Annotated in this window: 50 protein-coding genes and 1 tRNA gene; 29 read left to right on the top strand and 22 right to left on the bottom strand. The window is 58.6% G+C overall.

Annotation, left to right across the window (positions count from 1 at the left end; all coding sequences use genetic code 11):
- Window positions 1-199 precede the first annotated feature (199 nt).
- The 3 genes from H598_RS0121630 (at window position 200) to H598_RS0121620 (ending at window position 2,546) form a co-directional block, all read left to right on the top strand.
- On the top strand, window positions 200-727 hold the full coding sequence (locus H598_RS0121630) for a redoxin domain-containing protein (protein WP_028114871.1): 528 nt from the start codon (window positions 200-202) through the stop codon (window positions 725-727).
- Window positions 728-876: 149 nt separating this feature from the next.
- Window positions 877-2,046 (top strand): AAA family ATPase, encoded by a 1,170-nt coding sequence (locus H598_RS0121625; protein ID WP_028114870.1) that lies wholly within the window; start codon window positions 877-879, stop codon window positions 2,044-2,046.
- A gap of 146 nt (window positions 2,047-2,192) precedes the next feature.
- Entirely contained in the window at window positions 2,193-2,546 is a 354-nt protein-coding gene (locus H598_RS0121620) for a tRNA-binding protein (RefSeq protein ID WP_028114869.1), read from the top strand.
- 331 nt (window positions 2,547-2,877) lie between these two features.
- Here the strand turns inward: H598_RS0121620 and lpxL are convergent, their stop codons facing one another.
- The 6 genes from lpxL to H598_RS0121595 form a co-directional block, all read right to left on the bottom strand.
- A complete protein-coding gene (gene lpxL, locus H598_RS0121615) occupies window positions 2,878-3,822 on the bottom strand; it encodes an LpxL/LpxP family Kdo(2)-lipid IV(A) lauroyl/palmitoleoyl acyltransferase (RefSeq protein ID WP_028114868.1) in 945 nt (314 codons plus the stop codon).
- A 30-nt stretch (window positions 3,823-3,852) separates the two neighbouring features.
- Complete coding sequence (locus H598_RS26670; protein WP_156897147.1) at window positions 3,853-3,999, bottom strand: hypothetical protein; 147 nt, start codon at window positions 3,997-3,999, stop codon at window positions 3,853-3,855.
- A gap of 41 nt (window positions 4,000-4,040) precedes the next feature.
- Window positions 4,041-4,346 (bottom strand): hypothetical protein, encoded by a 306-nt coding sequence (locus tag H598_RS0121610; protein WP_156897146.1) that lies wholly within the window; start codon window positions 4,344-4,346, stop codon window positions 4,041-4,043.
- A 454-nt stretch (window positions 4,347-4,800) separates the two neighbouring features.
- Entirely contained in the window at window positions 4,801-5,781 is a 981-nt protein-coding gene (locus H598_RS0121605) for a transposase (protein ID WP_028114866.1), read from the bottom strand.
- Between the two features lie 332 nt (window positions 5,782-6,113).
- Window positions 6,114-8,021: a methyl-accepting chemotaxis protein gene (locus H598_RS0121600; RefSeq protein ID WP_028114865.1), complete on the bottom strand. Its 1,908-nt coding sequence runs from the start codon at window positions 8,019-8,021 to the stop codon at window positions 6,114-6,116.
- 824 nt (window positions 8,022-8,845) lie between these two features.
- Window positions 8,846-10,876, bottom strand: a complete 2,031-nt coding sequence (locus H598_RS0121595; RefSeq protein ID WP_028114864.1) for an alkyl/aryl-sulfatase — start codon at window positions 10,874-10,876, stop codon at window positions 8,846-8,848.
- Window positions 10,877-11,087: 211 nt separating this feature from the next.
- Between H598_RS0121595 and H598_RS25820 the strand changes: the two genes are divergently transcribed.
- The gene (locus tag H598_RS25820) at window positions 11,088-11,924 is read left to right on the top strand and encodes a LysR family transcriptional regulator (protein ID WP_051252941.1); all 837 of its coding nucleotides are present in this window, start codon (window positions 11,088-11,090) and stop codon (window positions 11,922-11,924) included.
- A 144-nt stretch (window positions 11,925-12,068) separates the two neighbouring features.
- On the top strand, window positions 12,069-12,878 hold the full coding sequence (locus H598_RS0121585) for a ceramidase domain-containing protein (protein WP_051252940.1): 810 nt from the start codon (window positions 12,069-12,071) through the stop codon (window positions 12,876-12,878).
- Window positions 12,879-12,912: 34 nt separating this feature from the next.
- Here the strand turns inward: H598_RS0121585 and H598_RS0121580 are convergent, their stop codons facing one another.
- The 4 genes from H598_RS0121580 to potA are packed head-to-tail and all read right to left on the bottom strand — an operon-like array spanning window position 12,913 to window position 16,729.
- Complete coding sequence (locus tag H598_RS0121580) at window positions 12,913-13,956, bottom strand: extracellular solute-binding protein (protein ID WP_051252949.1); 1,044 nt, start codon at window positions 13,954-13,956, stop codon at window positions 12,913-12,915.
- A gap of 53 nt (window positions 13,957-14,009) precedes the next feature.
- Window positions 14,010-14,780 (bottom strand): spermidine/putrescine ABC transporter permease PotC, encoded by a 771-nt coding sequence (potC, locus tag H598_RS0121575; protein WP_028114861.1) that lies wholly within the window; start codon window positions 14,778-14,780, stop codon window positions 14,010-14,012.
- Window positions 14,773-15,633: a spermidine/putrescine ABC transporter permease PotB gene (gene potB, locus H598_RS0121570; RefSeq protein ID WP_028114860.1), complete on the bottom strand. Its 861-nt coding sequence runs from the start codon at window positions 15,631-15,633 to the stop codon at window positions 14,773-14,775. Before potB ends, potC begins: the two co-directional genes overlap by 8 nt.
- Window positions 15,620-16,729 carry a spermidine/putrescine ABC transporter ATP-binding protein PotA gene (potA, locus tag H598_RS0121565; RefSeq protein WP_028114859.1) on the bottom strand — a complete coding sequence of 370 codons (1,110 nt, stop codon included), beginning with the start codon at window positions 16,727-16,729 and terminating at the stop codon, window positions 15,620-15,622. Before potA ends, potB begins: the two co-directional genes overlap by 14 nt.
- Window positions 16,730-17,090: 361 nt before the next feature.
- Between potA and H598_RS0121560 the strand changes: the two genes are divergently transcribed.
- The 3 genes from H598_RS0121560 to H598_RS0121550 are packed head-to-tail and all read left to right on the top strand — an operon-like array spanning window position 17,091 to window position 19,321.
- A complete protein-coding gene (locus H598_RS0121560) occupies window positions 17,091-17,882 on the top strand; it encodes a hypothetical protein (protein ID WP_156897145.1) in 792 nt (263 codons plus the stop codon).
- Window positions 17,883-17,899: 17 nt separating this feature from the next.
- On the top strand, window positions 17,900-18,682 hold the full coding sequence (locus H598_RS0121555) for a glucosaminidase domain-containing protein (RefSeq protein ID WP_035416426.1): 783 nt from the start codon (window positions 17,900-17,902) through the stop codon (window positions 18,680-18,682).
- On the top strand, window positions 18,683-19,321 hold the full coding sequence (locus tag H598_RS0121550) for a DUF2987 domain-containing protein (protein ID WP_084144588.1): 639 nt from the start codon (window positions 18,683-18,685) through the stop codon (window positions 19,319-19,321). It abuts the gene before it with no gap.
- Window positions 19,322-19,382: 61 nt separating this feature from the next.
- Here the strand turns inward: H598_RS0121550 and H598_RS0121545 are convergent, their stop codons facing one another.
- Genes H598_RS0121545 through H598_RS0121515 form a run of 7 tightly spaced genes read right to left on the bottom strand, consistent with a single transcriptional unit; the run spans window position 19,383 to window position 27,800 of the window.
- The gene (locus H598_RS0121545) at window positions 19,383-20,528 is read right to left on the bottom strand and encodes an acyl-CoA dehydrogenase family protein (protein ID WP_028114855.1); all 1,146 of its coding nucleotides are present in this window, start codon (window positions 20,526-20,528) and stop codon (window positions 19,383-19,385) included.
- A 2-nt stretch (window positions 20,529-20,530) separates the two neighbouring features.
- Entirely contained in the window at window positions 20,531-21,361 is an 831-nt protein-coding gene (locus H598_RS0121540; RefSeq protein WP_028114854.1) for an SDR family oxidoreductase, read from the bottom strand.
- Between the two features lie 9 nt (window positions 21,362-21,370).
- Complete coding sequence (locus H598_RS0121535; protein ID WP_281171334.1) at window positions 21,371-23,323, bottom strand: acetyl/propionyl/methylcrotonyl-CoA carboxylase subunit alpha; 1,953 nt, start codon at window positions 23,321-23,323, stop codon at window positions 21,371-21,373.
- Window positions 23,323-24,144 carry an enoyl-CoA hydratase/isomerase family protein gene (locus tag H598_RS0121530; RefSeq protein WP_028114852.1) on the bottom strand — a complete coding sequence of 274 codons (822 nt, stop codon included), beginning with the start codon at window positions 24,142-24,144 and terminating at the stop codon, window positions 23,323-23,325. The genes H598_RS0121535 and H598_RS0121530 overlap by 1 nt, the downstream gene beginning before the upstream one ends.
- A gap of 7 nt (window positions 24,145-24,151) precedes the next feature.
- Window positions 24,152-25,306, bottom strand: a complete 1,155-nt coding sequence (locus H598_RS0121525) for an acyl-CoA dehydrogenase family protein (RefSeq protein ID WP_028114851.1) — start codon at window positions 25,304-25,306, stop codon at window positions 24,152-24,154.
- A 14-nt stretch (window positions 25,307-25,320) separates the two neighbouring features.
- Window positions 25,321-26,922 carry an acyl-CoA carboxylase subunit beta gene (locus tag H598_RS0121520; RefSeq protein WP_028114850.1) on the bottom strand — a complete coding sequence of 534 codons (1,602 nt, stop codon included), beginning with the start codon at window positions 26,920-26,922 and terminating at the stop codon, window positions 25,321-25,323.
- A gap of 2 nt (window positions 26,923-26,924) precedes the next feature.
- Window positions 26,925-27,800, bottom strand: coding sequence for an SDR family oxidoreductase (locus H598_RS0121515; protein ID WP_028114849.1), 876 nt, complete (start codon window positions 27,798-27,800; stop codon window positions 26,925-26,927).
- Between the two features lie 203 nt (window positions 27,801-28,003).
- On the opposite strand from H598_RS0121515, the gene H598_RS0121510 reads away from it, so the two are divergent.
- The gene (locus H598_RS0121510; protein ID WP_035416425.1) at window positions 28,004-28,612 is read left to right on the top strand and encodes a TetR/AcrR family transcriptional regulator; all 609 of its coding nucleotides are present in this window, start codon (window positions 28,004-28,006) and stop codon (window positions 28,610-28,612) included.
- A 164-nt stretch (window positions 28,613-28,776) separates the two neighbouring features.
- Window positions 28,777-30,540, top strand: coding sequence for an acyl-CoA dehydrogenase C-terminal domain-containing protein (locus H598_RS0121505; protein WP_028114847.1), 1,764 nt, complete (start codon window positions 28,777-28,779; stop codon window positions 30,538-30,540).
- Window positions 30,541-30,598: 58 nt separating this feature from the next.
- Here the strand turns inward: H598_RS0121505 and H598_RS0121500 are convergent, their stop codons facing one another.
- Together H598_RS0121500 and H598_RS0121495 are read right to left on the bottom strand one after the other, a co-directional pair.
- A complete protein-coding gene (locus H598_RS0121500) occupies window positions 30,599-30,907 on the bottom strand; it encodes a hypothetical protein (protein ID WP_028114846.1) in 309 nt (102 codons plus the stop codon).
- A 36-nt stretch (window positions 30,908-30,943) separates the two neighbouring features.
- Complete coding sequence (locus H598_RS0121495) at window positions 30,944-32,242, bottom strand: nucleotidyl cyclase domain-containing protein (RefSeq protein ID WP_028114845.1); 1,299 nt, start codon at window positions 32,240-32,242, stop codon at window positions 30,944-30,946.
- 520 nt (window positions 32,243-32,762) lie between these two features.
- On the opposite strand from H598_RS0121495, the gene pssA reads away from it, so the two are divergent.
- Together pssA and H598_RS0121480 are read left to right on the top strand one after the other, a co-directional pair.
- On the top strand, window positions 32,763-34,103 hold the full coding sequence (gene pssA, locus H598_RS0121485; protein WP_028114844.1) for a CDP-diacylglycerol--serine O-phosphatidyltransferase: 1,341 nt from the start codon (window positions 32,763-32,765) through the stop codon (window positions 34,101-34,103).
- Window positions 34,104-34,281: 178 nt separating this feature from the next.
- Window positions 34,282-35,472 carry an amino acid aminotransferase gene (locus H598_RS0121480; RefSeq protein WP_028114843.1) on the top strand — a complete coding sequence of 397 codons (1,191 nt, stop codon included), beginning with the start codon at window positions 34,282-34,284 and terminating at the stop codon, window positions 35,470-35,472.
- Between the two features lie 17 nt (window positions 35,473-35,489).
- Here the strand turns inward: H598_RS0121480 and H598_RS0121475 are convergent, their stop codons facing one another.
- Complete coding sequence (locus H598_RS0121475; RefSeq protein WP_028114842.1) at window positions 35,490-36,410, bottom strand: glycosyltransferase family 2 protein; 921 nt, start codon at window positions 36,408-36,410, stop codon at window positions 35,490-35,492.
- A gap of 253 nt (window positions 36,411-36,663) precedes the next feature.
- Here H598_RS0121475 and H598_RS0121470 point away from each other — a divergent pair, with 253 nt between their 5' ends.
- From H598_RS0121470 to H598_RS0121400, 15 genes are all read left to right on the top strand, one after another.
- Complete coding sequence (locus tag H598_RS0121470; RefSeq protein ID WP_028114841.1) at window positions 36,664-37,809, top strand: glycosyltransferase family 4 protein; 1,146 nt, start codon at window positions 36,664-36,666, stop codon at window positions 37,807-37,809.
- Window positions 37,806-39,161: a polysaccharide biosynthesis protein gene (locus H598_RS0121465; protein WP_028114840.1), complete on the top strand. Its 1,356-nt coding sequence runs from the start codon at window positions 37,806-37,808 to the stop codon at window positions 39,159-39,161. Before H598_RS0121470 ends, H598_RS0121465 begins: the two co-directional genes overlap by 4 nt.
- On the top strand, window positions 39,158-40,486 hold the full coding sequence (locus tag H598_RS0121460; RefSeq protein ID WP_028114839.1) for an O-antigen ligase family protein: 1,329 nt from the start codon (window positions 39,158-39,160) through the stop codon (window positions 40,484-40,486). Before H598_RS0121465 ends, H598_RS0121460 begins: the two co-directional genes overlap by 4 nt.
- Window positions 40,483-41,154 carry an acyltransferase gene (locus tag H598_RS0121455; protein ID WP_028114838.1) on the top strand — a complete coding sequence of 224 codons (672 nt, stop codon included), beginning with the start codon at window positions 40,483-40,485 and terminating at the stop codon, window positions 41,152-41,154. Before H598_RS0121460 ends, H598_RS0121455 begins: the two co-directional genes overlap by 4 nt.
- Window positions 41,144-42,259 (top strand): glycosyltransferase, encoded by a 1,116-nt coding sequence (locus H598_RS25220; RefSeq protein ID WP_051252937.1) that lies wholly within the window; start codon window positions 41,144-41,146, stop codon window positions 42,257-42,259. The genes H598_RS0121455 and H598_RS25220 overlap by 11 nt, the downstream gene beginning before the upstream one ends.
- A 104-nt stretch (window positions 42,260-42,363) precedes the next feature.
- Window positions 42,364-42,744 carry a hypothetical protein gene (locus H598_RS0121445; RefSeq protein ID WP_156897143.1) on the top strand — a complete coding sequence of 127 codons (381 nt, stop codon included), beginning with the start codon at window positions 42,364-42,366 and terminating at the stop codon, window positions 42,742-42,744.
- Entirely contained in the window at window positions 42,734-44,176 is a 1,443-nt protein-coding gene (locus H598_RS0121440) for a GumC family protein (protein ID WP_028114836.1), read from the top strand. Before H598_RS0121445 ends, H598_RS0121440 begins: the two co-directional genes overlap by 11 nt.
- Window positions 44,173-45,264: a glycosyltransferase gene (locus H598_RS0121435; protein ID WP_084144586.1), complete on the top strand. Its 1,092-nt coding sequence runs from the start codon at window positions 44,173-44,175 to the stop codon at window positions 45,262-45,264. Before H598_RS0121440 ends, H598_RS0121435 begins: the two co-directional genes overlap by 4 nt.
- Entirely contained in the window at window positions 45,255-47,021 is a 1,767-nt protein-coding gene (locus tag H598_RS0121430; protein WP_028114834.1) for a sugar transferase, read from the top strand. The genes H598_RS0121435 and H598_RS0121430 overlap by 10 nt, the downstream gene beginning before the upstream one ends.
- A 174-nt stretch (window positions 47,022-47,195) precedes the next feature.
- Entirely contained in the window at window positions 47,196-47,510 is a 315-nt protein-coding gene (locus tag H598_RS0121425) for an STAS domain-containing protein (RefSeq protein ID WP_051252936.1), read from the top strand.
- Window positions 47,507-48,352, top strand: coding sequence for an OmpA family protein (locus H598_RS0121420; RefSeq protein WP_084144585.1), 846 nt, complete (start codon window positions 47,507-47,509; stop codon window positions 48,350-48,352). The genes H598_RS0121425 and H598_RS0121420 overlap by 4 nt, the downstream gene beginning before the upstream one ends.
- The gene (locus tag H598_RS0121415; protein WP_028114831.1) at window positions 48,352-50,448 is read left to right on the top strand and encodes an SLBB domain-containing protein; all 2,097 of its coding nucleotides are present in this window, start codon (window positions 48,352-48,354) and stop codon (window positions 50,446-50,448) included. Before H598_RS0121420 ends, H598_RS0121415 begins: the two co-directional genes overlap by 1 nt.
- Window positions 50,445-51,104, top strand: coding sequence for a P-loop NTPase family protein (locus tag H598_RS0121410; RefSeq protein WP_028114830.1), 660 nt, complete (start codon window positions 50,445-50,447; stop codon window positions 51,102-51,104). The genes H598_RS0121415 and H598_RS0121410 overlap by 4 nt, the downstream gene beginning before the upstream one ends.
- Complete coding sequence (locus tag H598_RS0121405) at window positions 51,101-52,615, top strand: SpoIIE family protein phosphatase (protein WP_028114829.1); 1,515 nt, start codon at window positions 51,101-51,103, stop codon at window positions 52,613-52,615. Before H598_RS0121410 ends, H598_RS0121405 begins: the two co-directional genes overlap by 4 nt.
- Window positions 52,581-54,005 carry a sigma-54-dependent transcriptional regulator gene (locus tag H598_RS0121400; protein WP_028114828.1) on the top strand — a complete coding sequence of 475 codons (1,425 nt, stop codon included), beginning with the start codon at window positions 52,581-52,583 and terminating at the stop codon, window positions 54,003-54,005. Before H598_RS0121405 ends, H598_RS0121400 begins: the two co-directional genes overlap by 35 nt.
- Here H598_RS0121400 and H598_RS25215 read toward each other — a convergent pair.
- Entirely contained in the window at window positions 53,956-55,014 is a 1,059-nt protein-coding gene (locus H598_RS25215) for a glycosyltransferase family 4 protein (RefSeq protein WP_051252935.1), read from the bottom strand. The two genes, H598_RS0121400 and H598_RS25215, sit on opposite strands and share 50 nt — an antisense overlap.
- A 116-nt stretch (window positions 55,015-55,130) precedes the next feature.
- Here H598_RS25215 and H598_RS0121390 point away from each other — a divergent pair, with 116 nt between their 5' ends.
- Window positions 55,131-55,469 (top strand): Hpt domain-containing protein, encoded by a 339-nt coding sequence (locus H598_RS0121390; RefSeq protein WP_028114827.1) that lies wholly within the window; start codon window positions 55,131-55,133, stop codon window positions 55,467-55,469.
- Window position 55,470: 1 nt separating this feature from the next.
- Here H598_RS0121390 and H598_RS0121385 read toward each other — a convergent pair whose 3' ends face one another.
- On the bottom strand, window positions 55,471-56,328 hold the full coding sequence (locus H598_RS0121385) for a gluconeogenesis factor YvcK family protein (RefSeq protein ID WP_169629333.1): 858 nt from the start codon (window positions 56,326-56,328) through the stop codon (window positions 55,471-55,473).
- A 150-nt stretch (window positions 56,329-56,478) separates the two neighbouring features.
- On the opposite strand from H598_RS0121385, the gene H598_RS0121380 reads away from it, so the two are divergent.
- Window positions 56,479-56,552, top strand: a tRNA-Cys gene (locus H598_RS0121380).
- The last annotated feature ends 122 nt before the right edge of the window (window positions 56,553-56,674 follow it).

Below are 56,674 nucleotides of genomic sequence, written 5' to 3'. Positions count from 1 at the left end.
CTACACTGCCAGTTGTTTCACTCCCCGACTCTGATGTGGCTGTCGCATCGGCTGCACTTTCATCTGCAAGGGGGGGAGACGCTCGCTCATTACCGAGCATCGCTGCCTTGGACAGTGAGGTTTCAGGTGATGCGAATGATCGGCAAGTGATGAAATGGCCGTGATTTCATCGCTGATAAATCAGGGGAAAGACAAAGTGATGATGTCAAACAAGGTGAAAGGCGGGTCTCAGTTTCCCTCTATCGAACTGCCAAAGCTGGGTGGCGGTAGACTTAATCTTGGTGCTCCGGAAAAAAAGACCAACTGGAAAATGGTGGTGGTGTATCGCGGCGGGCACTGCCCGATGTGCACTCGATACCTGAAGAAAATCGGCGAGGCTAAGCCGGCGTTTGCCAAGCTGGGCGTGGATATTGTTGCCACCTCTGCGGACAACGAGTCACAGGCGCTGGAGCACTTCATGCAGCTGAAAGTAAACTACCCGGTAACCTACGGTTTGACCGTAGAGATGATGCGGGAACTCGGGCTGTATATCTCTCGTCCGCTCTCAACCGGTGAGACCAATCACTTCTACTCCGAACCGGGTGTTTTCATCATTAACGACCGCAATGAGATTCAGATATTGGATATCTCCAATGGCCCGTTCGCGCGTCCAGAGATCGATGTGCTGTTAAGCGGCATCGATTTCATTCGAGACAAAAATTACCCGGTAAGGGGCACTTTTAATTAGTCCGGGGCCAAGCCGAAATGCCCCAAGTCTTTGTCATGACCGGCTTCTAAGGCGTAATCGCATTTGTAATGGACGGCGGTTGACGGTTTTTCCTCGCACAAGCGGGATGTTAAGGTAGGCCTTTCGAGCCGACCGACATCATCCAGAGTATGCTGAACGCGTTTGTCATTGAGAACTATCGCTCCATTCGTAACCTTCGTATTCCGTTGGGGCCCCTGACGCTGATCACCGGCGGCAACGGCTGTGGCAAATCCAATCTCTACCGGGCATTGCGGTTGCTGGCGGAAACCGCCCAGGGCGGCGTAGTCAGCGCTTTGGCCCGTGAGGGCGGGTTGCTCTCTACCATGTGGGCCGGACCCGATGAAATTACCGCGGCGATGCGACGCGGGGAAGTTGAGGTTCAGGGCTCGGGTCGCAATCGCCACTCGCGCCTGAAACTGGGCTTTACCGGAGAGCCCTTTAGCTACGCCATTGGACTGGGTATGCCGGAGCCGGTACCAGGCAGTGTGTTCAACCTGGATCCGGAAGTGAAGCGGGAAGCGATTTGGGCCGGGCAGCGCTGGCGTCCCGGCGCTGAGTTGGTGGGGCGGCAGGGGCCGATGGTCAAAAGCCGCGACGGACGCAGTTTCAGGGTGATCAGCCAGCATCTACCGGCTTACGACAGCATGTTTGATCAGGTGGCGGACATACAGGCGACGCCAGAGCTGTTTGCGTTGCGGGAATCGATGCGGCGATGGCGCTTCTACGACCATTTTCGCACCGACCCGGAGGCGCCGGCGCGTCAGTCTTCCATTGGCAGTAGAACCCCGGTTCTGCACCACGACGGCCGTGATTTGGCTGCGGCACTGCAGACCATACGTGAAGTGGGCGATGAGCAGGGACTGGATCGGGCGATTGACCGAGCGTTTCCCGACTCACGATTGAATATCGACATCAGCGCAGACAACCGCTTTACCCTGAGCTTGCTGCAACCCGGCATGCTCAGGCCGCTTACTGCTGCCGAGCTCTCGGACGGCACTCTGCGTTATCTTCTGCTCACTGCGGCGTTGATGACCCCCAGGCCGCCCAACCTGATGGTGTTGAACGAGCCAGAAACCAGCCTGCACCCGGATCTTTTGCCCGCACTCGGACGGTTGATCATCGAGGCGTCGGCTCATAGCCAGGTGTGGGTGATCTCGCATGCGCCCAGACTCATTGCCAGCCTAGAGAAAAGCGATAATTGCCACTCAATACAGCTGCATAAGCCTTATGGCGAGACAGAGGTGATGGGGCAGTCGATGCTGGATCAGCCGCCATGGAGTTGGCCGACCGGGTTGTAATTGGGATACCGGTGTGTCCATTAACGTGGCATATTGCTGCGGTCTTTTAGAGGCTAATCGCGAATAAGCACAACTCGGGATCACCGATTGCTGGAGGATACATCCGTGAAATCTTCTGCAATAAACTGACTTGTTAAGGGTATGAAATGCAACAAGCAACAATAAAGGAACTGGTTACGTTTGAGGACTTCGAAAAACTGGATATTAGGGTGGGAACGATCACCACAGTATCGGACGTTAGCAAGTCAAAAAAATTGATGAAACTGACCGTGGATTTTGGCGACCACACGCGTTCAATTCTTGCGGGAATCAAGCAGGAGCGTGAAAACCCCCAGGAGATCGAAGGCAAACAGGCGTTGTTCGTGGTTAACCTGCCCGAGCAGAAAATGGCGGGAGAGATTTCTCAAGGGATGCTGTTCGATATCGGCTATGCCGACGGTTTGACGCCGTGCCTGGCCGTTCCTGAGACACCCATGCCAAATGGCAGTCGTGCCGGCTAGGCTGGGGGGGCTGTGCCGCTGCTTGTGGAGGCATTGCGCGACTGAATCGGCCTGACGCTGCGTTCAAGTCAGGGCCGTTCCAGAGACACCCATGCCAAATGGCAGTCGTGCCGGCTAGGCTGGGGGGGGCTGTGCCGTTGCTTATGGAGGCATTGCGCGACTGATTCGGCCTGACGCTGCGTTCAAATCAGGGTTGGCAACGAGACGCGGACACTTTAAACCGTGTGTTACGTTGCCTTGCCTGGTGTTGTTGGCCCTTTACTTGAAACCCGTCGGAGCTATCAGTATTCGGCGGCTTTTTAAAGCCTTATTGGGATGGCGAGTCGAGGGGCTAGTAGCGACACTCTATTCCCGGCGGAGTGGTTTTGAATCGTTTGTGCAGCCACATCCATTGAGTCACCCCTTTCATAATCATGGCTTCGAGGCGGCGGTTAATTACTGTTGCCGCTCCTATCGGATTGGGGGGGATTTGCTGACTAAAATCCGGGTCGACCTCAAGAATGTAGGTGTCTTCCTGTCTCATGCTAACGGCGGATACCACCGCGCAGCCGGTTAACTTCATCAGTACCCCTGGGCCGGCAACGGTGCTGGCCTGGATACCAAAAAAGGGGGCGAACACCGAACCATTGGGGCCGTAGTCGTGGTCGGGTAAGTACCAGAGTCGTTCACCAGATTTCAGCACCTTTATCATGGATTTTATGTCCTTTCGATCGACCAGTTGATTGCCATTTCGAGTTCGTCCCCAGTGTTGGATAAACTCATAGGCTGGATTGGAATGGGGGCGGTAGACGCCATAACCCGGAGCAAAGGTACTGAAGATTCGTGCGGTCATTTCTAGGTGAAAGAAGTGGCCACAAATAATAAGCACGCCGCGCTGACGTTGCTGCTGTTGCAATAGCTCCTCTTTGCCAAAAGAGTCTGTATGGGCGTGAATTCGCCACGATGGCCAAAACCAGGCGAATCCTGTCTCCATTAATGCCATGCCGGCATTTTGAAAATTCTGTTTAACCCACTGTTCGATAATTTCGTCGGAATAGCTGGGAAAGCACAGGCTGAGATTGGTTCTGGCGACATGAACTCGTCTTTTCAGCAGCCGCCTGGCAAGATCCCCAATCAAGAAGCCGATCCGTCTAAGAGCCCCATACGGGAGCACATTGACCAGCAACGCCAGTAGTCCGAAACCAAGCCACACACACCAGTATTTGGGGTGAAGTAGGCGCAACTCGAGCTTGGGATGGGGTACCGTGTTTACGCGATCAAAGGTAATCTCTGTCATGGCTGTCCTGCCTGGTGGTTTTTGTGGCGGTCATCCCCGTCCCGCCGTGCTATCCCTGGCCACAATCATGGTGTCGCCGGTGACAGTGCGATGGCGGTTGACCGGGCCGTATTGACGCACGGTCAACAGGGGAGCAATCCGCTGCGGGGGCAATAGCAAGTTATTGGGGGAGGGCATCCCGGTGCCCCAAGGCACCGGGTGTGGTTTCGGCGTTGGTCCTATTTTTGAAACTGGGTGGCCAACCAACGAATCGATGTTTGGTAGTCCGGGTATTCGAGCAGCATCTGCTGGACAAATTGATCGTTTGAAATCTGCTTTTTATACAATTGGTAAGTGAGTTCGGTGAACTGTTCTACCTGCTCATCGGTGTCGATGGGCACCCGCTTGTAGGAGGGGTTATTCTTGATGCTGTCGACAACCGCATCCAACCTTTGGGTGTAGCCGCTGTCGTCAAAGGCCGGGTGGGCCGAACAACCCTGAAGCAGGATGCAGCTTGCAATGAGCATCGATAGTAGTATCCGCATGGTGAACTCTCTCCTTTAGATCATGAATCTGGCCGGAAGTACCTCAACCCGAGGGCGTGTTGGCCTACAGCCTTTGCCGCTATGGCAGTGAGTAATTGTTGCTGCGAAGTGTAATCACAGCCGAATTACATCTCTGTAACCGATTGTATCTTGGGAGGTTAAATCGAGAGGAACACCAGGTCGCAGCGGGCTTTCAGGCACAGAAACATATAAAGACACCCAACCGGAACATGAAAAGACACCCAACCTTCTAAGCCCAATAACCACTATGAACCTCTGAGCTAGCTGACTTCAGGTGGGGAGTTTGCGCGGCGCCGTATCGAGTTGTCGCGAGCAGAAACAACACTTAAAAGCGACGCTTGGTTGAGTTTCAAGAAAGATCTGCACAGGGGGAGGGCTCTGTATTCCTTAAAGAATGACAGAGTTTTGAAAAAGTGGTGATGAACGGAACTGACTATGCACCAAAAAGGCGCTTTGCATTTCCAGAACCACGGATTCGGTGCAAACCATCAGTTTGTCGACAGTGCTGCAGGCTGTGCAATCGCCCTGCAAGATGACAGAACTGATCTTCAAAGCCCTCGGTCAATTCAATCCAGTTGCTCAAATCGATGTTCAGTCGCTGCAACAGCGTGCCACTGCAAGCAGGAATAGCACCGACTTTGCCTTCTTTGAGGGCTAGGCCGGTGAACTCCACCAGCTCTAAATAATCGTTAAGGTGGCAGGGTAAGGAATGTGTACCTAGGTCATTGCTACTAAAAGGTTTTAATCGTTCTGGCTGCTTTCCTTTTAGGGCCGCTCGAATGCGCATCTGAATGCTGGTGAAGTCGGATTTTTCCGGCGTTTTCGCCATGCCAGCACGAATGGGGTTAAGATCAACGTAAGCCATGCACGACAACAGCGCCTGTTCATCCAAAAGCGCCTGTGATTTAAATCTTCCCTCCCAAAACCGACCGGTGCATTCGTCTTCTTTATTGGCTTCGCGCGCAATGTACTCGTTAAGCGAACGCATAAACCAACTTAAATCAGCTAAGCGATTGCGATACAGCGAGGCTTTGTTATCCACCTGACTCAGTTCAGCGCTGGTGAGTGTGCTGCGTAATTCATCGACACAATAGCGTCGGGTTAAATCCGTACCCGCAAACAATCGGTGCCATCGAGTGAGGACTTCCTGAGTACTCCAGGCCTTGGCCTTTTGCTCATCTACGTGCAGCACCACATGGGTGTGATTTGTCATCACCGCAAAGGCACATATTTCAATGGCAAACGCCTGACTTAATTCGAGTAACCGATTCTCAACCCAGTCTCGGCGGTGCTCGTAACTGATGCCGGTGTAGGCATCGATACCGCAAAGATAACTGCGGCGAACACAACGACTGACGCAATGGTAGAAGGGCGTATCTTGCAGTGATATCAACTGGCTTCTGGCTTTGGGCATGGTCTCATCCTTGAAACTCACAAAAGTACAGTGTAGATGAACACCAATGTAGCCAGATTGGTATGGATGTCATGTTAGGCTGGTATGGATGTCATGTAAGGTTTTATGGGTGTCGTGTGAAGGGACATCTAGCAGAGTGGTATGGGTGTCATGGTATGTATTATGGGTGTCATGTGAAGGGGCAGGTGTCATGTAAAGGGGCATCTAGCGAAGGGGCGTGAAGTTAGTATGGGTGTCTATTGAAGAGGGAGAATGGGGGGGCGAATTGGTCGTGGTAGTCGGTAGCCAAGAAAAAAGGCCGCGTTTGCGGCCTTTGTGATTCCGTCAGAGGGTTAGCTGAGCTTGAACTTGCCTACGACTGCTTTCAGTTGGCTGTTTGCCGCGGAAAGGTTGAGTGTTTCCGCTTCCGTCGCCCGGCCGTTGGAGGAGAGCTCCATTACAATTTCGCGAATGGTGGTGATGTTGCGGCTGATCTCGGTGGCGACCGAGCTTTGTTCCTCTGCTGCGGTGGCGATGTGGGTGTTGAGATCGTTGATGCGTGCCACCGATTGAACGATGTCATCCAGATCGCTGGATACCGCATTGGCTCCGGTCGCGGTCTGCTCGCAACTGGTCTTGGTGATGCCCATCGCTTCGATGGCTGCGGCGCTACCCTGATGCAGCTTGGCCAGGGTGGCTTCGATCTCCGCGGTGCTTGATTGGGTGCGGGCCGCCAGGGCGCGCACCTCGTCGGCCACCACGGCAAACCCTCGACCCTGCTCACCGGCGCGGGCTGCCTCGATGGCGGCATTCAGCGCCAACAAGTTGGTTTGATCGGCAATCTCACCAATCACTTTCAGCACTGACGTGATGTCGTCGGTGTCCTTGCCGATGTTGGTGATGTTGTCCGAGGTGGTGTCGACGTCGATGACCAGCTGTGAAACGGTCTCGGTAGCCGACGTAACGATTGCCTTGGAGTCGTTGACCTTGACGTTGGTGTCGGTGGTGAAACGGGACGCTTCGGCAGCGTTTCGAGCAACGTCGTTGGCGGTGGCACTCATCTCTTCGATGGCGGTAACTACTTGCTCGGTCTCGGTGGTGTGGGTCTTTAGCACGCCGTTGTTTGATTCGGTCTGGGCTTGCACCAACTCCACCGATCGAGTGATGTGGTCGGAGGCCTTGGACACCTCATGCATCATGGTTTGCAGGTTACCAATAAAGCGGTTGATGCCCTGGGCAATGTGCGCCAGATGGTCATCGCCTTCCACCGGTAGCCGGCGGGTCAGATCGCCGTTGCCCTGGCCAAGCTCGGTCACCAGTTCATTGAGGGAGAGAATCGGTCTGAACAGTACGTTTAGGATCGCCAGGGACAGCGCCACACCGATGGCCAACAGCACCACAGACAGGATGAGCGCATCGCGCAGCGCCTTGTCCAGGGCGGCATAGGCCACCGCTTTCTCCACTCCGACAAACAAGTACCAGCTCTTACCATTGATCAGAGGGATCTCACGGGTGAACGCCAGCTTGTCGACGCCTTTCAATACGTAGTCTGTGGTGGCCTCCTGGCTGCCGAGCATGGCAACCCCGACGTTATCCATACCCAGATCGGAGAAGCGTGTTCCCTGAGACAGCAGCGGCGAAGTGGAGACCAGCGCCTTACCTTTGCCGTCCATGATGGCGGCTACGGAGCCGGGGAAGTCCACACTGTTGACGGTTTTCTGCAGGATACTCAGCTCGATGTCACCAAGGATGACGCCATCGGCGACCTTTTTGACTACAGATACCACCTGGTTTCCGTTGCTGGCATCGGTGTAGATGTCGGTGACGTCCAGTACGCCCGCCGCCATCGCCTGGCGATACCAGGGACGCACTCGTGGATCGTAGCGAGCGGTATCGGCAACACCGTCATGCCAGTAGCCGCCCTCGAACGTGGAGAAGGCCCGACCATCTTCCAGGCCGACCAGCAGTTCGCTGACGCCGCTGGCACTGCGCATCATTCGTACGTCCTCGACGTATTCCTCCGCGCTGAGCCCAGGCTGGTAGTGTTCGGCCATGGCGGAGACCGCCTCTTGCTTGGATTCGAACCAGGTCTCAATATTCTGAGCTTCATAGTGAACGACCGCTTCAGACTGGCGGTTTACGCTGTCGATGACGCTGCTCTTAAGGTTCAGATAGGACAGCCAGTTGGCGGCGACCAGACACAAGGTCACCAGGACCACCACGGATAAGATGATGGATCGTTTAAAACCCAGGGTTTTCAATTTTCACTCGCATTACAAAAAGAAGGGGGAGCCTTGCGGCTCAAAGGGGGGGCGCGATTTTACCTTAATATCGGTTATTCAGCTAGTTACTCCGAAATAAACCGCTTGTAAGTTGACATGCAATGGCTGATATCGTGACCGCAATGGCAGTTTTATCGCCTCTGGGGTAGCAATTTTACCGCTTTGAAGCGGCCGACGGTTTGACTGCCCTGCAATCAGTAATCCTGGCGGGTCGGCATCGAGCTGAAAGGGCTGTTTTTGCGGGCCAGATCTCACCGAAGCGGGCGGGTGCTGTTTATTTGTCGATTTATTGACCTTGTGGCTGATAACCTGACTGACTCGCGTCGATGCTGTTGATGGAGCAGTCAGCAGGGTTCACAGCTGGGTACCACGGTGCGGTTTTTTTTACGGGGAGGGATCATGAATCGATGCGGACAATGCCGGCAATTTACCAGAATGCCGGAACATCAACGAGATCAGTGCGGAGCCTGGGAGCAACCGACAACGGCGACGCGATTGGCGTGTGACTTTTTTAGTCCGAAGAAGGGATTGCGCCGCGATGATCAGCCCAAACCCTAAGGGGCACGATGGCAGCCAGAGCATGGTTTTAGGCTAAGTCCATGTCGATAACCTGGAAGGGCGCCTCGATTGTGGATTGAGTCGCCGCAACTTCGCCGGCATGGGTTTGAGGTTGTGCCCGCAACAGAACTTCACCACCAGGCTGCGGGCGTCATCGCGGAAATGAACCGTGGACTGAATTTGCCAGAGTCCCGCCTAGAAACGGAAAAAGGTCGCCCTGGAGCGACCTTTTCTGTTGGTACCAATCAGTGCTGGTGTGAGTGCTGAGCGGTGCTCTGGCTCTGGCTAGGGACAATGGAAAATGCCGAATCCGCCTTGGTCAGGGAGCGCTGCAATTTGACCAGCACACTCTGATCACCGGTTAACTGAGCGTTGCCGCTTTCGAGCAACTGAGTGGCCTTGGCCTGCCCCAGATTGATGCGGTCGATGTCGGCCTTGTTGATGGTCAGGGTGGCATCGGCTTTCCTGGGCTCGGTGACCTGGATGTTGTTGAGGTTGCCGTTACTCATCTCTACGAAGTAGGTCTCTTTAATGTCGGGCAGGACCACAGACAGGGTAAAGCTGTTGTGCTGTGCGACCGAGGCATCCACCTGCACCGCCAGGTAGTCCAGCATCATGCCCATGTCCATCTCGCTGACCACGTCGGCAGAGTTGGCCTTAAGCACCGTCTTCTGGATGCCGTTGCGCAGTTCATAGGCGCCGCTGAGGTAGACGTTACGCCAGCCGGCGGCCTCGCTCTGGTAACCAAGCTGCTCGTAGGTATCGGCCAGCAGGTCACGGCCGGGCTTGAAGTCCGGGTTGGCGGTTACCACCTTGTTGAGGACGGTGGCCACGAAGTGGTACTCGCCCTTGTCGAAGTCGGCTTTGGCCTTGGTCAGAATCGCTTCTTCGCCACCCATGTACTCCACAAACTTGCTGGCTTCTTCGCCGCTGGGCAGAGGGTTGAGGTTGGCCGGGTTCATATCGAAGTACCCCAGATACAGGTTGTACACCGCACGGGCATTGTGGCTGTAGGTGCCGTGATAGCCGTTGGTGTGCCACGCCTTCTGAATGCTGTCGGGAATGATCTTCTGGATCTCCCAGCCGATGTCCTGCATCACCACGCCGTTGTTGGCCAGGCGCAGGGATTGGTTGTGAACAAATCCGTAGTTGTCCCGCTGCAGCTTGAGGAAAGTGTTGATCGCCTCATTGCCCCAGATGGGGGCGGAGTGGGCGGTAAACAGCACCTTGGCATCGCCGCCAAACTCGTTGATCACCTTGTTGATGGTCTTGGACCACAACAGGGCATCGCGCACCTTGGCGCCACGCAGGGTGTAGACGTTGTGCATCCCTTTGTAAGTCAGCTCTGCCCCCCAGATGGCGTTCATCTCTGGGATGTAGGCCACCGACTCCGAGGTGGCCTCGGTGCCGGAGGCGTCCATGAAGATGAACTCGACGCCGTCGATGTCCCAGGACTCGATGCTGGCCGTGTGGTTGGTTTCCGTGGGCTTCACATAGCTGAGCTCACCTTTGGTGACCGCGTTGGAAAGGGCGGCGTCGACGATGCCGGTTTCGCCGATTGGCAGTACGGTACCGTATTGGTAGGAGACCCGGCGGGACATGGCGTTGCCGGCCAGTACGTTCTCATCGACGATCTCCTTGGTGATGTTCTTCGAGCCGTAGGCTTTGACGTCGGGGAACAGTTTCTGAATTCCCCGGGCACCGCCGAAGTGGTCGCCGTGGGAGTGGGAGTAGACCATGGCGACCACCGGCAGGTCGCCACCCTCGGGCAAGTTGTTCAGGGCGAAACGCAGCGAGGCTTCGGCGGCCATGGGGGTGGTCAAAGGATCCAGCACAATCCAGCCGCTGTCACTGCGGATCAGGCTCATATTGGCCAGATCGGTGCCGCGCACCTGATAGATGCGATCGGTCACGCGGTAGAGGCCGGCCGCTTCGTGGTTTACCTGGCCCTGGCGCCACAGCGAGGGGTTAACCGTATCCGGGGTGTCTCCCTCCAGGAACCGGTAGTCGTTCCAGATGATGGCGGCGGTTTCTTGGTCGAACTCGGCAATCAGGCCCTTGCGGGTCTCCTCAAAGCCCTTGTTGTTGGCGAAATCCAGCTGCTTGGCAAATTGGCGGTTGGCGTCGATGGTGGCCTGGGTGGCGGGCTTGCCCTGGTAGCTAAACGTGGAGGTCAGGGCGTGTTCGTCTTTGCCCGCACCATGGCCGTGTTGATCGGCCATTAGGGGAGTGCTGATGCTGATCACCACCGACAGTGCAATAATGGATTTTTTCATAATCACCTCAAAGTCATCGCTCATTTGAAGACCAACGGCCATCGCTACATCTTTGCTCCGAGGCAGAGTTCGCCTGGGGACCCCTTGGGGGCCGTCGGAGTCTTCGCTGGCGTCGTTGACGGGATGAGTTCAGTATTAGATAAGTCATAGTGGTGATAAATGGTCACCAGCTGATAAAATACATAAGCACAGCTTATATTGAGAGGCGTCGATGGATCTGAATCTGCTTAATACCTTTACCCTGGTGTACCGGCTGAACTCCTACACCAAGGCAGCCGGGCAGCTGGGGATCAGCCAGGCGGCGGTGAGCATGCGCATCAAGCAACTGGAGCAGGGCATCGGCCAGCCACTGTTTGTGCGTAAGGGGCGCTCTATCGAAGCCACTGCCCATGCCAACTACATGGCCACCAAGCTGGAACCGGCGTTCGGCTTGATTGATGAGGCGCTGTTTAAGGTGCAGCACAAGGTGTATGCGCCGGACCTGTACGCGTACGATCTGGCCCACGAGGATGTCGATGTGTCCATTCCGCCGGATGAGCAGCAGCAACTGTTTGACGACATACGAAACCGCCAGGTGGATCTGGTGCTGGATCTGGTGACCATCAACGACGCCAGCGTGGTAAACGAGCTGTTGGTGGAAGAGCAGGTCAGGGTGGCGGTGCGCCAGGATCATCCCAGAATTGGCGATGCCCTCACTGAAACGCAGTTCTATGGCGAACGCCATGTGGCGGTGACGACCCGCAGGCATAAGCAGGACATTTTTACCCTGTTGTGTGAGCAACCCAGGCCTCGCACCATCGCCCACAGGGCCAACTCCTATGCGTCCCAGCTGGCCTATGTGGCGAACTCCGATGCCATTGCGGTGACGCCAAAACGGTTGCAGTCGATGGCGTTTCGGCTGGGCGTCAAGTTGCTGTCATTCCCAATGCCGATGAAAAGCGCCCCCATCTCCATGCTGTATCACCGTTCGCTGCAGTCCAACCCGGATCATAAGGCATTAAGAGCCAGGGTCAGGCAGGCGCTGACTTCAGGTGACGATTGTCAGTAGCCTGCTCCTGAGTCGTGGCCTGCCAGAGTCAGCGTTGATTGCTTGTGCTTAGGGTGGCAGTTTTCAGCGTCCGAGACGGCCCATGGTCGTAGCGGAACGTCCTATACTCTCTGAGTCTGTGGTCTGGTCAGCCGGAGAGCGAGGATGGCCCAACCGAAGCTGGATTACCCTGGCGACCGAGCAAGGTTTAGTTGGCGGCACGCCGTGCTGCTCGGCATTGTGTTTGGGCCTCTTGGCGCGCTATTGACCCTGGCTCCCATCGCTCAGAGCCTGGCCTACCATTCGTTTGCCGATGTTAGAACCCTGCTTGGGGTAGCCAACGGGCTCAATGTATTGTCCAGCCTGCCGTTCTTGATCGTTGGAATCCTGGGCCTGCGTTATTGCCTGCGGACACCATCCGGTCCAGCTTACCCGCCCTGGTGGTGGCTTTTTGCCGGGGTAGCCCTGGTAGGGCTGACTTCGGCCTATTATCACCTCAACCCTTCCAACGCTACTCTGGTGTGGGATCGGCTGTCGATGACCATTGGCTTTATGGCACTGTTCATCGCCCTGACCAGTGAATACCTGGCGAGCCGGCTTATTCCGAAGTTGCTGGTTCCGGCGTTGCTGTTGGGGGCGGCCACTGTGGCGTACTGGCATTGGCGCGATGATCTGAGGCCCTATATCTGGGTGCAACTGCTGCCGCTGCTGACCATTCCTGTGCTGATGATGCTGTTTTCAAGCGGCTACTCCCATCAGGGGGTGTTGGTCCTGGCATGGGGTTGCTACCTGGTGGCCAAGGTGGCCGAACTCTACGATGAGGCGATTTTTTTCAGTACTCAGGGCGTTGTCAGTGGCCACACCCTGAAACACCTGTTCGCCGCAATGGGGTGTTACCTCATTTTGCGGATGTTGCAGACGAGGCGGCGTTTGAGTCGGCGGGATAGGTTGCGGCCACAAAAAACGCCGCTGTAAAAGCGGCGTTGTCTTTGTGCGAAGTGCGAGCGGCTTAGTTGCCGGTGCGCAGCATCTGCCAGTACTTGTCGTACAGGCGAACGGCATCACCGACATCAGACTGGAATTCACCGGCTTCAATCACTTCCGCAGGTGGGAAGATGATGGGGTTATTGGCAAACTCCGGATCCAACATCTCCTTGGCGGTCTTATTCGGGGTCGGGTAGCCCACCTCTTCACACACCTTGGCGGCCACATCCGGGCGCAGCAGGAAATCGATCAGTTTGTGGGCGGCGTCGACGTTTTCTGCCCCGGCCGGAATGGCGATGTTGTCCATCCAGAAGATAGCGCCCTCTTTGGGGTAGATCATGGTGATGGCCGGATCGTTCTTATTGGCTTCAAAGGCGGAGCCGTTCCAGATCATACCCAGCGGCACTTCTCCGGCCATGTAAGGCAGGGAAGGGGTGTCGGAGTTAAACACCAGCGCGTTCGGCATCAGCTTTTTCAGCAGCTTGTACGCTTCTTTGATCTGAGCTTCGTCGGTGGAGTTGGCCGAGTAGCCCAGAATCCGCAGCGCCATGTGGAACACTTCCCGCTGGTCGTTCATCAGCATCAGCTGACCCTTCCATTTCGGATTCCACAGATCCTTCCAGCTGTTGATGCTGTCGGCGTCGACAAAATCGGTGTTGATGCCGATGCCGGTCGCGCCCCAGACATAGGGAATGGAGTACTGGTTGTTGGGATCGTAAGCCTTGTTCAGCATCACCGGATCCAGGTGCTTGAAGTTGGGCAGTTTGCTGTGATCGATGGGCTGAAGCAGGCCTTCATCGCGCATCTTGGCGACGAAGTAGGTGGAGGGCACCACCAGGTCGTAGCCCTTGGCGCCGGTGAGCTTCAGCTTGGCGTGCATCGCTTCGTTGGAGTCGTAGGTGGTGTAGATCACCTTGATGCCGGTTTCCTGTTCAAATTCGTGCAACAGGCCTTCCGGCATGTATTCGGACCAGTTGTAGAAGTAGACGACGTCGCTGGCCGCGTGGGCGGCCAGGCTGCACAGACCAATCAGCGCGGCTGAGGCGGTTTTTGCCAGAGTGCGGAGCATGGCGGTGGATTCCTTGTTCATTGATTCAAAGCAAGTATGACTCAAGCCGAAGCTTAAGCCGATTTTCGTTTCAGGATCAGCTGGGCCAGAGCCACCATCAGCAGCGACAACACCAGCATCAACGCCGCCAGAGCATTGACTTCAGGCGACACGCCCACCTTGACCATGGAGTAGATCTTCAGGGGCAGAATTTCATAGCCGGGACCGGTCACAAACGAGCTGATGATCACATCATCCAGTGACAGGGTAAAGCTAAGCAACCAGCCGGCAAAAATGGCCGGGGTGGCCAGCGGCAGGATGATCTTTTTAAAGATTCGCCACTCGCTGGCGCCCAGATCCCGGGCGGCCTCCAGAATGGCGTTGTCGAAGCCTTTTAGCCGGGCGTACACGGTCACCACCACAAACGGCAGGCAGAAGGTGATGTGGGCAAACAGCAGCGACCAGAATCCCAGTGCCATTCCCAGGCTGACAAACAGGGCCAGCAGTGACACCGCCATCACAATGTCTGGAGAGGTCATGACCACGAACAGCATGCCGTTGAGGGCAATCTTGCCTTTGAAGCGGTAGCGGAACAGCGCCACGGCGGTCAGGGTACCGATGATGGTGGCCAGGGACGCCGACAGCACTGCAATGGTCAGCGAGTGCGAGGCAGCTTGCATCAGGCCGGCGTTGTTGAGCAGGGCGTCGTACCACTTGGTGGTGAAGCCGGTCCACTTGATGCCGTATTTATGAGCATTGAAGGAGTTGGCCACCAGCACCGCAATGGGCAGGTACAGGTAGCTGAACAGCAACCCCAAAAAGCCCCATTTCAGAAACTTAGACATCGAACTCCTCCTTACGGCGCAGCATCTGGCTGACGCGGTGGTAGAGGAACAGCATCATCGCCATCATGATCAGCAGGGCCACGCTCAGGGCGCCGCCGAACGGCCAGTTTTGTGCCACCAGAATCTGGTCTTTGATCAGGTTACCGATCAATGGGTTTTTGGCGCCTTCCAGCAGGTCGGCAATGTAGAACATGCCCATGGCCGGCAGAAACACCATCAGGCTGCCGGCAATCATGCCCGGCAGGGTCAGGGGCAGTACGATGGTTCTGAAGGTGCGCAGTTTACTGGCGCCGAGATCCCGGGCCGCTTCCAGGTAGGAGGTGGGCAGCTTCTCGATGCTGGAGAACAGCGGCAGAATCATAAACGGCAGCAGGATATAGACCATGCCGATGAGCACCGCACTCTGGGTGTACATCAGCCGGATGGGTGTATCGATGAGGCCAAGCTCCATCAGGCCCCAGTTCATCACACCGCGAGTGCCGAGGATAATCTTGATGGCGTAGGTGCGGATCAGTGAGTTGGTCCAGAACGGCACGATCACCAGGAACAGCAGCACGCCCCGCACCTTGGGCGGAAACTGGGCGATAAACCAGGCGGCGGGGTAGCCGATCAGCAAACACAACAGGGTGGTGATGGCGGCCAGGTAGACGGAGTAGCCCACCACCTTGGCGTACATGGGGTCGATCAGCTGGGCGTAGTTGTCGAAGGTGAACTGAAACTTCACCAGATCGTGGACATCGGACACCAGGAAACTGCTGATCAGCACCATCAGGTTGGGCACCAGCACGAAGGTCACCAGCCACAGGCTGATGAGTCCGATGGAGAACCACTGAAAGGTTTTAGTCGCCTTCATAGGGCAGTACCACCTCCCAGCTCGGCACCCAGGACACTTCCACACGTTGGCCCAGGCTGTGGTCCACGTCCGGATCGTCCTCGTTGAAGAACTCAGACACCTGGATCTGTTGGCCATTATCCAGGGTGATCACCGAGTCCAGGGTCATGCCTTTATAGGTACGCTCGGTAACGGTTCCGGTGAGCAGATCGCTGGGCTGGTTGGCAACGATCTCGGTCAGGCGCAGATCTTCCGGGCGCAGCAACACATTGATCATGGTGGCGGGTGTCAGCGGCTCGGTGCTGTATACCGGGTAGCGTTTTCCGCTGATGTCGCACAGGAAATGACGCTCATCGATGGCTTCGATTACCTTGGCGGCAAACAGGTTGGATTCGCCGATGAATTCCGCCACAAACCGGCTATTGGGGGTTTCGTAGATCTCTTTCGGGGTGCCCGATTGCACCACCTTGCCGTCGCGCATCACCTTGATGCGGTCGGACATCGACAGCGCCTCTTCCTGATCGTGGGTGACGAAGATAAAGGTGATGCCCAGCTTGCGCTGCAACTGTTTCAGTTCGATCTGCATCTGTTTGCGCAGTTTGTAATCCAGCGCCGACAGGCTCTCGTCCAGCAGCAATACCTTGGGGCGGTTGACCACCGCGCGGGCGATGGCGATCCGTTGTTGTTGGCCGCCACTGAGTTGATCTGGCTTACGCTTGGCCATGGCATCCAGCTGCACCATTTTCAGCGCTTCGATCACCCGTTGCTTGATCTCGGGCTCCGGCACTTTCTGGGTCCGCAACCCAAAGGCGACGTTATCGAACACCGTCATATGCGGAAACAGGGCGTAACTCTGGAACACGGTATTAACGTGGCGCTGCTCGGCGCCAATCTGGGTGACGTCCTGCCCATTGATGAACAGGGTACCGGCGCTGCACTCTTCAAGGCCGGCAATCAGCCTGAGCACCGTGGTTTTACCGCAGCCGGACGGGCCGAGCAGGGTGACGAATTCGCCATCATTGATGTTCAGATCCAGATTCTGGATAACGGTCTTATCACCATAGCTTTTGGTGACGTTATTGAGGCGGACTATGGTCTCTTGAGTGGAGTGACTCATTGGCGGTTCCAGTTCAAGGCAGCGGGCTCGGGCTACGGGCATTAAATAACAGGCGGCGAATTCTAGTGCTTGTTAGGCAAAACGCCAAGCATTAACTGCCTATTCTAAAACCGTAATTCTATCGCACGTGAGTCAAGCTGTGGCCTGGATCACGTTTTGCCTCAGGTGCGGGATGTTTCGGGTGCTAAGGGGTGAAAATCCGGTGCAATCGGCTCGACAGCCAACAGCAATTTTAGTCAACAACCGCCGCCATTTCCGATAATCAGGTTTGCGGCCTGGTTCACAAGTTTGGGGCCAGCTGAAAAGCCGGGTATAATGGCAGCTAACTTTAATGTTTTTAGCGAGCTACGCCCGTTTTTACATGCAAAAATTGAATTTGATCGCCGTTCTGACCGAGACCTTCCGATTGATCCGTCAGGACGTGAAGCCGTTGTTGTTTGCCACCCTGGCCAGTGGCATCGCCATGGCGGCAGCAACCTTCCTGTGTTACACCGTCATCGATACCGTGTTGGGCATGCCGGTGACCTTTAGCCTCAGCGAGCCTTCCGACGGCTTTATGGTATTGCAGTTGATGATGGTGATCATGACCGCGCCCATTGAAGCGGGCTTGGCCTACATCGGTCTGCAACGGGCGCTGGATCGTCCGGTTAGCGCTCGTACCATGTTGGAGGTGGTGCCACTAACGGCGCCGCTGCTGCTGATCAGCCTCATCACCGGTTTTGTGTCTCAGCTGGGCTTCGCCTTGCTGTTCGTGTTGGGCGTCGGCTTGCTGGTGGTCCTGAGTCAGGCCAACCTGTACTTTTTGGTGCATCGCACCAACCCGCTTAAGAGCATCGTCGACAGTGCCAAGGTGATGGTGAAGCAGTTGTTGCCTCTGTGTGGCGCCTACCTGGTTGGCCTCATCGGGTTGATGTTGGCGTTCTGGCCCATGGCCATGGTGATTGCCAGCCATGCCCAGAAGCAACCTGTGGATGGCAGCACCGAGATGATTGCCGCCACCGTCACTCTGGCCGCCCTGTGTTGGGTCATTCCGTTCTTTTTCCAGCTTAAAGGGGTGGTGTACAAGCACCTGTTTGTGACCCCGGAAACCCTGAGCAGCGACGAAGCCAGCCCACCGGAACCGGGCGCCGGCAACGGCCGTTTCGAAGCCTGATGATCAGGAGGATCCTCATGAGACCCTTAGCAGGAATTATCATCGCCCTGGGGCTGGTGGCCTCGGGCGTGTTGCTGGTTCAGGTGATGCTGGACCAGCCTTCACACCGCCAGTCCGGCTTGCCGATTCAGCCCAATGCGTCGTTGAACCAACTGCCGGATTTCGCCGAAATCGCCGATGTGAAGGAGAAGAAGAAGGCCTTCTTCAGTTACTTACGGCCTGAGATCGAGCAGGTCAATCAACGCATCGCGTCCCAGCGTCAATTTTTGTTGCAACTGCAGAGTAAGCTGCAGCAGGGTCGCACGGTTGGCCGGGCCGAGATGAATCAGGCCGATCAAATTGCCCGTGAGTACGGCTACGACCTGCGCCAACTGTCTTTGGAGACCCTGGAGCCGCTGCTTAAGCGGGTGGATACTCTGCCGGTGGAAATGGTGCTGGTCCAGGCCGCCAACGAAACCGGTTGGGGCAGTTCCCGTTTTGCCCGCGATGGCCTGAACTTTTTTGGCCAGTGGTGCTTTAAGGCCGGCTGCGGCCTGGTGCCTCTGAGCCGGGACAGCGGTCGCAACCACGAGGTGGCCAAGTTTGACAGCGTCGGTGCCTCGGTGGCGTCCTACGTTAAGAACCTTAACTCCAACCCCGCCTATCAGGAGTTGAGGGACATCCGCTTTGATCTCCGGCAGCAACAGATGGACGTGACCGCCGCGGCACTGATTCCGGGGCTGATTCGCTACTCCGAACGCAAAGAAGCTTACATCGATGAGCTGTTGCAGATGTTAGAAACCAACCAACGGTATATGTAAATGAAAACACTCACAGGGATGTTGTTGGCCGCGTCACTGGCGTTGCCATTCTCTGCTTCGGCACTGACGCTGGACTACAAGGGCTTCTACGACCGAATGGACAAGTTGTATGAGCCGGACGTCAACCGCATGAAGCTGGTGTTCTATTTTAATCATCGTCAGAAGCATCGCCCTTGCCGCATCGACGATGGCGCCATTCTCAGCCATGGCAAACGGCTGCCGTTGCTGGTCGGTGACGATCAGCAGTTGCTGTTGCCATTTGACCGCAGCCTGCGCGAGAGCAGTGCCGTGATTCGGGTGGAGCTGGAAAACGACAACCAGTGCGATTTTGCCATGCAGCTGCAGGCGGAGGTGTTGGATAAGCGCCGTTACCTGGTTGAGGATGTGGCGGACATTCAGTTGCAGATGAACACCTTGATGCGGGCGTATGCCGGTGTTGGGTTTGGTTGGCTGCAGCCGGAGGTGAAGGGGGTCACGTTCACTCTGGCGCCGGCGTCAAAGGCGCAGTTTACCAACCCCGGCAGCCAGCCGTTGCCGGTGGATGACAAGGGCCGGTTAACGCTAACGGTGGATGAGTTCCCTGCCGGGGCGGAGCTGGTGTTCAGCCAGGCCCCTCACAGCATCTCGCCGATGATGTAGTTCGGGTCGAGCTGTCAGCATCAGAACGGGGCCGTAAGGCCCCGTTTTTGATGGCGCCTTGTCATGACGCCAACAGGCTCTTGGCGATGATCTCATTCATGATCTCCCGAGTACCGCCGCCAATGGACAGAATGCGACTGTCCCGGTACAGCCGCTCGACCAACGACTCGCTCATGTAACCCATACCGCCGAAGATCTGCACCGCCTCGTGGGTAATGAAATCACTGGTATCGGTGGCCAGATTTTTGGCCATCGACATCTCCATGACCACCGATTCCCCCTGATTTAGCCTGGACGCGGTGTGATACAGCATCTGCCTGCTGGCGGCCAGGCGGGTGGCCATCTCCGCCAGCTTATGGCGAATCACCTGGTGGCCCGCCAGCGGTTGGCCAAAGGTGTGCCGTTGGCGCACGTAAGACAGGCAGGCGTCCAGCGCCAGCTCTGAGGTGATGTTGGCCATCACCGCCAGACTCATACGCTCCTTCTGGAAATTGGACATGATGATGGGGAATCCGCGGTTTTCCTGGCCAATCAGGTTGGCCACCGGTACCCGGCAGTCGTCAAAAAACAGCTCGGCGGTGTCGCTGGCGTGCCAGCCCATCTTGTCCAGCTTGTGGCCACGGCTGAAGCCGGGGCTATCCGCCTCCACCAGCAGCAGACTGATGCCGTGATGACCGACCGGGCCGGTGCGCACTGCCACGGTCACCAGGTCGGCGCGGCTGCCGCTGGTAATGAAGGTTTTGCTGCCGTTGATGCGGTAATGGTCGCCGTCGCGAACCGCGGTGGTATGCAGGTTAGCGACGTCACTGCCGCCACCGGGCTCGGTGATCGCCAAGGCGGCGATTTTATCGCCGCAGAGAACCGCTGGAATCACCCGTTGCTTGAGCGCGTCCGAGCCGAAGTTGACCACCGGCGGCAGGCCGATGTTGTGAGACAACAGGCTGGCAAACAGGCCGCCAGAGCCGCAGCGCATCAGGGCTTCGCTCATGGCGATCAAGGCAAACAGATCACAGGGCGTGCCGCCGTACTGCTCGGGGTAATCCAGCCCCAGCAATCCGGCTGCGCCGGCTTTGCGGTACAGCGAGCGGGGAAAGCCGCGCTGGCGTTCCCACTGGTCGATATTCGGCGCCACCTCTTGCTCGACAAACCGGGTCGCAGTGTGTCGAATCATCTGCGACAGTTCATCAAAGTAGGGAGACCTACCCATGATTACTCCTCGACGAACAGATCGGTAAAGAAGCGGGTGGTCCCTGGTACGTAGGCGTACTGGTCAAACTGGGTCTGGCCCATGCGTCGTAAAATCAGCTCATCGATAAGCAGTTCGCCGCTGAGCTGGTTACCGGTGTGGCTGACGATGGCGTGGGCGGCGTCGGCCATGATGTCGGTGGTGCGGCTGACCGGAAACAGTTTTTCACCGCCGGCTTCAAACTTGACTGCATCGGTAGCGATGGTGGTTTTCGGCCACAGTGAATTGACGGCGATGCCGCGGTCGCGAAACTCCTCGGCCATTCCCAGAGTCAGCATCGACATGCCGTACTTAGTGGTGGTGTAGGGGCCATAATCCTTAAACCACTTAGGATCCAGGTTGAGGGGCGGTGACAGGTTGAGAATGTGGGCGTTGTCGGACTTGCACAGCAGCGGCAGCAGGGCCTGGCTGCACAGCATCACCGCCCGGTTGTTGACCTGATACATCAGGTCGTAGCGTTTAACCGGGGTGTGTTCGACGCCGGTGAGCCGTATGGCGCCGGCGTTGTTGATCAGTATGTCCAGCTTGCCGAATTTCGCTTCTACCGCTTTGGCCATCTCGGTGACCGAGGCCTGGTCGCGCACATCCAGCTTTACTGGCAGCGCTTCAACCCCTAAGGCTTCGACCTCGTCGGCGACACTGTGGATGGTGCCCGGCAGTTTGGGGTGGGCGGTATCGGATTTGGCGGCGATGACCACGTTGGCACCGTGACTGGCCAGCTTTAACGCCATGGCCCGGCCGATGCCTCGGCTGGCACCGGTAATGACGGCGGTTCTTCCCTGTAGGTTGTTCATACTTGCTCCTTAGTCGGCTATGGCAACCAGCAGTTGCCGGGCGGTTACCTGTTGCCCTTCCTTGACCTGAAGCTGCGCGACTCTGCCGCAGCGATCGGCCTTGAGGGGCATCTCCATTTTCATTGCTTCCATCATCAGCAGAGTTTGCCCCTGGGTGACTTCATCGCCCAGGTTGACGTGGACAGTCTGAACGCAGCCATCCATCAGGGCTCGTATTTCGCCGTCGCCTTGTTGCGGGCCGCTGCGACGACGCCGATGACTGATGGATTCAACATGAACCTGTTGGCCGTGAAAATCCAGCCACAGCTGATGGCTCTGGCAAACGGCGACAATCCACAGGCCGACGCCGTCGACCTCCACCAGGGTGCGGTGGTGCTGTCGGCGAACTACCCGGCAGCGGTGCTGCCAGTCTTCAGACGCTATCTGCAGGGCATCGGCTTCGGCGCTCAGGGTCAGGGTACAGCGGTGATCTGCCACAGTCAGGGTGTACTGGGACGCCGGCGAAGATCCGTGTCGAAGTGGCGCAAGGGCCGGGCGGTTGTCGCTGGCGCTCCACAGCAGGGTGGCGGCAATGGCCCACAGCCGTGAGGGCGGTGGGCCGGGCGTGAGGCTGGGGTGGTCGCTAAACTGGTCGGCGATAAAACCGGTGTTGGCCTGGCCGCTGCTAAAGGTTGGGTGGCACAGCAGCGCCGACAAAAATTGGCGATTGTTGGCCACGCCCAGCAGGGGCGAGTCCAGCAGGGCTCGATTCAATCGGCGCACTGCGGTGGCACGATCCGGTGCCCAGGCGATCAGTTTCGCCAGCATCGGGTCATAATGGCTGCCGATGGTTTGGCCTTCGTCGATGCCGGCGTCAATGCGAATGCCCTCGGCCTGACAAGGCTGCCACAGCCTGACGATGCCGGTCTGGGGCCGGAACTGTTGGGATGGGTCTTCGGCGTACAGGCGGGCTTCGATGGCATGACCCTGTATTCGAACCTGATCCTGAGTCAGCGCCAGCGGCTCGCCCGCGGCAATGCGCAGTTGCCATTCCACCAGATCGAGGTCGGTGATCATCTCGGTCACCGGGTGCTCCACCTGCAGGCGAGTGTTCATCTCCAAAAAATAGAAATGGTCGTCCCGGTCCAGCAGAAACTCTACCGTGCCGGCGCCTTGGTATTGACAGCTTTGGGCGGCCAGGATCGCCGCCTGACCCATGCGCCAGCGCAGTTCAGGTGAGACCGCCGGTGAGGGCGCTTCCTCCAGCACCTTCTGGTGTCGACGCTGCACCGAACAATCCCGCTCGGCCAGGTGGATGCAGTGGCCGTCGGCGTCGGCCAGAATCTGAAACTCGATATGACGGGGCGCGATCAGCGCCTTTTCCAGTATCAGTTCGTCGCTGCCAAAGCCGTGCAGGGCTTCGGAGCGGGCGCTGGCAATCTGCTGAGCCAGGTCCGACTCGTGGTGAACCAGTCGCATGCCGCGGCCGCCGCCACCGGCGGCGGCTTTGACCATCACCGGCAGACCAATCTGCTGGGCTTCTTCCATCAGTCGTTGGTCACTCTGATCCTGGCCCTGGTAGCCGGGAATGCAGGGTACGCCCGCGTCCAGCATCGCCAGCTTGGCCAGGCGTTTGTTGCCCATCATCTCGATGGCGTCGGCGCCGGGGCCGATGAACGTCAGCTGCTGCTGAACGCACTGGCGGGCGAAATCGGCGTTTTCAGACAGGAAGCCGTAGCCGGGGTGGACAGCGTCGGCGCCACTGTGGCGGGCGGCATCCAGCAAGGCCTGGGGGTTGAGGTAGCTGCGTTGGACGTCGGCGGCGCCGATGCAGATCGCCTCGTCTGCCAGTGCCACGTGAGGGGCGTGGGCGTCGGCGTCGGAATAGACTGCCACCGTTTGGTAACCCTGCTGGCGTGCGCCGTGAATTAGACGGACTGCGATCTCGCCCCGGTTGGCAATCAGTACTTTGTGAAAACTCATCACACCTCCAACGGCTCGTCGGCCCAGCGGGGCCGACGTTTCTGAGTAAAGGCTCGGGTGCCTTCCCGGCCTTCGTGGCCACACACCGCCGCGGCAAACTGGCGGGCTCCGAGGTCCAGCAGTGGTTTGCGGGGTAACTGGTCGGCATTGAGCAGCAGTGCCTTGGTGACGGCATTGGCGGCCGGTGCGCAGCGGTTCAGTTCCGCAAGTATGTGGTTGCGTTGCTGGATAAGGTCGTCATCATCGACGGCAAGCTGCTGCACCAATCCCATTGCCAGGGCGGCCGAGGCCTCGATCTGCCGGGCCAACAGCGCCAAGGGGCGGGCACGGGTCAGGCCGATGCGGTCGACCACAAAGGGAGCAATCTGCGCCGGAGGGATTCCCAGGCTGGTTTCTGGCATTCCCAGCCGACTGTTTTGATGGGCGATGGTCAGATCGCTGACGCACACCAGCCCGAGTCCGCCACCGAGCACGCCGCCGTGGGTCAGCACCAGAATAAACTGCGGTGCCTGGTTCAGCTCCATCAGCAACTGTCCATAGGCGCGGTTAAGGCGCTCAAACGCGGCTTGGTCGTCGCCATTGGCGCCACGCTGACCGGCTGCGGCCATCTCTTTCAGATCGCCGCCGGCGCAGAAATGATCGCCCTGGCCCTGAATCACAATGGCACGGCACTGGCGGTCATCCCGCACCGAGTGCAGCGCCTGGCGCAGTTCGCTCACCATGGCCAGGTTCATGGCATTGCCGCACTCCGGCCGATTCAGGGTCAATTGCAGCGCCCCTTGCGCCAGGCGGGTTCGAACGGCTTGCTGGTTACTCGCCATGGTCGAACTACCCCCGTTTGGGCAGGATGCCCATCTTCTTGCAGATGATCCCCAGCACCACTTCGTCGGCGCCGCCGCCAATGGAGCACAGGCGCTGGTCCCGGTAGGCTCGGGATACCGGGTTGTCCCACATGAACCCCATGCCGCCCCAGTACTGCAGACAGCTGTCGGTGATCTCCCGGCACAAACGGCCGCCTTTGAGCTTGGCCATGGAGGCCAGGGTGGTGACGTCCTCGCCCTGGATGTAACTGCTGGTGGCCTGATAGACCAGGGCCCGCAGGCACTCCAGTTCGGTTTGAAGTTCCGCCAGCCTGAAATGCACCACCTGGTTGTCCAGCACCGATTGACCGAAGGCGCTGCGTTCGCGGGTGTAATCGATGGTCTGAGTGATGCAGTTCTCCAGCGACTTGATGCACATGGCAGCACCAAACAGCCGTTCCTCCTGAAACTGCAGCATCTGCATGGTGAAGCCGGCACCCTCCTGGCCGATGCAGTAGGCCTGAGGAACGCGAACGTCATCAAAAAAGATCTGCGCGGTGTCGGAGCTGCGCATGCCCAGTTTATCGAGCTTGTCGGAAAAGCTGATCCCCGGGGTGTTGGTGGGCACGATGATCAGCGATTTGTTTTTGTGGACGGCGTCGTCGGAGGTGTTGGCCAGCAGACAGATGAAGTCGGCCTGGGTGGCGTTGGTGATCCACATCTTGCTGCCATTGATGACGTAGTCATCGCCGTCCTTTCGCGCCTGAGTCTTAATGGCGGCGACGTCGGAGCCGGCTCCGGGTTCACTGACCCCAATGGCGGCCACCATCTCGCCGGCGATGGCCGGGGTCAGAAATTGATCCCGCAGGGCATCGCTGCCAAAGCGCGCCAGGGCCGGGGTCGCCATGTCGGTCTGAACGCCGATGGACAGGGGCACGCCACCACAATGGGCGGCGCCGATCTCCTCGGCGAAGGCAATTTGATAGCTGTAATCCAGGCCCAGGCCGCCAAAGGCTTGCGGCTTGGTGATCCCCAGCAGCCCCAACTGGCCGAGCTTTTTGAAAACGGTCTTAGCGGGGTAGTGGCCTTGTCGTTCCCATTGATCCACATAGGGGTTGATTTCGGTATTGACGAACTGGCGAACTGTCTGGCGAAGTTGTTGATGTTCTTGGGTAAACATTATGAGCTCCTGAGGGATCAAAATCGGCTGACACCAAAATGGCCGGGATTAACAGGGCGGTCGGCCTGCAGGCAAACGTCCAGCAGCAGCGACAGTAAGCGGCGGCTGTCGCGAGGATCGATCATGCCGTCGTCCCACAAGCGGGCGGTACAGGCCAGCGGCGACGAGGTGGCTTCCATCATCGCCTCGGTGCGCTGTTGCAGCGCGTCCAGCTGGGCTTCATCCAGCTGTTCGGTTCGACGCATTTTGGCTTCGGCGACGATCCTGAGCACCTGACCCGCCTGGGAAGGCCCCATCACCGCGGTGCGGCTGTTGGGCCAGGCAAAAATGAAGCGAGGGTCGAAGCCCCGGCCGCACATGGCGTAGTTGCCGGCGCCATAGGAGCCGCCCACCAGCAGGCTCAGCTTAGGCACTCGGGCATTGGCCACCGCCTGGATCAGCTTGGAACCGTGTTTGATGATGCCGCCCCGTTCCGATTCGGTGCCCACCATAAAGCCGGTGGTGTTGTGAAAGAACAGCAGCGGTAAGCCGCTCTGTTCACACAGTTGAATAAACTGGGCGGCTTTATTGGCGCCTCTGTGGGTAATGGGGCCGTTGTTGCCAATCAGGCCACAGCGGTGGCCATTGATGCTGAGGTGGCCGCACACGGTTTGACGGTCGAAGTTGGCTTTAAAATCAAGAAACCGTGAATCGTCGGCGATGCGGGCGATCAGTTCGCGCACGTCGTAGCCGGTCTTAGGGTCGGCAGGCACCAGGTTCAGCAGTTCCTCCTCGTCGTGGCGGGGAGGCAACCCTTGTGACTTGGGCGTCGGTGTCGGCGGGCCAATCTGGGCCATCAGCTGCCGGGCCTGTTCGATGGCGTCGGTGTCGTCCTCCGCCAGGTACTCGCCACTGCCGACGTCTTCGATGTGCATCTCGGCCCCGCCAAGCTGTTCATCGGTGGCGATCTCGCCGGTGGCCGCCTTGAGCAGGGGCGGGCCGGCCAGATACATGCTGGCCTGGCGTTTTACCATGATGACGTAATCGGACAGTCCGGGCTGATAGGCACCGCCGGCAGTGGCGCTGCCGTGCACTACGGTGATCTGCACGATGCCCGCCGCCGACAGCCGGGCCTGGTTGGCAAAAGCCCGACCGCCTTCGCAGAAGGTTTCGGCGGCGTAATTAAGGTTGGCGCCGCCGCTTTGGGCCAGGGTGACTATGGGTAATCGATTTTCCAGGGCGATCTGCTGCACCCTGAGTTTTTTCTTCAGCCCCATGGGCGAAATGGTGCCGCCTTTGATGGCGCAGTTGTCCACCACCACCAGGCAGCGAACACCGGCGACGTAACCCAGGCCAGCGATGCAGCCGCCCCCGGCACCGCTGCCGTCTTTGTCGTCGTCCATCTGGTAGCCGGCCAGGCTCGACAGCTCAATAAAGGCCTCGCCCGGATCCAGCAGTCGGCTCAGCCGCTGCCGTGGCAGCAGCTGCCCCCGTCGGGCAAAAGTGTCGGCGGCGCGGTTGGCGGTGTCTTCGACAAAGGCTTCCACCTGACGGAACCGGTCGATGGCCGATTGCATTGCCTGGCGGTTGCGCAGGCCTTCGGCGCTGTGAGGGTCAAATTGGGATTCGATCACGGCCATGGCTACTCTCCGGTACTGAGCACGTCGGGCAGGGTGGCCCGGTGAAAGCCCTGATAGCTGGTGCTGTTGCTGGCACTCTGCTGGTGGATCGGCCAGGTGGCCGCCCCTTGAGAGGCGGCGCCATCGACTCGCAGGGTGGCTCCGGAGATAAACCCGGCGCCGTCGCTGAGCAGGAACACAATGGCGGCACTGATCTCAGATTCCGTGGCCATCCGCTTCAGGGGCACTGCTTGTTTAAGTTTGGGGATCAGCGATCGCATGGGTTCGTCGTAGGTGTCCATGCCGCTGGACGCGACCCAGCCTGGTGCCACCGCATTAACCCGCACGCCGTAGCGGCCCCATTCCCAGGCCGAGGTTTTGGTGAGGTTATCCATCCCAGCCCGGGCGGCGCCGGAGTGACCCATGCCGGGCATCCCGCCCCAGTTGTCGGCGGTGATGTTGACGATGGCGCCGCCGTGGGCCTTCATCGATTGATTGAACACCTCCCTGGCCATCAAGAACCCGCCAACCAGGTTGGTGCGAACCACGGTTTCGAAGCCTTTCTGGTTGATCTGTTCCAGTGGGGCGGGGTATTGGCCGCCGGCGTTATTCACCAGGCCGTGGATTGGACCGTGCTTGCTGACCAGCAAACCGATGGCGTCGATCACCGCCGCTTCATCGCGTATGTCCAACGCCAGCACATCGGCCAGGCCGCCGTCTTCGATGATCTCTTCCTGCACCGTCAGCAGCTTTTCAATCTTGCGGCCGATCAATACCACGGTAGCGCCCAGCGCCGCCAGTTCGTGGGCGCAGCAGCGACCGATGCCACTGCCGCCGCCGGTGACAATGAGGGTTTTGTTGGCCATCAGGCCTTCGGTAAACACGGAACGGTAGGCCATTGCACACTCCTGTTGTGTCCGGTTGGTCGGGGGTGAGTCAACCGTAGTCTGCCCATGAAAACTGTGTTAAATTTAACCTAACCTAGCAAGCGCTTGGTTTGCAACCTTGGGTTGGCATTTCTCGTCTATTCAGCAAAAGGGCAAACAGTGATAGCATCGGCGCCTGGCAACGATTTAAGCGCATCAGAACTCGGGAGAACGTTTTGCTTGAAACAGTAGAACAACAACTAATCGATGACGGCATTCTCGCGGATCCCAGCAGTCCCCGTGGCCGGCTGCTGGGCCAGGCGGCCCGGCTGTTCCGGGAAAAGGGCTATCAGAGCACCACGGTGCGCGATCTCGCCAGTGCGGTCGGCATCCTGTCCGGCAGCATTTTTCATCACTACAAGAACAAAGACGCCATCCTCAAGGCCGTCATGCTGGAGGGCATTCATTTCTCCATGGGGCGGATGCGCACCCAACTGGCGGCGGCGCCGACCACCATCGATAAGTTGCGGGCGCTGATCGCCTGCGAGCTCGATTCCATGAATGGCGACAAGGGCGATGCCATGGCGGTAGTGATCAACGAGTGGCGTTTTCTGTCCGACGTTGGTCAGGCTGACATCCTGGCGCTGCGAGAGGCGTACGAGAAGATGTGGATCGATGTCCTCGAGCAGGCAAAAAACGAGAGCCTGATCTCGGCACCGCCCCAGGTTCTGCGTAAACTGCTGTACGGTTCGATCACCTGGACTGACAAATGGTTTCGCGCGGGCGATCCCTTGTCCTACGAGCAGTTGACCGACGAAATTCTGCACCTGGCCATCAAAGCCTGACACGGTCTCACCGTTTGCCCAGGTCGTCGCGCTGGCTGCCTGGGCGAGTTTTCGTATTGCCGTCGATACGCTTGAGAGCGATTCACCTTGAATTCCTCCCCATAATCTCTGAAACTAAACGGGTGTTTTAAATTTACGTTTAGATTCTTCATCAGGAAGTGACCATGCAATATAACGCCCCGCTTACAGAGATGCAGTTTTTGCTCAAGGATGTGTTTCGGGCTTCAGAGGTGTGGCAATCCGTGCCAGCACTGGCTGAGGCCATCGATATGGATACCGCTGCCGCGATTCTGGAAGAGGGTGCCAAGATCACCCAGACTCTGATTGCGCCGCTCAATCGCAGCGGTGATGAGGAGGGGGTGCGGTTTGATCAGGGCCAGGTGATCACGCCCCAAGGGTACAAACAGGCGTACACCACCTATGCAGAATCCGGTTGGGTCGGGCTGTCCGGTGACCCGGAATACGGCGGCATGGGGATGCCGAAGATGCTGGGGGTGCTGTTCGATGAGATGGTCTACAGTGCGTCCAACGCCTTTGCCCTGTATGGTTCCCTGACCGCTGGCGCGGCGCTGTGCATCGCCGCCCACGGCAGTGAAGAGTTAAAACAGACCTACCTGCCCAAGCTGTACAGCGGTGAGTGGAGCGGGGCCATGGACATGACCGAGCCTCAATCAGGTTCCGATCTGAGTCAGCTGCGCACCAAGGCCGTGGCTCAGGAGGATGGCAGCTATCGCCTGACCGGCTCTAAGATCTTCATCACCGGCGGCGATCACGACCTTACCGATAACGTGGTCCACCTGGTGCTGGCCAAGTTGCCGGATGCGCCCGGTGGCAGCCGAGGCATCTCCTTGTTCCTGGTGCCCAAAAATCGCGTCAATGACGATGGCAGTGTCGGCGACAACAACGGCGTGACCTGTGGGGCGGTGGAGCACAAGATGGGCATCAAAGCCTCGGCCACCTGCGTGATCAATTTCGATGACGCTCAGGGTTACCTGGTGGGCAAGGTCAACCGGGGCCTGGTGGCGATGTTTACCATGATGAATTACGAGCGATTGTCCATCGGCATTCAGGGCCTGGGCTGTTCGGAAGCGGCCTATCAGTTGGCCGCCAATTACGCCAAGGAGCGCAAGCAGGGTAAGGGCAGTGGCCGTGGTCTGGGTGGCGAAGCCGATCCCATCGTGGTGCACGGCGACGTTCGTCGAATGCTGCTTGAGATTGCGGCGATGACCGAAGCCGGCCGGGCCCTGTCGGTGTACACCGGCATGCAATTGGATCTGGCCAAACACGGCGACGGCGAGGTGCAGAAGCGCGCCGCCGATCAGGTGGCGATGTTGACGCCCCTGGTTAAGGCCTTCTTTACCGACAAAGGACTGGAGTCTACGGTTCATGCCCAGCAAGTGTTTGGCGGTCACGGCTACATTCGTGAGTGGGGGGTGGAGCAGCTGGTTCGAGACGTTCGCATTGCCCAGATCTACGAAGGCACCAATGGCATTCAGGCCCTGACGCTGGTCGGCCGTAAAGTGGTGGCCGATCGCGGCGCCGGCTTGCTGGCGCTGAAGCAGCAGATCGAGCAGGAGCTGAGCGAACTCGGTGCCGCCTGGCAGCCACAACTGCAGCAGTTGCTGGCGCTGTTTGACGCCTTGCTGGAAAAGGCGCAGGAACTGGCAAACAGCAGCACCAAGGCCGATGCCATCAACAGTGCCGCCACCGATTATCTGCACGCCAGCGGCCATGCTATCTACGGCTGGATGTGGCTGAAAATGGTGTCTGCGGCGGAGCAGGGCGACTACGAGCCGGCGTTTGTGGAGCGTAAGGCGATGCTGGCGCGGTACTTCTTCGAGCGGCAACTGCCTAAGGCCCACTATCACCTGCAGATCATCAACCAGGATCCGTCGGCCATCATGTCGATGCCAAACGAGTGGTTCTGAAGACGGTGACAGACATTAACGGGGCCTGATGGCCCCGTTTTTTTATGACATCGTTGGGTCAGCGCTGTTTCTGCTGCGAAAACGGAATGGCGTGGACATTGGATTCGGTGGCGTAGCGATCCGACACCTCTTTCCAGTAGGTCTTGGGAAGATGGATGAGGAAGTAGTTTTCCTTGAGCGCGTCGGTAATAAAGCCCATGCCGTGGCGACAGAGTTCAAAGTGCACATCGGCGATAAAGTCCTGGCGGAACGTCTGCCGCCCCGACAGCTCGCGAATGTCGGCCTTGGTCAGATACAACCCCTGAGGGTGGAACCCGAACCTATCCTTTAACCACACTGCAAACTCTTTGGCGCTCTTCATCGACATAGGGCTCTCCCCTGGCTGGACCATTTTTGATACTGGTTAATTAGTTATAGCAACTTCTTGATTATTTGCCCCATTTGACAGCCAAACCGTGGCGTTATCGCTGTCCAGTACCTGCTCAATATCGCTGTCCCAGCTGGTGATAAGACGAATTTTTATCTGGTAACTGCGACAAAAGTCAGCGTGTCGTAACGCCGGAGCCAGTTTTCGGTTTATCTTGTCGGCAATGGCCGTTAGCTGGTTGCGGGGGACCTCGCCCTGGTTGTCGAAGCAGGCCGTCAACAGCACCAGTCGATGCCCCAGTTGGGCCACGTAGTCCTCCTTGCGAACCACCGACTGCACCAGTGGCAGGGTCAGTTGTTGCAGCTGTTCGAGTGCCTGTTCAGGGTCAGTCAAAGTGTCGCTGAGGCCAAATTCAATGAACAGCAGCGCCGCCACCTCCTGTTTGCGCTGTAACCTCGCCAGTTCTTGCTCGAGTCGGTGGGCCAGTTGCTCTGGCGGGTTGTCGCTGTCCGGCTCGTCGCCATGAAGGGGATCGTGCACATGGATAAGAACGCCATCGGCCAACGACGCCAGCGACAGCGTCAGCTGTTTGTGGCCACCATCGGCACTGTTCCAGTGCTGGCGCAGGGACAATGGTTGTTCCCGGCAAACCGCCAGGTGGCTGGTGTCCAGGCTGGAGAATAGGGTGCTCACCGGTTGCAACAGCAGCGCATTGAGAGGACTGCCGAGCAATTGACATAAACCCGGAGACGCCCAGGCCAGACGCTGGCGGTTGTCGACGTAGGCCATGGCCACACTGGGGTGCTGGGTGATCTGCTGCAGCTGCAACAGCTCTCTGGATTGACTGTGGTGACGCTTATCCTGCGCCACTTGCCGCATGGCGGTCGACATCAGGGTTTTGGGCAACCGGGATTCGTCCACCAACAGGTGGTGCAGGGCAATGAGGTGATATTGTCGATGGTCGATGGCATCCCCCAGCCGCTGGGAAAAATAGGTTCTGGCCGGCAGTTGTTGCAGCAGTCGCCAATGGGGATAGCGCTTGAGGTTGTTGCTGAATACCTGAAAGTCCGCTTGCTGGCCATCGGGGTAGAGCAGGCGGCAGGGGCTTTCCTCCAGCGGGTAGGAAAACACCGCTTTGGGTTTGCCCGCCTCACTGAGTACTCGCAGGTGAACCTGATGATGGTCGACCTCGGCCAGTGCCACCCAGGGCCAGCCTTGAAGGCGGTACAGGCAATGGGCAATTTGATGCACCAGCGCGGTGCCACTGGCGGGCTGGGCCATGCGCCGCCACACATCGGCCTCTTTGACCTTGTCCTGAAGAAGTTGGTTATCCATCACCCCCCCCATTGTAAGCCATTGATAGTTAAACTTTAGTCTAAAATTGCCCGGTTAGGGAAGGGGCACGGCTTGATCCTAGCTTCAATCATTGCCAATAATGAATCTGGGTTCAACAGCAAAATAGGGAGCATGCATGAAATCCGATCTCAAATTGGCGCTGATCAGTTCGGCCGCCATCTTGTCCGGCATCCTGTTGATGGGACTGATCGCCATCAACTACGCCTGAGGACACCGTCGAGGTGGTGTAATTTTCACCCCGCCATGGCCGTTGCCAGGTGCAGTCATACGGTGTTCCGTGTGACCTGGCTCCCTCCCTGATGCCATACTGTTCAGTTATTCAACATTTAACGTCCAACTTTTTCTTCAGCACTTGCCCGTCAATCAAGGGTTTGCTTTACTAGCTTGCTAAATCCGTTCGCCGATCCCCCGGGGTGGCCAACGTTAGCCTATTCACACGGGACGCCCCTGGCGGCGGCCCGTGGCCATTTCTATTTGGAGTATCGTCATTATTATGAAAATGACGCCTTCTACGGTGCAAAGCTGGATCAGTGAACTGCCGGGCGCGCAGCTTAAGGCTGAGGACGTCGAGATCCTGCTGGAGACCGCCGATTTTAAAGCGCGCCTGCTCGAGGCCATCAAGCGGGCCGGCAAGCGCATCTACCTGGCGGCACTGTACCTTCAGGATGATGAAGCCGGCAGGGAGATCCTGCACGCCCTGTTCCAGGCCAAACAGGCCAATCCGGAACTGGACATCCACCTGCTGGTGGATTTTCACCGGGCTCAGCGTGGCCTCATTGGTAAGGGCCCCCAAGTGGGCAACGATGAGTTTTATCGCAACACCGCGGCCCAGTATCAGCATGGCATCGAAATTCACGGCGTTCCGGTCAAGAACCGCGAGTGGATGGGGGTGCTCCATCTTAAGGGCTTCGTCGTCGATGACACCGTGTTCTACAGTGGCGCCAGCATTAACAACGTCTATCTGCACCAGTTGGATCGTTATCGTTACGATCGCTACCATTTGATTCAGTGCGCCAAGCTGGCCGATGCCATGGTCAACTACATGCGCGATAACCTGATCGACAACAGCGCGGTATCGTCGTTGCTCAGCAATGACATTCCGTCGATGAAGCAGTTGAAGGTGGCGGTTCGCCAGTTGCGTCAACGCTTGTCGCGGGCAAAATACCGGGTGGTGAACGACGAACGCGGACCGCTGATGGTCTACCCTCTGGCCGGTCTGGGCCGTACCGACAACCAGCTGAACAAGGCGATTGAGCGTTTGCTGGCGTCGGCGCAGAAAAAGGTGTTTATCTGCACCCCCTATTTCAACCTGCCCAAGCCACTGATGGCCACGGTCAACAAGTTGCTGAAGCGGGGAGTGGAAGTGGTGTTGGTGGTGGGAGACAAAACCGCCAACGATTTCTACATTCCGCCGTCGCAGGAGTTCAGCCCGGTTGGGGCGTTGCCTTACCTGTATGAGCAGAATCTGCGTCGGTTTGCCAAACGTCATAAGCGAGCCATCGCCGATGGTTTGCTGAATCTGCATCTGTGGTGGCACGACGACAACAGTTATCACCTCAAGGGAATGCAGGTTGACGATCGCTACTACCTGTTGACCGGCAATAACCTCAATCCACGAGCCTGGGCGCTGGATCTGGAAAACGGCCTGTTGATCGACGATCAGCAGCAGCAACTGGCCGATAAGTTCGCCCGCGAACAGGAGACGATCCTGACTCATACCACGCGAGTGGCCAGTTTCGAGCAGTTGCAGACGCTGAATGAGTACCCGGAGCCGGTGAAAAAGTTGCTGAAACGATTGCGGCGGGTTCGCGCGGATTTGCTGCTAAAACGGCTGCTGTAAATTGGTTTTTGCCGAAGCGGGTTGACGCCCGGTTATGGTGTAATAACCACAAATGTGATTACCCCGGTTGTTGGTGCGACCGGGGTATTTTTTTGCCGCATAAAACCGGCCGCTGTCTGCCAATGTGGTCATGAAGATGGTATAAATACAGTCACCTTTCCGTCTTCGAAGTAGCACAATGTTTGAATCTATTCCTCAGGCTCCCGCCGACCCTATCCTTGGCCTCAATGAAGCTTTTAAAACCGATCCCCGTGCCAGTAAAGTGAATCTGGGTGTTGGCGTATACAAAGACGCTCAGGGCACCACGCCGGTACTGCGCTGCGTCAAGCTGGCGGAAGCCAAGATTCTGGAACAGCAAAAGACGAAGAGTTACCTCTCCATCGACGGACTGCCCGAATACGCGGCGGCGGTTCAGGCGCTGTTGTTTGGTGCCGACAGTGACATCATCGCCACTCAGCGCGCCCGCACCGCTCAGGCCCCGGGTGGTACCGGTGCACTGCGAGTGGCGGCGGACTTTATCTTCAGCAATCTCGATACCCGTAAGGTCTGGATCAGCAACCCCAGCTGGGCCAACCATGCGCAGATCTTCCAGGCGGTGGGGTTTGAGGTGGCACAATACCGCTATTACGATGCCGACGCCAAGGGCCTGGACTTTGAAGGGATGAAAGCGGATCTGGCGGAAGTAGAAGCCGGTGATGTGGTGATTCTGCATGGCTGTTGCCATAACCCCAGCGGCATCGACCCGACCGCGGAGCAGTGGTCCGAGTTGGCTGCCATCGCCTGCAGTAAAGGTTGGCTGCCTCTGTTTGACTTTGCATACCAAGGCTTTGCGGTAGATGTGGAACAAGATGCGACAGGTTTGCGTCTGTTTGCCGATGCCATGGAAGAGCTGATGGTTGCCAGCTCCTTCTCCAAGAACTTTGGCCTGTACAACGAGCGCACCGGCGCCTTTACCCTGCTGGCTCAAACCAGTGAAGCGGCCAACAGCGCCTTTTCCCAGGTGAAGAAAGTGATTCGTGCCAACTACTCCAACCCACCGGCCCACGGAGCCATGGTGGTGGCGACCATCCTGGCCGATGCCGAGCTCAAAGCGATGTGGCTCGAGGAGCTGGCTGAGATGCGGGCCCGGATCAAAACCATGCGACTGGAGTTTGTGTCGCAACTGAAGGCCGCCGGTGTGGCCGGCGATTTCAGTTTCATCGAGCAGCAAAATGGCATGTTCAGCTTCTCAGGTCTCAACCCGGATCAGGTGGCGGCGCTGAAAGAGGAGTTTGCCATCTACATCGTTCGCTCCGGTCGCATTAACGTGGCGGGCATGACCGAGGCAAATCTGCCTTACCTGGTCAGCGCCATCGCTTCCGTCATCTAGTCGACGCCCCCGCTGGGCTATTGGGCCCAGCGGGCGGGTTTGGCGACCGCCAGTATCCCGCCTTTTAGCGCTGCCAGCAGGTGGCGCACTCCCTGATAGTGAAACTTCAGTCGCAGTGCCTGCCACTGATAGGCGCACGCCTTGGCGAACATTCCCTGTTCCTGATAATACTCGGCGTAGTTGCGGGCCAACCCGGCTCGGGCGCTGTCGACGGCGTCGTCGCTGTGGTGGGCCTGATGTCGGTCGATGATGCGCTCGACGGCCTGCAGGCGTTTGAGCCTGGCACGGGTTATGGAGCCGGCGCGCATCAGATAGTCCATCTGACACTCGGGCTCCACCACGCACTCTCCGGTGCGGATCAGCTTCAACCACAGGTCCCAGTCTGAAGCGGATCGCAACGTTTCATCGAAACCACCGCACTGGCGCAGGGCCTGAGTGCGAGCCAACACCGTTGAGGTTCCCACCACATTTTCCGCAAACAGTTGATCGCCGCTGAGGCTATGCCAGGACTGGCGGCCATACTCGGGCCAGTAACTAAAGCAGTCGATGATGGGCCGGCGCTGCTCATCGATGTGCAGATAGTTGCTGATGCAAAATGTCGCATCCGGGTTGGCCGACAAGGCGGCCCACTGCCGAGCCAACTTATCGGGGTACCAAAGGTCGTCGGCGTCCAGAAAGGCCACCCAGTCACTCTGACACAGCTGCAGGGCGGCATTCCTGGCGGCGGATGGACCAACATTTTCCAACCGCAGCGAATGCAGGGCGGGGTGGCGAGGGCGCTGTTGCTGCAGCCACTCGGCGGTGCCGTCGCTGGAGCCGTCATCCACCACCCACACCTCCTTTACTCTCAAGCTTTGGGCCCAGATGCTGTCAAGCGCCTGGGGCAGGTACTCGAGGCAGTTGTAGCTGGGAATGATGACGCAGATGCTTGGTTCCATAGTGACTCCTGAACTCACCGACAGTGTTATCGGAACTGCAGGAAGGATGCCAAAGTTATCTTATTGATTTATTGGTAATTGTTTAAGGGCTGCTCGATTTGCAATGATTTGGCCGTTGAGTGCTCTGGCGGCCGTTGCAAACTGCAACGGCCACCGCGCCACCGAGGAAATAGTTCTTTTTATTCAATAGGTAAGCCTGTTGGCGTGGTTTTTGTATCAAGGGAGTCAGACCTTGCCTGATTCGGAGCCGTTCATGAAAGCCATTGCCTACGTCATTCCCAGCTTTCCTGTACTGACAGAGACCTTCGTGGTCAACGAAATGAACGCCATGACCAAGCTGGGTCATCGAATCCTGCCCATCGCGCTGGAGTCTGCCGATGCCATCGACAGTGCGTTGCACCAGGCGTGGATGACCCGGGTGGTGCCACCGGCACCGCTGGGCAGCAAGGTGGCGCTGGCGATGGCTCAGGCTGTCCTGACCCCGGCGGTGTGGCAATTTTTGCGGGAACAACAGGCCTTTCCCCGCCGCAGCCTGCTGTTGATGGCGGCCCGGGTTGCCGCCCAGGCCCGCGGCTGTGATCACCTGCATGCGCATTTTGCTCAACACACGGCGGCAGTCGCCATCGTCGCCGCCCGCATTCTTGGCATCACGGTGTCCTTTGTTGGCCATGGTGCCGATGTCTACGCCCACCCCCATGATTTGCCGGTCAAGCTGCGCAATGCGGACCTGTCGGTAGCGGTGTGCCGGGAGATGCGGCAGCTGTTTGAGGACCAGGGCGCCAGCCAGGCGGCGCTGATCCCCTGCGGCATCAATACGCAACTGTTTACGCCCGGCGATGTCCCGAGCAGGCGCAAACGGCTGTTGTTCATCGGTCGCCTGGTTGAGAAGAAGGGGTTGGATACCTTGCTGCAGGCGTTGGCACGCATCGATGACCCGCAGTTGCAGCTGGACATCGTCGGTGACGGCCCGTTAGCGGCGTCCTATCGGGCCCAGATTGAGGCGCTGGGGCTTAAGTCGGTACGGTTCCTGGGGGTTCGCAACCAGGATTGGCTGGCCCAGCATGGCCACCGCTATCTGGGGCTGGTGGCGCCGTTTCGTATCGCCGGCAATGGCGATCGCGACACCGGTCCGCTGGTGGTCAAAGAAGCCATGGCCATGGGATTGCCGGTGATCACCAGCAACATCATGGGGCTAAAAGAGATCGTCAGTTGCCGCACCGGTTTTCAGGTGGCGCCAGACAACCCCGGCGCCCTCAGTCGTGCCATCCGTAAACTGACCGCGTTGTCTGACGCTCGCTACCAACGCATGGCGTTGCAGGCCAAGTGGCGGGCACGCCGACTGTTTGATGTCGAATTGCAGGCCAAACGTCTGTCTGGTTGGATGGAGTCGCTGATATGAGCCGGTCAGCGGTGGTGTACTACGCCGTTGGTGGCGTGACCCAGAAGGCGCTGGGTCTGCTGATGCTGCCGGTGACCGCCTCCCTGCTCGGGGTGGCGGCCTTTGGTCAGCTGGGTCTGCTGGTGGCGGTGGCGAATGTCGGTAGCCTGGTGGCGTCGCTGGGGTTGACCGAATGTTGTCAGCGCTATGCCTCGGATGCCGCCATGCTGCGCCGCATTCAGGCATTTGGCTGGCGCTATGGCTGTGCACTGTTGCTGCTGTCGCCACTACTGGCGTTGGGACTGGCCCGGCTGTTGCCCGGTGATTTGCATTGGCTGTGGTTGCAGCTGTTGCTGGCGAATCTGGCCATGGGGGGCTGGTTGGGGCTGCGACTGGTGGCGCTGAGAATCAATAACCGGCCGCAGCGCTTTTTCTGGGTCATCGTGTCGATGTCGGCCCTTCAGACCGGCCTGTCGCTGCTGTTGCTGCTGGCAGGCATGGGGGTGGGCGCAGTGATGCTCAGCGGGGCGGTGGCCACCGCCACCATCCTGATCTGGGATGCCCGGCCGATGTTGATGCGTGCCGCCCGCAGCCCGGTCGGTCCCTGGCGCCCCATCGTGGGCTATGGACTGCCACTGGCCCTGTCCACCGGCATTACCTTTGTGCTCAACGGTTACGAACGGCCCTGGCTGGCAGAGGCCGTTAGCCTGGAGGTGTTGGGGGCCTACGTTCTGGTGTGGCAACTGAGCCTGCTACCCGCCTATGCCATGGAGCCGTTTATGCTGTGGTGGGGACCGTTGCGGCATCGATTGGCGGATCGCAACGAGTCCGTCATCCTGGCGCGGGTGACTGCCGCCGGGGTAGCGCTGTTGGTGGTCGCCATCGCCTTGGCCGCCACGGCGATCCCGCTGGCGTTTCCCTGGCTGTTTGATGCTGCCTATCAGCAGGGCCTGCAGTGGCTGCCGGCGCTGCTGCTGATCACTCTGCTCAGGCAGATTCCGGCTTTGCTCAGCATCGGCGTCTATCACCGAGCCACCGGCAATCTGGCACTGATGTTAAATGCAGCAATCATGTTACCGGCGCTGGTGCTGCTGCCGTTGGCGATCATTGTCGCGGGGTTAACCGGCCTGATTCAGGCCATGACCCTGCTGATGGCCATTCGGGCCATGCTGTTCTATTGGGTTAGCCAACGTCAGCTGCGTTTGCCGTATTCGACTGTGGGATTACTGGGCCTGAGCATCGCAACGGCGATGGCATTGTGGGCCGGGCATCCGGTTTTGTTGCTGGCGCTGGCCAGTGTTGCGGCTGCGTATGCCATCAGGACGCTGAAAACCGGTACCGTAACGGTAGCGGCGGCGCAGTGGCAATCATGATAGGCGCCTATCCATTGGGGATCGCCCTGTTGAGCGCCAGCTTGATTGCGGTGGGGGCTTGGCTGAGTCCGCTGCTGTTGCTGGCCGGCTGGCTGTTGCTGCCGGCGCTGATACTGGCGCAGCGCTGGCCAGTAATGCTGTGCGTGTTGTTTGTGTTGTTTTCCGCGTTTCGTCTGCATGAACTGAATCCGGCGCTATTGGGGTTAAGGATTCCGCAAATGCTGGCGCTGGGGTCGTTGGCGGTGCTGTTTTGGCAGGTGGGGGTGGTGCGTCAGACTCGCATCTATCTGTACCCCGAAGGCCGAGTGTTATTGCTGCTGTTTGCGTTGAGCACCATCGGGGTGGTGCTGGCGACCAACCGGCCATTGGCGGCCGCCTACTGGAGTGGCAACTGGGTCAAGGTAGTGCTGATGTGCTTTACCGTCTCCTGGTTGATTCAGAGCCGTGCCCAATTGCGGTGCGTGGCCTGGCTGATCATTGTGGCGGGCAGTGTCGTTGCCGTCTGTGCCCTCTACAACAGTGCCCATGGCCTGGAGGTGGTGGAGGGCACCCGGGTCACCATTGGCCGCAGTTGGGGCTCCACCCTCGGGGACCCCAATGATCTGGCGCTGGTGCTGCTGTTGCCATTGAGCTTCGCCTTCAGTCGAGCCCTGTACGGCGGCAAAGGCGCCCTGGTCGCCGGGGGGATCATGCTGGTGCTGGTGATGGCGATCATCGCGACTCAGAGCCGTGGCGGCCTGCTGGGGATCTGTGGCGTTACTGGCAGCCTGGTGTTGCGGCGATACCGGTTACCGCGCTGGGTGTGGCTGTTGGCACCGGTGCTGATCATGGTGTTGTTGATGCTGGCCGGTATCGATCAACGTCAGTCCGGCGGTGCCGCCGAATCCGGCATCGATGAATCCGCCATGGGCCGCCTCTACGCCTGGCAAGCGGCCGCGTCCATGGCCTGGACCCATCCGGTTTTCGGGGTCGGTCTGGATAACTTTCTTGCCAACTATTTTTTCTATTCCCCCCACTGGGATGGCAAAAGTCATGCCGTCCACAGTACCTGGTTTCAGGTACTGGCCGAGGTAGGGATCGTGGGGCTGGTTCTGTTTGTCGCCTTCTATGTGGCGTTGTTGCGCCGCTCTCGCCAGTTGTTGCAACGGGTCCGGGAACACTGGGAGGCCAGTTGTTGGGCACTGGCGTTGTACTCAGGGCTGGTGGGATTTGGGATCAGCGCCACCTTCTTAACTCAGGCTTTTACCTGGCCTCTGTACATCCTGGCCGCCTTGCTGTGGGCGAGCTGTCGAATTGAATCTGAACCTGTGAGGCAAATACCATGACCGCTTTTGCAATCAAACAATGGCTTAAGCCCGCCTATCTGGTGATTCGCCAGTGGCAGATTCCGCCGATAACGCTGGTGTACCGGCCGTTATTCTGGGTGTTGCAGGGAGGGCGCACGCTGTGGTCCGGTCTGCTTCGAGTGCTGATCTGGACGCCGATGTTTCGCAGTCGGGTGTCGGGTGGGCAGGGGTTGTATCTGTACGACGGCATGCCTCAGGTGCTGGGCCCGGTTGAGGTGACGCTGGGCCAGGGGTGTCGAATCAGCGGAGTCAGCACCATCTGCGGTCGCCCCGGCAGCAGCCTGGAACTGGGCGACAACATCGATATTGGCTGGCAGAACACCATCGCCTGTGGCACGCGCGTGATCCTGGCCGATAACGTCAGGTTGGCCGGAAGGGTGTTTCTCGCCGGCTACCCCGGTCACCCACTGGAAGCCCGGGCTCGGGCACAGGGGTTGCCGGAGTTGCCGCACCAGGCCAGAGCAATCATCTTGGAGCAGGATGTGTGGGTGGGTACCGGTGCCATCATCCTGGCGGGGGTCACTGTCGGACGGGGCAGCATTGTTGCCGCCGGTTCAGTGGTCAGCCGCGACGTACCGGCAAATGTTGTGGTGGCGGGCAATCCGGCCCGAATCGTACGAAACCTGGAGGTGGGTGATGAAACCTAAAATGGTGGTCTTCGGTGAGGACTGGGGTCGGCACCCCTCAAGCAGTCAACATCTGATACGGGAATTGTCGGCGCACTTTGAGGTGGTGTGGATCAACTCCATCGGTCTGCGTCAGCCCCGATGGCAGGATGCCGCCCGCTTGGTCAGCAAAGGGGTGGCACGGGCACCGAAGCGGTGCCAGGCTCCTTTTGAGGTGATTGCCCCCAGGGTCTGGCCTTTGGCCCAGTCTTCCTGGTTGCAGCGCCTCAATCATCGCCAGATGCAGCGCGCATTGGCCGACGTTGGGCCGGTGGACTTTGTCTGGTGTGCGTTGCCCAGCGCCGAGGCCTACCTGGATCTGTTTCCTGGCGCTCGGGTGATCTACTACTGCGGTGACGACTTTGGCGGCCTCTGTGGTGTGGATCATGAGCCGGTGCTGCAGGCTGAGCAGCGGTTGCTGCAACGGGCCGAGTGGGTGTTTTGCGCCAGTGAGGTCTTGGCTCGGCGCTTTGACCATCCGGCGGTATCCGTCGTGCGTCATGGCGTCGACATGCGTTTGTTTAGCCACTCCCGACCTCGGCCCAAAGCGCTACCGAAAGGACCGGTGCTGGGCTACTACGGCTCGCTGGCGCCCTGGTTGGACTACGGGTTGCTGGATACGCTGACCACGGTATTGCCTGAGTGTCAGCTGGTATTGATTGGCGATAACCACAGTTGCCCCGGAGCGCTGCTGGCCAAACCCAATGTCCATCACCTGGGACGTCTGCCCCACGATCAACTGGCGGCCTATGCTCAGCACTTCGATGTGGCCTTGCTGCCTTTCCTGCAAACCCCTCAGATCGCCGCCTGTGACCCCCTTAAGTTGCGGGAATACCTGGCTGCCGGTGTGCCCGTGGTGGGCACCGATTTCGATGCCGCTCGCGACTATGCCTGTGGGGTGCAGTTGGCAACGACACGGGAGGAGTTTGTCGCCATGGTACTGATGAGCCTGATCTCCCGGCCGAGTGTGGCTGAGATTCGCATGCAGGTGCTGGGGCAAGGGTGGGGCGATCGCGCCGACCAGATTCGCGGCAAATTGCAATCCGGCCGTTGCAGACTGCAAGCTTCGACCAGGTTCACTGCTTAATTCTTTGTTTTTAGTGGAAATTTAATTGTGGCGTGACTCCTGCATTGTATTGACGAAGCGGTGGTGTCAATCACCGCAGTCGCGAAACTCAAAGGAGGTGCGCCGTGAGACTGTTTTTGGCAATGACTTTGCTGCTGGCACTGGCGGGCTGCAGTTCGACCCCCAACTCCAAATCGAAGATGTTATCGACGGCCCAACAACAGGACCCCCAGGTGATTCGTGTGCTGTGGCGCGGCGAATCGGGTCTGGTGGCCCTGTTGCAGCAGCAGATGACGCCGTCGTTGTTTCGCTCCCCCACGATTAAGGTAGACGTTGGGTCGGTCGACGATGGCCCGGACTGGGCGGCGGCCTACCAGGCTCAGAACCGACTGGCGCTGGTGATCGAATCGCTGCGGACCCTGGGTTATCAGGGCCAGGTTCAGGGCCGCTATCTGCCCGACAGCCGCGACGGTGAAGTGGTGCTGAGGATGGCCTATGGCGGTTGAATGGGCGTACTTCTATCTGTATCGGTTCTTGTGCCATTGCTGGCACTGGCGTTACTTGATTGTGATTCCGGCGTTGGTGGTGGCCGTGGCCATGGCGGGGCTGTCGGCATTCAGCCGCACCCAGTATCGCAGTTCGACCTCGTTGTTGTTGCAGGAGTCGGCACTGGCCAATCCGTTCCTCAAGGATCTGTCGGTGGAGGTCAAGCTCAAAGAGCGCATCGCCGGCCTTAATGCCCTGCTGCATTCCCGCTATGTGATGGCCGAAGTGGCGCAGGAGACCGGACTGGTGACTGAGGCCACGCCAGCGGCAGAACAGGAGATGATTCAGCAGCGGCTGTCCCAGGCCACGCAGATGGAGCTGGTGGGCGATGCGCTGGTAAAGCTGTCCTTGGTGTGGCCGGATGCCGCCGAAGCCCGGTTGCTGCTGAATGCCATCAGCGAGAGTTTTCAAAAACGCCTGATGGCACCGGGCCAGCGGGCGGTGGACAACTCCGAGATCTTCCTTAAGACCCAGTTGCAGCGCCAGGAGCAGGCGTTGGCGGAGGTGGAAACCAAGTTGGCGGCATTTAAGCAGGAGCACGCCAGCCTGCTGCCGGGTCTTCTGGGGGCCACCAACATGGCGCTTCTGGAAGCGGAGACTCAGATCCGCACCAAGCGCATCGAGCTGGAAGGGGCCCAGGCCAGGCTGGCCGGCCTGAAAACCCAGCTCAGCACCGCCAACCCCATCGTCGGTGAAATTGAAAAGCAGATCGTTCGCACTCGGGCACAGCTGGCCATGCTTAAAAGCCGCTATACCGCCCGACACTCTAAAGTCCGGGGCGTGCAGGCCCGCATCAATCAATTGCAGCAGGAAAAACAAAAACTGATGACCGCATCGTCGGTAGATACTGAGCGCCACCTGGACGAACTGTGGCAGCTGGCGACCTCGTTTGAGCCCGATCAGGCCGACGGCGGTGAACCCAGGTTGCTGGTGTCTCAGTTGCAGCAACTGCAGGAGTCCAGCAATCAGGTGGCCACCCTCAAGGGCGAGCTGGAGGTGGTAACGCAGCACAAGCAGTCCATTTTGGCTCGCATGGGCCAAAGTGCCGATGTCGAGCGGGAACTGATGGAGCTGGAGCGACTGGCAGAAGGTCGTCGCCTGCTGTACCAGGAGCTACTGACCCGCTACGAGAAAGCGCAGGTTACCGGCCAGTTGGGTCGGTTTGAGGCGCCGGATAAGGTGCGGGTGATCGACCAGCCCAACTTACCCAAGCGGTCCATTAATCGCCCCTGGTGGCTGAATGGACTGCTGGGGTTGTTTGGCGGAGTGGGATTCGGACTGGCCATGGTGACGGCCAGTATGTTGCTGGACCGACGGGTGTACCACAAACAGCAGGTGTTGCAGCTGGGGTTGGGGCCGGTGTTGGTGAAGTCGTCTTTAGGAGGAGCATGATGTCGAAACCGGTGTTAGTCCAATTGGTACAGAAAATGGTGGTTGGCGGCCTCGAAGCCATGGTGATGACCCTGGGTGATCAGCTGGAGCGAGATTATCAGGTTCACTACCTGTCGTTGGAGGGGGACAAACAGCAACTTGTGGCAGATTGGCCAGTATTGGGGCGGTTACAGCGCTTTGAAACCCTGGCTAAGCCCCAGGGGGTGTCGGTTTCCACCGTGGTGGCATTGAGGCAGTGGCTGCGTCGACACCGGGTTCAATATCTGCATACCCACCATGTCGGTCCGTTGCTCTATGGTGGTGCTGCCTCGGTCGGACTGGGGATCAGCCATGTCCATACTCACCACGATGGCTGGAGCCTGGCGATGCCCAGGGTCAAGATGATGACCCGCTCGGCACTGCGGCTGTTTGCCCCCATCAGTGTCGCCGATGCACCGCTGGTGGCGGATCAGTTTCGCCAGGCTGGCTGTCGCATCGATTGCGTGGTCAACAACGGCATCGCCATGGGCCGTTTTACCCCGGGCAATAGTCAGCGGGCACGGCGTCATTTTGGTTTGCCCCTGGATGTGGATTTGGTGGGCACCGTGTGTCGGCTGGAAAAGATAAAACGGGTAGACCGGTTGATTCGGGCCCTGGTGGCCTTGCCTGAACGAGTACACCTGGTGGTGGCGGGTGAGGGCAGCGAGCGGGTTAGCCTGGAGCAATTGGCGCGCCAGCTTGGGGTGCAGCAGCGTTGTCACTTTCTGGGTCGGGTGGATGATGTGCACCGCCTTTACCGGGCACTGAACCTGTTCGGGTTGGTCAGCGACAACGAGGGTGCCCCCATGAGCTTGCTAGAGGCGCAGGCCTGCGGAGTCCCGGTTATCGCCTCTGACGTAGGTAACTGTCGCCATATGGTGTGTACCAATATGGGGCGCATGGTTGCCTTGGGCGCCCAGTCAGAGGTCATTGACGGCATTGACCAGTTGTTGCGCCGCCGGGATCGGCACCCGGCCAAGTTGCGCCAGTTTGTCCGCCAGACCGGCAGTGATCGGGTTATGGCCAACCACTACCACACACTGTTTCAACGGGAGTTACCATGTTGCTGATGACGCTGTTTTTGCTGCTGACGCTGCTGTTGGCCGTTCACTTGTTGGTGTACCCACTCTGGATGAAATGGTTGGCCAGCCGGGCCACGGAGGACGGGCCGTTTGTGAGTGGAACGGATCCGACCCAGGCGGACCTGACCGTGGTGATTCCCTGTTTCAACGAGGCCCGTGAGTTAGGGTTCAAACTGGACAACCTGTTGCAGCAGCGCTATCCGGTGCAGCGATGGCGGGTTGAGTTGATTCTCGACGGTTGTCGCGACGCCAGTGCCGAGGTGGCGGCCGAGTACCAACGCCGGTTTCAGCAACAGGGGATCGGATTTACCCTGCATAACCACCACCACAACCGCGGTAAGATTCACCGTCTGAATCAGCATCTGCAGCGACTGAAACGGCAGAGTCAATTGGTGGTGTTGTCCGATTGCTCGGCACTACTGGCTCATGATGCGCTGGCGCGGATAAGCCGGGCATTTGACGATGACCGCCTCGGCGCCCTCTGCGGCCGTTACCTCCACGGTACCGACAGTCGCCTGGCCGGCCATTGGGCCCGGCTCAACCGCAATCGGCAGGGGGAGGCGATGCTAGGCGCGGTGATGGGGGCAACCGGTGCTCTGATGGCGCTGCGACTGGCCCCTATCGAACCCTTGCCATCGGGGTGTGTGAATGACGATTTTGAGTTGGTGATGCAGGTTCTCAGGTGCGGCTATCGGGCGGATTTCGCACCACAGTTACGGGCCGTGGACATCGCCCCCAGGGCCAATGAAAACCTGTTTGGCCAGCGGGCAAGGATTGCGGCCGGCAACCTGGCGCAGTTGCCGTCCTTGCTGGCGACCCTGCCTTCTCTGTCGTTAGCGGCTAAAATGGCGGCCATTTCCGGCAAAGGGTTGCGGGCATTGTTACCGCTGATGTTGCCCCTGTGGGTGCTTAGCGGCATGGGGGCGGCACTGATGCTGCCAAATGGGGCAGGGGCGGTGGCATTGGCAACCTCGTTTGCGGTGCTGTTGGCCGCCTATGCCGGTTTGCGCCCCAAGAGCCGGGTTGGCAATCTGGCTCGGGCAGTGACCGGAGCCTGCACCGGAGCATGGTGCCACTTGGTTGGCGTTCGAGTGGGCTGGCGCCAGCGTCTCAACCAGGACTTTCAGCCCGTGGGGGTGAAGCGAATTAAACGGGGCATCGACCTGTTGGTATCGATGCTGGCGTTGTTGCTGGTGTTGCCGCTGTTTCCGCTGATTGCCCTGGCGATCAAGCTGGACTCCCCCGGCAGCGTATTCTACCGCCAGATGCGAGTCGGTGCCCGCTACAGCGATCGTACCGAGCTGTTTTATGTCACCAAGTTTCGATCCATGACCAGCGACGCCGAGCAAGCCGGCGCACGTTGGGCTAAGCCCGGCGACGCTCGGGTGACCCGAGTAGGGCGGCTGTTGCGGGCTACTCGTCTGGATGAGTTGCCGCAACTGTTTCAGGTACTCAAGGGCGAAATGTCCATCGTTGGGCCTCGGCCCGAGCGGCCGCAGTTTTGTGGCATTTTAGACCAGCAACTGCCTTACTATCTCGAGCGCACCTATGAATTGCGTCCGGGTCTGACCGGCTTGGCTCAGGTCAACCAGTCTGGAGACACCAGCATCGATGATGTGAAAAACAAGCTGCTGTTTGATCATGCCTACGCCGCCAGTCTCGGCGGTTTCAAAAGCTACCTGGCCATGGAAGCGCAGATCCTGATGCGGACTCTGTGGGTGGTGGTTTCCGCCAAGGGCCACTAAGCCTGTCGGCGGTTCCCGTTCTGCAAAATCGCCGTTGCAGAATGGGAACCTCGCTCACCAATCAAGTTTATCTCACTGTATTTATTGAATATTCAATCTTGGCACTGCTGTTGCAGTAACAGGGGCAGAGGAGCGGCATTAGCCCTCCACTGAACCAGGCAACGGGAGTGCACTATGGCGATTCATCTTAATGACAGTCTGAACCCGAAAACGGTATTGGCGCCGGCACAGTTTGATATCGACAGTGTGGCTGGCATCAAGGAGCAGTTCGAGGAGTTGTTGCAAGAGCCCAATCAGTTGGTGGTTATCGACCTGAAAGCCACGGAGTTCATCGATTCCTCCGGGATCGGTGCCATCATCTTTCTTTTTAAGCGCCTGAAGCGGCAACAGCGAGTGCTGCAACTGGCCGACGTTCATGGTCAGCCAAAGCGGATATTGACCATGCTGAAGGTGGATAAGGCGATCGCGTTTACCGGGGAGCAGTCATGATGAATCGAGTGAGCTGCGCCTTGGTGCTACTGCTGGCTGGCTGTGCCCAATGGCCCGAAGAGGGCCAGGGCCAGATGGCCGCAGAGGGCACCCCGTGGGACAGTTATCTGCTCTCCCCGGCATTTTTACAGGAGCACCAGGCGCTGAGGCAGCGTGTGGTGGAAGCGCAGACCGGGCTGGACCTGCTGCGGCTTCGCGGTGCCGTGGCCTGTTTGCCGGAACGCCAATACCAGGCCGAGCAGCGGCTGGGGCAGATTCGCGGTGAGTTGGCCGAGGGCCTGTATGCCGATGCCAGTGAACAGTTGCTGATTCTGGAAGATCAGATTCATCGCCTCGGTGTTCGCTTGAATTACATCACTCAGCACATGGGCTGTGGTGGTGCCCAGTCGGTGGCGGCCACCGCTGCGACTGGCGCGGCCTTTGATCCCATTGCCGCCGGCCTGCTGCAGTCTGAGCAGTTTGCCCTGGACCGGGATGAGTTGCTGCCGGAGTTTCAGGTGCGGTTGCAGCAATTGGCGCAGGTGTTGCGAGACAAGCCTCAGTGGCAACTGACGATCACCGGTCATACCGACAGTCAGGGCGATCCCCAGCACAATCAGGCCCTGGCACTGCGACGTGCCAATGCAGTGGCGAGCCTGTTGCAGGCCAACGGCGTTGCCGCTGGCCAACTGCGGGTGGTGGCTGCGGCAGACGCGATGCCATTGGCATCCAACAGCGATCGCAGCGGCCGTCTGGCAAACCGTCGGGTTAGCTTTGAGTTGATGAGTCAGCCCGTGATGTCTGAGACATCCTCGGCCGTCCTGACACTGAGTCAGTGGCCCGAGTCGTTTCGGAGGGAGTAATGATGATGCGCCTGCTGATGGTCCTAATCCTGCTGACTCTGCCGTCGTTAAGCGTTGCCGATGACAGCGCCAGAGAGTTGCAACCCGGCGATGCGGTGGTGATCATCATGCCAGGCGAGGTTGACTTTGAGCAGCCGTTTACCCTGGATAAACTGGGAAAAATCCGCTTGCCGGAGGTGGGCAAGGTCAACCTCAGAGGCAAGACTCTGGCTCAGGCGCGTAGCGCCATCCAACTGGCTCTGTCGACGGTGTACCTTAACCTGGACCAATTTGACGTCGAGCTCAGTCAGCGGCAATTGCTGATTCGAGTACTGGGCTACGTCCAGGCCCCTGGGGAAGTGCTGTTGCCGGCCGATGGCAATGTGCAGATGGCAATACAGGCTGCCGGGGGATTACGTCCCGGTGCCCAGCTGGATAAGTTGCAGGTGCGTCGGGGAGAGCAGCGGCTGAGTTTCGACTACAAGGCCTACCTGGACAGTGGCGACGAGACCCTGTTGCCCAAGTTACAGACCGAAGACGAGTTGTTTGTGCCGGCGTCGCCGCTGACCGGCAACGTCGAGGTGAATTTCGATGCCCGCTCGTTGATCGCCGGTGGCGATGGCGGTGGCGATGCCGACTCCATCACCCTGTTTGGTGAGGTGCGTAATCCCGGCAGTTTCGCGTTAAAGGGCACCATGAGCATCGTCGATGCCCTGATGCGGGCCGAGGGGGTTACCCGCTATGCCGACGTCAGCCACATTCGGGTGATCAGCGGCAACACGCCTTACCTGTTTGATCTCAAAACCTACCTCGATGAGGGCACGGCGGAGATGTTGCCACCCATCGGCGCTGGAACCCTTATTTACGTCCCGATTCAGGTGGATGTGGTCTCCAACACCCAGCGTACCGTGTACGTTATGGGGGAGGTTCAGGCCCCGGGGGCCTATGAAACCGGCGATAACGTGACCTTCCTGGATCTGTTGGCCAATGCCGGCGGCCCGACCCGGTTCGCTGAGACTCGCAACATTCGCTTGTTGCGCCAGGACCAATCGGTGGTGGAGGTGAACCTGTTGTCCTACACCGAGAACCAGGCAAACGGCCGGTTGCCGGCCATCGAGCCCGGTGACGTGATTTTTGTGCCGGAAAAAACCGACGTTAACGAGAAGTCCTGGCTGAAGATCCCCTCGGATAAGGCGATCAAGATCATCGGTGCCATGAATCGACCCGGACGCTATGAATGGGACGATGGCATGTCGTTTCTCGACCTGTTTGCCCACGCCGGTGGCCCCTTGCAGCATGCCAACCTGGCGGAGATTGAGATCGTTAAAGAAAATGGCAATAAACGGCTGTTTGATTTAGATAAGTTCATTAAACAAGGGGGGGATTATGCGAGCCTGCCCACCCTGGTGGCCGGCGATACCGTGGTGGTCAATGAGCTGCCCTGGGATCCCACCGACAATAAGTCGACCTGGGTACGGCAGAGCCCGGAAAGCTCCATCTACGTGTTCGGCCAGGTGGAGTCGCCGGGACGGTACGCGTTTAACGACCAGCTCGGCTTCCTTGATATCCTGGCGGCGGCCGATGGCCCCACCGATGAGGCGGATCTTGGCCAGATTCGCATTACCCACCGCAATGGGGCCACCAGCCGGGTGACCCAGCTGAATCTGGCCCGCTATTTTGAGACCGGTGATGAGAGTGTGCTGCCGCAGGTGGTCCCAGGTGACACCATTTTCCTGCCCCAACGGGAACGAAAGTGGCTGGAAAAGCCGTCGGAGCAGGTGGTGCGTCTGATGGGGGCGGTACGAAAGCCGGGCCGGTACAGTTTTGACAACTCCATGAATCTACTGGATTTGCTGGCGGAGGCCGGGGGGCCGTCGGACAACGCCTACATCGAAAAGATCATCGTGGTTCAACACAGCTGTTGCGATCCCCAGGCTCGAGTGTTTGATTTGCAGGCCTTCGTAACCGATCCGGATTACGCTCGAATTCCTTTGGTGAGGCCGGGTGACACCGTCTATGTGCCCAATGAGGATCAGTCTAATTGGCGCATCTTTATCGACGGCGTCCGTGACGCCCTGAGCATAGTGGCATTGTTTGCATTGGGAGCGGCAATATGAGCGACAATCAAGAACAGACGTTCTCGTCTCTGGCCACCATGGTCAGTTGCCAGGGCATCAACCAACTGGCCATCGTGTGTGCCGGCCAGGCGCACTCGACTCAGACCGCGGCCGCGGAGTTGTGTCGGCAGTTAAGCCGCTGCCAGCACCACAGCCTGCTGGTGGACATGGGGTCGCAACAATCGTCTGTTGCCAGCCGCTGTTTAAGCCTGGACGACATCTCTTGTCATACCTTGATCGAGGAGGAGCAGGTGTTCGACCAGCTGGCGCTGACTCTGGAAGGAGGCCAGCGTTTGCATGCGCGCAGTGTGGTTGATGCGCTGCTTCGATGGCAGCAAAGTTACCGCTGTGTGGTGTTCAGCTGCGATCACTATGCCGGAGCCGACGCCCTCAGTGTTCAGGTCGGCTGTCGCCATGTGGTGCTGGTGGTCTCGGCCGGCCACACCACAGAGACCGAGTTGCAGGAGTTTTCTCAGGCTGCATCCCATTATGGCTTGACGGTGCTGGCGGTGGTGATGGACAACGGCGCTATGCCCAGGCTGGGAAAGTCGTTGGCGGCCTCCATCTCGGCGCGTGCGCACCGGTTGCCGGGATGGTGTGACCGAATCGTCCAGTGGTTGTCGCACAGCCCCTACTGCAACGGAGAATGGCGATGAAAGCCTTGCTGCTGACCCTGCCGGTCGATGGCACCCGTGCCGGTGTTCGCCAGGCTAGAATCGAGCTGACCCAGGGGCTGTGTCGCCTCGGGGTGGTGGATTCGGTGGCCGAGCCGGTGCTGACGGCGGTGTCCGAGTACCTCAATAACCTGGTCCAGCATTCCCGTCACCAGGTCGAGGCCATACAGATCAATCTGTACCGGCGTCCGGGATCGCAATACTTGCTGCAGATCGAGGACAATGGCCCGCCGTTCGTGTCCCTCAATCGTCGCCTCAGTGACGCCCGTCGTCTGCCATTGACGTTCGCCGAGTCGGCCATGGGCCTGGGATTGATCGGCCACTGTGTTCCCCGAGCCCATTACCGCTGGCACCATCAGGCCAATCTGTTTGAACTGCCGTTTTCCGGTCGGCCGGTGCACGCCACCATTCTGGTCATCGATGACGATCGCAGTCAGTTGGCGGTGATCAACGCCTGGCTGTCGCCTCGCTATCGAGTCATCTGCTGCAGCAGCGTCGCCCAGGCCCAGAGTTGGCTGGAGCAGGAACCGGTGGACTTGCTGCTGAGCGATCTGCACATGCCCGGTGGCGATGGTCTTACCTTGCGGCATTGGTTGTGTGCCAAGCCCGAGCGAGCGGCATTGCCATTTCTGGCCATGAGCAGTGACGCCGAGGGCGAACGCATGGCCGAGTTGGCGGCGTGTGGTATCGATGAGGTCCTGACCAAGCCCCTGTCCGCCGCGCGCCTGACACAGAGCATTGAGCGGGCGTTAATTCGTCATCGGCAGCTTCTGCAAATCAATGAGCAGCAACTCGAACAACAACTGACCCGTCCCCTGAGCCCATGCTGCCCGCCAGATACCGCCAGGCTGTCGTTTAGCCTTAGGCATCAACCTAAGAGCCTGGGGGGCGGCGACCTGTTGATCGATCATTACCAGCAAGACGGCACTCGAATGCTGATGTTGGTCGATAGCCAGGGCCATGGCGTCAGCGCCAAGCTTATTGCCCATACTACCAGCGGCCTGATTCACTCCATTTTGTCTCAGCAGCCCTGGCGCCCCGGCCCGTTGCTGGCAAGACTGTCCGACGCGTTAGAGTGCTGTGATCATGTGCCGGACGCGGCGGCAACGGCGTTGGCCTGCCTGGTCGATGCCGATGGCGGTTTGATTCTGGCGGCGGCGGGACATCCGCCACCGCGGCTGCTCGGCCGGGGCGTCAATCAGGACCTGAGGGTGGAGGGACCACTGCTCGGACTAGCAAAAAATCAGCAATATCAGGAATTTTCATACAGTCTGGACGACAATTCGCGTTTGCTTTTCTACACTGACGGTTGGCAGGAGAGTTTTTTGACATTTCCTGAGATTGGATTTCAGGAAGACCCTGAATCTATGATAGAAATGTTATGGCACCTGGGCAATGATGCCTTTATGGATGATGCCACATTACTGCTGGTCGGATTGGCAAAGAGGGAGCTTCGCGATGACCAACCCCATTCAACGAGTGTTATTGATTGAAGACACCGAATCTCTGGCTAAGGTGTATAAAGCCTATCTGAGAGACAGCGGAGTGGTGGTGGAACACGTGACCACCTTTGCCGATGCCAAGATCAAACTGGCCAATCAACTGCCGTCGCTGGTGTTGTTGGATCTGAATTTGCCAGATCACGACGGCATCGAGATTCTGCGCATGCTTCACAACAGCGGTTGCACCGTTCCGGTTATTGTGATTACCGCCCATGGTTCGGTAGAGACCGCCGTCGAAGCGATGCGACTGGGGGCTTACGATTTCGTCAGCAAGCCGGTGGAAGCACGGCGATTGCAGGTTACGGTCAACAATGCCCTCAGTTTCTATGCGTTGAACCGGCTGGTGGATAAGTACGAGACTCAGCAGAGCCGGGCCGGTTTCCACGGTTTTGTTGGCGCCAGCACGCCGATGCAGGCGGTGTACCAGATGATCGAACGCAGTGCCGACAGCCGTGCCACGGTGTTTGTGCTGGGTGAGAGCGGTACCGGCAAAGAGCTGTGTGCCGAAGCCTTGCACCAGGCCGGCAGTCGTCAGAGTCAACCCTTCGTGCCGCTGAACTGCGCCGCCATTCCCAAGGAGTTGGTGGAAAGTGAGTTGTTTGGTCATGTCAAAGGCGCGTTTACCGGGGCCCAGAAAGATCGTCAGGGCTGCGTTCAGGCCGCCGACAAAGGCACCCTGTTTCTGGATGAGATCTGTGAAATGGAGCTGGATCTGCAAGCCAAGTTGTTGCGCTTTCTGCAATCCGGCAAGATTCAGCCCGTAGGCAGCGATACGCTGATTGATGTGGATGTGCGGGTCGTCTGTGCCAGCAACCGCGATCCCTGGAAAGAGGTGGAAGCGGGTCGGTTTCGGGAAGATCTCTATTATCGACTGCACGTGGTTCCCATCACCTTGCCACCGCTGCGGCGACGGGGCGACGATGTGCTGTTGCTGGCCAAACGCTTCTTGCAACAGTATGGCGGTGAGGAAGGCAAACGCTTCGTCGGCTTCAGTCGCCAGGCGGAATGGACCCTGAGTAAATTTGGCTGGCCAGGCAATGTGCGCCAATTGCAGAATGTGATGCGCCAGCTGGCGGTGATCCACCCCGGCGGTAAAGTGGCCCAGGAAGACTTGCCCGCACCGCTGAACCAGGTGGTGTGTGAGCCCCCCCAAGACACGCCCGCCCAGTTTCAGTGGAGCCAGCCTGGGGAGGACGCCAGCGTGACGGTTGCAGCGTCTCCCGCCGACGTGGGTGCGCCGCAGTCGCTGGCGGACATCGAGCGTCAGGCCATCGAAGAGGCCATAGCCCGCTGCGAGGGTAACATCACTCAGGCCGCCGGCTTGTTGGAAGTCAGCCCTTCAACCATCTATCGAAAAATGCAGGTCTGGCAGCAGGCATAGATTGTGCCGCCTGACGATACAGGGACAGGTAGCGGGCCAGGGTGTCATTGCCATGCCAGTCTCGTTCCACCCGAGCCCGAGCCTGCTGGCCCAGTTGGTTGCGTTGCCGGGGGCTGAGACGGGCAAATTGGTGGATGGCGTCGATCATTGCCGCCTGGTCACCGGCGTCAATCAGTGCGCCTACCTGATGGTCTACCAGTTGTGCCAGGTCGCCGACGTTGTAGGCGATGATCGGCAGTTGCGCCGCCATGGCTTCCAGCGCCGCCAGCGGCAGGCCTTCGAACCGGGACGGCATGATCACCAGGTCCAAATTGGCCAGGTGCCGGCCGATATTGTGGACATGACCGTGGTCGCTGAGGGTACTGGCATCGATGTTCACGGACAGGGGCCCCTGGCCAAAGCTGTGCCACTGATACTGGGGCAGTTGTCGACTGAGGCGACAGAAGCGATCGAAGCCCTTGTCCCGGCAGTAACGGCCGATGAAGCCCACCCTCAGGGTGGGGCTCACGTTTCGGGGTTCGGCGGGGCTCAGCGACACGAAATTTCGAATCACCGGGCAGGGTCCGGGTACCTGATTGGCAATGGCGCGGGAGACCGCCACATTGAGACTGAATCGGGCGCTGCCTTTATCGAGGCGATTGTACCAGGCCAGGCGCCCCTGCCCAGGCTCTCCGGCATGAAAGGTCGTCACCGATTGAGTGCCACTGAGTCGGCAGGCGAGCCGGGTCATTAGGTTGGCTTTGTAACCGTGACTGTGTAGCACCCCTTGGTGAGACAGGACTGCCAATTGACGTAGCTTACTCAGGCTACTTCCAGAGAGCTCGGTAAAAGGGATCTTTTGCAACTTGAGTTGCGTTTTGAAACTAGACTCTGAATACGCCGACAGCAGCACCAATTGGCAGGGCACCCCTTGCTGCTTGAGCCTGGTGAAGAGCTGGCACAGGTGAGCCTCGATGCCGCCGAAGTGGCGGCCATCTATCACCAGTTTTACGCTAGGGGCAGGGGTCATATTGGTCTCCCGGTTGCTGCTGCTATGTCGAATTGCCAATCTGCCGCCGTGATGAAAGCGGCTCATGGCACAGAGGTTGCAAAGTTAATGCCAGTGACATTTAACAAGGAGAGGTTATGGCGGAAATACTCAATGAGCGTTGCATCGACAACCTGGCCAGTGACGCCGGCTACGATCTGCTGGAAGAGTTGATTACGGTGTTTATCGATGAGATGGCCCACCGCGAGGTGCAGGTGCAGCAGGCGAGCCTGTTGCAGCAGTATCAGGACTTGGCCCACAGCATTAAGGGGTCGGCCATGACCTTCGGTGCCGAGGCGTTGGCTGAACTGGCCAAAGAGGTGGAATCCCGGGCCAAGGGCGGCGACAACGACGTGAGTGAACGAATGCCGGCGCTATTGCAGTGTCTGGCCCAGACCCGCAGTCGATATCAGGGCTACCTGGACCAGCTCAGCTAGTTCAACGTAGGCACAGCTCCTGCAGCGCTTTTCCCAGTCGAATGGGACAGTGATAGCGCTGTTGCTCGGCCAGCAGCGGCCGGTGCCAATGGTTGGGTTTGTCGAAGGCGTCTTTGCTGTGGCTGAGCAGGTGGTCAATCTGCACCCCGGTCAGGGTTTCAAACAACTGCTGCTGACGCTCAGGAGAGAGGTCGCCGACACAGCCGCTCTCGGCCGCCAGGTTGCTGATGAGGATGGTACGAGCCTGGCTGCGATTGACTGCACGCTGAATTTCGGGCACCAGGCAAGGGGGCGCCAGGCTGGTGAGTAAGCTGCCGGGCCCTATCAGAATGCGTTCCGCTTGCATCAGTGCGTCTACCGCCGCAGAGGGCGCTTCGACGCTGGGGTGCAGCTTTAGTGCCGTTGGCAGGCTGGATGCGTCGTCGACCGTGGTTTCGCCCATCAACTGTTGGCCGTTGGCAAACCGGGCCATCAGTTGTGTGGGGTGATCGGACATCGGCAACAATGTCTGTTTGACGTCCATCAGGCGACACAGCACCTCAATGGCATCACTGGGGCGAACACAGAGGTTATCCAGAGCCAGCAACATTAGGTTGCCGAGGTTGTGGCCATCCAAATCCGAGTCATGATCGAAGCGGTAGTCGAGCAGCAGTTTACCCAGGTGATCATCGGCAACCAGGTTACTGAGGCAGTTGCGAATGTCGCCATAGGCGATGCCGCCAAAGGTTTGCCTCAGTTTGCCGGTTGAGCCGCCGTTGTCGGTGGTGGCGATGATGGCCGTCAGGTCATGGGGGTAGGGGGCCATGGCCCGCAGAACCCGGCTTAGGCCATGTCCCCCTCCGATTGCGACGATTTTCATGAAATCCCTGTCTATTAGTGCATCGTATTCCGTTGAATAATGACTCATTATTGCGTGACTTCAAAATAAATGAGTCAAAATCTCTGTGGCCACTTGAACCCGCGACCGGCATTTGCTTTAATGCGCTGCGTTCAAACACCATTGAACACTGGCGCGTTGGCAGAGTGGCTATGCAGCGGATTGCAAATCCGTGGACCTCGGTTCGACTCCGGGACGCGCCTCCACATTTTACGAGAAACGGCAACCTTAATCGGGTTGCCGTTTTTTGTTGTGGCCTGGCAGCGAGTCTGATGCTCTGATGCAGGAAACCATCCGTGGACCCCAATCATGGCACCGCTCGACTCCG

The sequence above is a fragment of the Ferrimonas kyonanensis DSM 18153 genome (assembly GCF_000425405.1).
Taxonomy (GTDB): Bacteria; Pseudomonadota; Gammaproteobacteria; order Enterobacterales; family Shewanellaceae; genus Ferrimonas; species Ferrimonas kyonanensis.
This window is presented reverse-complemented; position numbering and strand designations above follow the sequence as displayed.

Excerpts from the sequence above, each read along its gene's own strand:
- H598_RS0121630 (WP_028114871.1), top strand. The coding sequence starts at position 200 with ATGATGTCAAACAAGGTGAAAGGCGGGTCTCAGTTTCCCTCTATCGAA.
- H598_RS0121625 (WP_028114870.1), top strand. The coding sequence starts at position 877 with ATGCTGAACGCGTTTGTCATTGAGAACTATCGCTCCATTCGTAACCTT.
- H598_RS0121620 (WP_028114869.1), top strand. The coding sequence starts at position 2,193 with ATGCAACAAGCAACAATAAAGGAACTGGTTACGTTTGAGGACTTCGAA.
- lpxL (WP_028114868.1), bottom strand. The coding sequence starts at position 3,822 with ATGACAGAGATTACCTTTGATCGCGTAAACACGGTACCCCATCCCAAG.
- H598_RS26670 (WP_156897147.1), bottom strand. The coding sequence starts at position 3,999 with ATGCCCTCCCCCAATAACTTGCTATTGCCCCCGCAGCGGATTGCTCCC.
- H598_RS0121610 (WP_156897146.1), bottom strand. The coding sequence starts at position 4,346 with ATGCGGATACTACTATCGATGCTCATTGCAAGCTGCATCCTGCTTCAG.
- H598_RS0121605 (WP_028114866.1), bottom strand. The coding sequence starts at position 5,781 with ATGCCCAAAGCCAGAAGCCAGTTGATATCACTGCAAGATACGCCCTTC.
- H598_RS0121595 (WP_028114864.1), bottom strand. The coding sequence starts at position 10,876 with ATGAAAAAATCCATTATTGCACTGTCGGTGGTGATCAGCATCAGCACT.
- H598_RS25820 (WP_051252941.1), top strand. The coding sequence starts at position 11,088 with ATGGATCTGAATCTGCTTAATACCTTTACCCTGGTGTACCGGCTGAAC.
- H598_RS0121585 (WP_051252940.1), top strand. The coding sequence starts at position 12,069 with ATGGCCCAACCGAAGCTGGATTACCCTGGCGACCGAGCAAGGTTTAGT.
- H598_RS0121580 (WP_051252949.1), bottom strand. The coding sequence starts at position 13,956 with ATGCTCCGCACTCTGGCAAAAACCGCCTCAGCCGCGCTGATTGGTCTG.
- potC (WP_028114861.1), bottom strand. The coding sequence starts at position 14,780 with ATGTCTAAGTTTCTGAAATGGGGCTTTTTGGGGTTGCTGTTCAGCTAC.
- potB (WP_028114860.1), bottom strand. The coding sequence starts at position 15,633 with ATGAAGGCGACTAAAACCTTTCAGTGGTTCTCCATCGGACTCATCAGC.
- potA (WP_028114859.1), bottom strand. The coding sequence starts at position 16,729 with ATGAGTCACTCCACTCAAGAGACCATAGTCCGCCTCAATAACGTCACC.
- H598_RS0121560 (WP_156897145.1), top strand. The coding sequence starts at position 17,091 with ATGCAAAAATTGAATTTGATCGCCGTTCTGACCGAGACCTTCCGATTG.
- H598_RS0121555 (WP_035416426.1), top strand. The coding sequence starts at position 17,900 with ATGAGACCCTTAGCAGGAATTATCATCGCCCTGGGGCTGGTGGCCTCG.
- H598_RS0121550 (WP_084144588.1), top strand. The coding sequence starts at position 18,683 with ATGAAAACACTCACAGGGATGTTGTTGGCCGCGTCACTGGCGTTGCCA.
- H598_RS0121545 (WP_028114855.1), bottom strand. The coding sequence starts at position 20,528 with ATGGGTAGGTCTCCCTACTTTGATGAACTGTCGCAGATGATTCGACAC.
- H598_RS0121540 (WP_028114854.1), bottom strand. The coding sequence starts at position 21,361 with ATGAACAACCTACAGGGAAGAACCGCCGTCATTACCGGTGCCAGCCGA.
- H598_RS0121535 (WP_281171334.1), bottom strand. The coding sequence starts at position 23,323 with ATGAGTTTTCACAAAGTACTGATTGCCAACCGGGGCGAGATCGCAGTC.
- H598_RS0121530 (WP_028114852.1), bottom strand. The coding sequence starts at position 24,144 with ATGGCGAGTAACCAGCAAGCCGTTCGAACCCGCCTGGCGCAAGGGGCG.
- H598_RS0121520 (WP_028114850.1), bottom strand. The coding sequence starts at position 26,922 with ATGGCCGTGATCGAATCCCAATTTGACCCTCACAGCGCCGAAGGCCTG.
- H598_RS0121515 (WP_028114849.1), bottom strand. The coding sequence starts at position 27,800 with ATGGCCTACCGTTCCGTGTTTACCGAAGGCCTGATGGCCAACAAAACC.
- H598_RS0121505 (WP_028114847.1), top strand. The coding sequence starts at position 28,777 with ATGCAATATAACGCCCCGCTTACAGAGATGCAGTTTTTGCTCAAGGAT.
- H598_RS0121500 (WP_028114846.1), bottom strand. The coding sequence starts at position 30,907 with ATGTCGATGAAGAGCGCCAAAGAGTTTGCAGTGTGGTTAAAGGATAGG.
- H598_RS0121495 (WP_028114845.1), bottom strand. The coding sequence starts at position 32,242 with ATGGATAACCAACTTCTTCAGGACAAGGTCAAAGAGGCCGATGTGTGG.
- pssA (WP_028114844.1), top strand. The coding sequence starts at position 32,763 with ATGACGCCTTCTACGGTGCAAAGCTGGATCAGTGAACTGCCGGGCGCG.
- H598_RS0121480 (WP_028114843.1), top strand. The coding sequence starts at position 34,282 with ATGTTTGAATCTATTCCTCAGGCTCCCGCCGACCCTATCCTTGGCCTC.
- H598_RS0121475 (WP_028114842.1), bottom strand. The coding sequence starts at position 36,410 with ATGGAACCAAGCATCTGCGTCATCATTCCCAGCTACAACTGCCTCGAG.
- H598_RS0121470 (WP_028114841.1), top strand. The coding sequence starts at position 36,664 with ATGAAAGCCATTGCCTACGTCATTCCCAGCTTTCCTGTACTGACAGAG.
- H598_RS0121465 (WP_028114840.1), top strand. The coding sequence starts at position 37,806 with ATGAGCCGGTCAGCGGTGGTGTACTACGCCGTTGGTGGCGTGACCCAG.
- H598_RS0121460 (WP_028114839.1), top strand. The coding sequence starts at position 39,158 with ATGATAGGCGCCTATCCATTGGGGATCGCCCTGTTGAGCGCCAGCTTG.
- H598_RS0121455 (WP_028114838.1), top strand. The coding sequence starts at position 40,483 with ATGACCGCTTTTGCAATCAAACAATGGCTTAAGCCCGCCTATCTGGTG.
- H598_RS25220 (WP_051252937.1), top strand. The coding sequence starts at position 41,144 with ATGAAACCTAAAATGGTGGTCTTCGGTGAGGACTGGGGTCGGCACCCC.
- H598_RS0121440 (WP_028114836.1), top strand. The coding sequence starts at position 42,734 with ATGGCGGTTGAATGGGCGTACTTCTATCTGTATCGGTTCTTGTGCCAT.
- H598_RS0121435 (WP_084144586.1), top strand. The coding sequence starts at position 44,173 with ATGATGTCGAAACCGGTGTTAGTCCAATTGGTACAGAAAATGGTGGTT.
- H598_RS0121430 (WP_028114834.1), top strand. The coding sequence starts at position 45,255 with ATGTTGCTGATGACGCTGTTTTTGCTGCTGACGCTGCTGTTGGCCGTT.
- H598_RS0121425 (WP_051252936.1), top strand. The coding sequence starts at position 47,196 with ATGGCGATTCATCTTAATGACAGTCTGAACCCGAAAACGGTATTGGCG.
- H598_RS0121420 (WP_084144585.1), top strand. The coding sequence starts at position 47,507 with ATGATGAATCGAGTGAGCTGCGCCTTGGTGCTACTGCTGGCTGGCTGT.
- H598_RS0121415 (WP_028114831.1), top strand. The coding sequence starts at position 48,352 with ATGATGATGCGCCTGCTGATGGTCCTAATCCTGCTGACTCTGCCGTCG.
- H598_RS0121410 (WP_028114830.1), top strand. The coding sequence starts at position 50,445 with ATGAGCGACAATCAAGAACAGACGTTCTCGTCTCTGGCCACCATGGTC.
- H598_RS0121405 (WP_028114829.1), top strand. The coding sequence starts at position 51,101 with ATGAAAGCCTTGCTGCTGACCCTGCCGGTCGATGGCACCCGTGCCGGT.
- H598_RS0121400 (WP_028114828.1), top strand. The coding sequence starts at position 52,581 with ATGACCAACCCCATTCAACGAGTGTTATTGATTGAAGACACCGAATCT.
- H598_RS25215 (WP_051252935.1), bottom strand. The coding sequence starts at position 55,014 with ATGACCCCTGCCCCTAGCGTAAAACTGGTGATAGATGGCCGCCACTTC.
- H598_RS0121390 (WP_028114827.1), top strand. The coding sequence starts at position 55,131 with ATGGCGGAAATACTCAATGAGCGTTGCATCGACAACCTGGCCAGTGAC.
- H598_RS0121385 (WP_169629333.1), bottom strand. The coding sequence starts at position 56,328 with ATGAAAATCGTCGCAATCGGAGGGGGACATGGCCTAAGCCGGGTTCTG.